Below are 57,671 nucleotides of genomic sequence, written 5' to 3'. Positions count from 1 at the left end.
GTGTTGCTGACTGTCACATTGGGAGCGTCGATCACGATATCGCCTGTAATTTCCATATTGCTGACAACGGCATTGGGAGTCTTGATATGAAGCGTGCCGCGGTATTTCTGCAGCACCGCTCCCGCTTTCACGCCGGTATTGCTGTCATCAGGAAAAGCGGCAGTTGCTTCCATGACTGTTGCCCCGACAGGCAAGGGCATCCCGCTTATCTGGAATGCGTACAATAAAAACGCTGTCGCGCCGGTTGGGACCATCATCATGGCCCGGCAACATTCTGGCCGTTCCACATGCCCAATGCAGCGGCGAGCGCAGATGTGCGCGGCCGTCTCGAAAGAAGACGGATGCATTCACCGGCGACAAGAGCCGCTTGAAATAGAGTGGTACTGACGATGCCGTGGTGTCGCCGATAGTATTTTATACGATTGGCCATGGTCAGATTTGTGAGAAAATTGCTGCTGCGGTAATCTCCACCGATATGAACGACCTCCGACTGCGGAACGTAGAAGATATCAAATCCAGCTTCACGGGTTCGTCGGAGGTAGTCGACTTCCTCGCTGTAGAGAAAAAAACTCTCGTCCCAATCGCCGACCTTTTCGCGGGCACCCGCGGATATGAGCAGGATGGCACCGGTAGCCCATTCAATTTTACCTCCTTTTTGATAGAGCACGGGGTCTTCAACCATTTCCCCGAGCCCCATGCGGGCGGCGCGGGAACCGCCCAGAAGCGCTTCGGACCAGGCCGTTGTAATGGATGGTTCCCGGCGGACAGATTTCGAGACCAGATGATGCTGGTTCCGCATCCGGGGGACGACGACGCCAGTGTTTTTCAAAGAGCCAAGCGCTTTGAGAAGGATGACGAGGCATCCCGGGGCGAGCCGGATGTCCGGATTGAGAACAAGAAGATGCATCGACGTGGAAATCTCGGCGGTGGCCGCATTGACACCAGCCGCATAGCCAGCATTGCGGCCAGTCTGAATGACCCGGTCTACCGATGAGTGTGCCTGCGCAATCTCAACGGATCGGTCTTGCGACCTGTTGTCGACGACAATCACCTTACTGCGCACAACACCCTCAAGGCCGCATGCAAGCGAATCCAGCAGGCCGGGAAGAACTTCTGCGCTGTTATAGGTAACGATGACAATGGCAAGCGCCGTCCTATCGTCGCTCGGTTCGCGATCAGATTGCGGCGCTTGCATTGAGGATGCATCCACGTCTTCGTCTCCTTCTGGCCGACGTCTGCGTTACGCAGACATCATTACCCTTGCGCCAAAGCATGTGGTTCTGAAAGCCGGTCGTGAGAAGTAGAGAACATTACCCTGATGCGGTGCGCTAAGCCGAAGAGCGGATGTCCAAAGTACAAACTCTATCCATTAGGTGCACCCGCGGCACGCCCTGCTGAGCCATTCTGGATGCTCACTAAGCCTTTTAGTGTGCTGGCGCATTACTGCGTTTCTCCTAACATAAAGCTCATTCCACAGCTGCTTTTCTCAACTTAATTCTATCGCCTTCCCTGGGAAGGACGATCCGCCAGGAGCACTCATGCCGATCGAGCAACAATTCAGTCCAGATCGATACGATGTCTCCCACGGCGCAACCTTATCGGTTCATTTGGATCACGAGCAGGATGACGTTTGTTCTCATGATAGGCGCAGGTTGCTTTCGACATCAGCTCTGCACCCTCAGGACAAGATCGATAAACTTGTCACACTCGCATTGACAGGCCTGCCGCAAATGCACCGGAACGGCGCTTTCGGCCATACATTGAGGGCCCATACAAAGGGGCATCCTTCCACAGTTGAACTCGAGGGCGACAATCTGCGCTACACCGCAATAGTAGCGCTCGGCATAGGCTTGGTCCCGGAAGCTGTTCAGATGAAAACGCTCGGCGGCAAAACGGCTTCCGAACTGGCCCGCCTCTGTGTCGAGCGCGCTGAGAAGTCCGATGATCTGGGAGCGATAACGCTTGCCGCCTGGGCAGCAGCGGAGGTTGGAGGCTTCTACGCTTGGCGGCTATTCGACACTCTCGGCAAATATTTGGCGTCAAACGCACCTATTGAAACAGTCAGCTGCGCATGGGCACTTACCGCAGGTCTGGCAGCGGCACGATATAGCGACACGCAAGACGTTGTCTCGCTGGCTGCAAAGAGGCTATTGGTGGGCCAGTCATCCCACGGCGTTTTCCCGCATACGATCTCTGCGAAATCCAACAGACGATTTCGGGCACATGTCGGCTGCTTTGCCGACCAAGTCTATCCCATTCAGGCGCTTTCGAGGCTGCACGTGGCCAAGGGAGACCGCCAAGCTCTTGCTGCTGCGGAAGCTTGTGCCGAAAAGATTTGCGCACTCCAGGGACCGGCGGGTCAATGGTGGTGGCACTATGACACGCGCAATGGGCAAGTGGTTGAAGGCTACCCCGTCTACAGCGTCCACCAGCATGGTATGGCCCCTATGGTTCTACTGGATCTCAAGGACGCCGGCGGCAAGGATCATTCTGACGCCATCATCAAAGGACTGGATTGGCTCGAGGACCATCCCGAGCAGACGGAGCCGCTCATAGATCGCGAAATCGGGGTGATCTGGCGGAAGGTCGCCCGCCGGGAGCCAGGCAAGACTGTCAGATGGCTGTCCGCGATTACGACCGCAGCATCGCCCGGACTTCGAATTCCCGGGCTTGATGCAATCTTTCCACCCCGCGCAATCGACTACGAATGCCGACCCTATGAACTGGGTTGGCTCCTCTACGCTTGGCTTTCGGGAGGCACCGTCGCCGCGCTTTCTTGCAAACATGCCGAAAAAAACACCGGACATTCAGGAGGAACATGAGATGATTGCCAAACGCCAACTTCTTTTCGGCCTTCACGTTGATGCCGTTCGCATGGACGATGTGATCAATCGTTGCCACGCAGCCGTGACCACACGTAAACGCCTCCTGCTCGGCGTTCTCAACGCTGCAAAGGTGGTTAAGCTGCGCAAGAACAAGATCCTCCGCGACTCCATGATCGAGTGTGATCTTCTCCTAGCTGACGGTCAGTCCGTTGTCTGGGCAAGCAGGCTGCTACGCAGGCCACTTCCCGAGCGCGTTGCCGGAATAGACGTTTTCGAACGTCTTCTCCAACTTGCTCATCGGCATTCGCTTTCGATTGCCTTGCTCGGAGCTACGCCCGAAGTGGTCAAGGAAGTCGACCTTATCGTGTCGAAACGATACCTCAACCTAAAGATCGTTTATCGGCATCACGGCTTCTACTCGGCTGACGAGGCCAGCAAGATCGCCGGGGACATCCGGTCATCACAAGCCGATATGCTGTTCCTAGGGATCACCTCTCCAAAGAAAGAGATTTTTCTCGCGACTTACGGCTCCACTCTTAATGTGCCGGTCCTACACGGCGTCGGCGGCTCTTTCGATATCATGGCAGGTTTAACAGCGAGGGCGCCTGTTGCGTGGCAAAGGGCCGGAATGGAATGGGCGTACCGACTTTTGCAGGAGCCGCGGCGCCTAGCCTGGCGTTATTTGACAACGAACTTCGCCTTTATCGGTCTTACATTGGTCGAGATGCTTCATCCATCCAGCGCTTTCAGCACGCATGTCCGACGTACGGGTGAGCGACTTGCGCGTCGGTTACCGACCACACAGCCGCACGGGGGTGTCGATGAGTGAGATATTCAAGGGTCGGGTGGCTATTGTCGGTATGGGCTACATCGGGCTTCCCACAGCCGTGGCAATTGCAACGCGTGGCATCGACGTTATAGGGGTCGATATCAACCCCGCCACAGTCGCAGCGCTGTCGCGCGGTGAAGCACCTTTTGTCGAGCCGGACCTCGCTGTTGGTGTCAGCGGCGCGGTTGCCATGGGACGTCTCAGCGCGACCACGGAAATGCCCGAAGCCGATGCCTTCATCATCGCCGTGCCAACACCCTTCAACAGCGATAAATCCGCTGACCTTTCGTGTGTGGAAGCAGCGGCCAGCCAAATCGCGCCGATGCTGAGGCCGGGAAACATTGTCATTCTGGAATCCACCTGCCCTCCTGGCACGACGGAACGCATTAGAAAGTGGATCGCGGACCTTAGGCCGGACCTGAAGACTCCCGTCGATGGCGAAAACCGGGCAGACCTGTTTTTTGCACACTGCCCCGAGCGCGTCCTTCCCGGACGCATCATGATTGAAATGATCACGAATGATCGCGTCGTCGGCGGTCTGACGCCACAATGCGCAGAAAAGGCCGCGTCCATCTACCGGCTGTTTGCACAGGGTGAAATCCTCCTGACTGACGCAGCGAGCGCCGAGATGGCAAAGCTGGTCGAAAACGCCTACCGCGACGTCAACATTGCGTTCTCCAACGAAATATCCCTGATCAGCGAGTCTCTACACATCGATGTATGGGAGGTGATCCGCCTGGCCAACAGACATCCTCGGGTCAACGTCCTAAATCCGGGACCAGGTGTTGGGGGCCATTGTATTCCGGTCGATCCATGGTTCATCGTCTCCGCGGCACCCGAACTTTCGCGGCTGATCCGCACAGCCCGCGAAGTCAATGATCACAGACCGCACCATGTCGCAGGTCAGGTTGTCGAAAAGGCGAAGCGGTTCAAATCGCCGACGGTCGCCTGCCTTGGGCTGACGTTCAAGGCGAATGTCGATGACATCAGAGAAAGTCCCGCTATCGAAGTCGTCAGTCTGATTGCTCAGTCCATGCCAGACCTGTCCATCCTGGTATCCGATCCATATGTCAGCACTCTGCCAAAACTTTTGGGTAACTTCGCCAATCTGCACCTCGAAAGCGCCCATCAAGCCGTGGAGCGGGCCGACATCGTCGTTCTCTTGGTCGAGCATGAGGCATTTAAGACAATCAAGCACACGCGTCTTGGCGGCAAGGTGGTCTACGACACCAGGGGAGCGTGGCACTGAACTGCTGACCGTTTGCAAATGCCCGGTGAAGTTTTCTCACACCGACGCAACCCCTTACATTGGCTGAGGCCGGGAGTAGGGCATCATCAAAAGGCTATGATCCATTCCCGCGAAAAATGCGGCAAGATGATCTCTTCGGCTTCAGACACGCTCTATCGGCAAGCGTTTCGCCTGCGAAATGCATCACTAAAATAGTCATGCCACCATCAGGCCCCTTAAAACGTGAAAGGATAACGCGGTGACCATTTCGCCATCTGATCAGCCAACTACAGCGTCTGCCTTGCCACTCACCAAGATCGCAGTCGAAAACCTGAAGCAGGGCAACCCGGAGAGCGAATGGGGCATAACCGGTGACGGTACGGGCAACATTCAAGGCTTCGCCACGGACATCAGCCGAAATATAGGGCAGACGATTGATTTCAAGATAGCGACCGACAGCACCCACTACCGGTTAGACATCTACCGCATGGGTTATTACGATGGCGATGGCGCCCGAAAGGTAGCCACAATCGAACAGAGCCTGACGACCGCACAGATACAGCCACATCCAATCGTCGACATGTCGCTAGGGCTGATCGATTGCGGCAATTGGTCTGTTTCGGCGAGCTGGGCAATACCCTCGGACGCCGTGTCGGGTGTCTACTTCGCCAAGCTCGTCCGCGAAGACGGCATAAGTGGCGAAAGCATCGTGCCTTTCATCGTGCGCGATGACGCCGCTGCCAGCGACATTGTGTTCCAGACCTCCGATACGACATGGCAGGCCTATAATACGTGGGGCGGAGCTAGCCTCTATTACGGTCAGGTTCCCGTAGATCCAGCCGATATGATCGGCTACATGCCGCCAAATTGCAGTTGCGGTCTGACCGCCATCGGTCGCGCGTCCGCCGTCAGCTACAATCGACCCATCATCACCAACACCAGCCCCATCGGCGGTACACACGACTTCATTTTCGGAGCCGAAAGTTCGGCCATCCAGTGGCTTGAGCAGAATGGCTATGACGTCTCGTATATTTCCGGTGTGGACTCTGCGCGAAGCGGCAGCCAGCTTCTCAATCATCAGGCGTTCCTGTCGGTCGGTCACGACGAGTACTGGTCTGCAGAACAACGAAACAATGTCGAGGCCGCCCGCGATGCAGGGGTCAATCTGGCTTTCTGGAGCGGTAACGAATGCTACTGGAAGGTGCGCTGGGAGAACAGCATCGACGGCAACGGCACAGCCTACCGTACGATGGTCTGTTACAAGGAAACCTGGGGAACCAGCGTAGATCCAAGTACAATCAACACGGGTACCTGGCGTGACCCACGTTATGCAGATATCGGGCAAGAGCCTGAAAATTCTCTGACAGGGACGATGTTCACGGTCGACAGCTACCGCCAGGATGCCATCTCCATACCTTACGACTACTCGAATCTCCGGTTCTGGCGCAACACCGACGTTGCGGAACTTGCCCCTGGCCAGACCTACCAGCTGACAGAAAATCTTTTGGGCTATGAATGGGATTCCGATGTCGAGAACGGTTTTCGCCCGGATGGCCTGATCAATCTCTCGCTTTCTAGCATCTCGGTCGATACCTATCTGCGCGACTATGGCACAAGCGTGGGCGCTGCCGTGGCGAACCATAGCCTCACCATGTATCGCGCCGAGAGCGGCGCACTCGTATTCGGGGCCGGCACCGTCTTCTGGTCATGGGGTTTGAGTACTGCCCATGAGGGCGCAGCGACGCCCGCCGATCCGAATGTCCAGCAGGCCATGATCAACATGTTCGCGGACATGGGAATACAGCCCACGACACTGGATGTAAGCCTGGTTCTGGCGACGGCATCTCCCGATCACATCAAGCCGACATCGACCATCACTCCCGGTCTGGGAAGCAGCTTCGTCGAGGGCCAACATGTATCGATCACCGGAACGGCACGGGATCTCGGCGGCGGAATCATCGCCGGCGTGGAGGTCTCCACGGACGGCGGCCAGCGTTGGTTCAAGGCGACCGGACGCGAGAACTGGAGCTTCAACTGGGTGGTGCAAGCCAGCGGCAGCTATACGATCTTGTCACGCGCGGTCGATGACAGCGTCAATCTCGAAACGCCTTCGACCGGCAAGCAGGTGAACGTCGTCCTGCCATCGACTTCTGGCCTGTGGACAAGGTCGGCAGTTCCGGTCACCGCGACGACCCTCGACCGGGAAAGCGTAGAATTGGGCACACGTTTCCAGACAACCACTGCGGGTTTTGTGACTTCTATCCGCTTCTACAAGGGCCAATACAACATCGGAGATCACAATGTCAGCCTTTGGTCGGCCGACGGGACACGTCTTGCAACCGCTGTGTCCACCAACGAATCGATCAGCGGTTGGCAGACAGTGACGTTCGCCAACCCCGTTCAGATTTCGGCTGGCGTGACCTATGTCGCTTCCTATCACAGCGGCGGTTACTATTCTTCGACCGATGGATATTTCACGTCTTCCTATGCAAACGGCGTTCTGCGCGCGTCTGCGGAGGCAGGCGTGTATGCATATGGAACCTCCGCCAGTCTGTTTCCCGACAAAAGTTATAATGGCGCCAACTACTGGGTCGACGTGGCGTTCGAACCATCGACGACCAATGCGGTACCGGTTGCGCACAATGACAGCGGCATTTCCATCGTTCAGAACACGATGATGGCGATCCCGGCGGCATTCGTGCTTGCGAACGATACCGACCCTGACGACGATGCACTTTCGGTCATCGCTGCAAATGGCGCAACCAACGGCGCCGTCGTCTTCAATGCACAGTCGCAGACATTAAACTTCACTCCGACCGCAGGTTATCAGGGCGCGGCAAGCTTTTCCTACACGATATCGGATGGACGCGGCGGCACCTCTTCTGCAAGTGTTTCGATGACGGTCGCTCCCCCATCCACGGCTACGGGCGTGTTCACGGCGCTGGACACCCCTCCCGCATCCAGCGTGATTGATCCCGGCTCGGTCGAACTTGGAATGAAGTTCACGACCTCGACAAGAGGCGAAATCAGCGGGCTGCGCTACTATAAGAGCGCTCAGGACACCGGCACGCACACCGGGTCTCTATGGTCCAGTACAGGCACGCTTCTTGGCACGCTGACATTTACGGCAGAAACAGCTAGCGGGTGGCAAACCGCCACTTTCACCCAGCCGGTCAGTATCTCAGCAGGCTCGACATATGTTGCCAGCTATCACTCAAATGGCAACTATTCTGCGACAGCGAACTATTTCTCTACAAGCCATTCCAACGGTGTACTGACTGCACCATCCAGCGCCACAGCTGCCGGGAACGGTGTCTATGCATACGGGGCGTCATCGCTGTTTCCGACGGCTACCTACAACTCGACCAATTATTGGGTGGACGTCCTTTACCAGAATGCCTCGCAGAACAGGGCACCGGTCGCGGTATCCGACAGCGGCTTTCTGGCTGTCGCCGCGTCGCCCCTTACGATCTCAGCTTCTAGCTTGATCGCCAATGACAACGATCCCGATGACGATACCATCGCTGTTACATCAGTCAGCAATGCGACCAACGGCATAGCCACATTCGACGCCAGTTTGAACACCGTGACCTTCACTGCCAATGCAGGCTTTTCAGGCGCTGCGGGGTTTTCCTATGCAGTTTCAGATGGGCACGGCGGAACGGCCTCAGCGCAGGTTTCATTGACAGTGGCGCAGAAAGGCAACATCTCCAACCTCTTCTTACCCAGCACAACTCCCTCGATTACGTCCGTGGCTGACACCTCGCCAGTCAATCTTGGAATGAAATTTTCGGCAGATACGGCCGGTTGGATATCCGGTATCCGGTTCTACAAGGGCAGTGACAACGTCGGTCCGCACACGGGATATCTATGGTCTTCGACAGGCACTTTGCTTGCCAGCGCCAGCTTCACCAACGAAAGCGGCAGTGGCTGGCAAACAGCCAATCTGTCGACGGACGTGGCGATATCGGCAAACACGTCCTATGTCGTTTCCTACAGCACAAACGGCAACTACTCCGCGACGAGCAACTTTTTCCTCAGTTCTGTCGACAACGGAAGTCTGCATGCCAAATCCTCCGCATTGAGCGGCGGTAACGGGGTCTACGCCTACGGTTCGAGCGGGCTCTTCCCGACAAGCACCTTCAGCAGCACGAACTACTACGTGGATATCGCATTCCGCCCACAGCTTGCCGCTTAGCGAAAAGAGGTCACCATGTTTCCTGAACGGTTGCCAGTGACGGTGCTTACGGGGTTCCTTGGCTCCGGAAAGACGACGGTACTCAACCATATCCTTCGAAACCGTGAAGGTCTGCGGGTCGCTGTAATCGTCAACGACATGGGCGCGATCAACATAGACGCCAATCTTATCCGTGATGGCGGCGGCAGCCTGTCCAATACGGAAGAGACGCTGGTTGAACTCACCAACGGCTGCATTTGCTGTACCCTTCGCGATGACCTGCTCAGCGAAGTTCGCAGGCTCGCTCGCGAAGGTCGCTTCGACTATCTTTTGATTGAAGGCACGGGTATTGCCGAACCTTTGCCGATTGCGGCCACCTTTTCTTTTAGAGACGCCACGGGTGCCGCCCTCAGCGACGTCGCAAGGCTGGACACGGTCGTAACCCTCGTGGATGCGAAGAACCTTCTCGCAGACTACTCCAGCGGTGATCTACTCAGCGACCGGGGAGCCGCGCGCGACGGGACCGATGCCCGGACGCTGATCGACCTGTTGGTCGAGCAGATCGAGTTCTGCGACGTTGTGGTGATCAACAAGATTTCAGACGTGGATACGCGGACCCGCCACGCCATCAGACTGGTCATTGCAGCGCTCAACCCGGACGCGCGCATCATCGAAGCTGACTTCGGAGACATCCCGCTTGCTGCGATTTTGAACACCGGGCTGTTCAACGAGGTTAAGGCGGCGCGCCATCCTCTCTGGCACAAAGAGTTGTTTGGCTGGCAAGACCACCTCCCGGAAACGATAGAATTCGGAATCGCAAGTTTCGTCTACAGGGCACGCCGTCCATTCGACCCGTCCAAGATTTCGGCCTTCCTACAGGCCGAATGGGCAGGTCTTCTGCGTGCCAAGGGCTACTTCTGGGTGGCCACGCGCCCAGACTGGATAGGACTTCTGTCTATCGCAGGCACACAGCGCCGCACTGAAACAAAGGGCATGTGGTGGGCGGCGGCGCCGAAGGCCCATTGGCCTGCCTACCCACAATTTCATGAAATGCTTCAGCGATCCTGGAGCGGGACATGGGGTGACCGTAGGCAGGAGATTGTTTTCATCGGAGTAGACCTCCCCGAAAATGAAATCCGGCTGAAACTCGACGCCTGTCTCATCGGCTCGGAGGATTGCTTTGAACCTGACCGCTGGCAAGATCTGCCTGATCCACTCCCCTCATGGCAACACGCCGATGCACCTCACTAGATGACTTCTCTTACGCAGTGGAGACTGGAATGACCGACGAACTATATTGCGATGGAATCGGCGAGATTACCGTGACGGCTTCGATTGTACGGCTAGACCTCATGTCCCTGTCAGCCACCGTGCGGGACGGCGATGGAAATCCGTCTCCCGTTTTTCGCCAGCGGATCATCATGCCGGTGGAAGCCTTCGCCAATGCTGTCGATCTGATGCAGAAGGCACTGGGTGGCCTGATCGAAGCGGGCGCCGTGCACCGAAACCCTCCACTGCCAAACCCGCACAGGACAGACAGCGATCCAGTCGATCACACGCAGATAAATTCGTCGCCAAACTTCAACTGAACACGAATATTCGATGGTCTCCGCTGATAATATGACCCTGGCTCTTCACACAAATCTGCATTGCCTTGCTTTGGTCGGCCGCCACCATGGCGTGGACCTGTCACCCGAGCGATTGCTGCACGATTACGACGTGGGCGAAATACGGATCACGACACGTCAGCTCCTTCGGATGGCAAAGGATGCCGGTCTGCGTGCTCGCAGCCATCACCTCAGTTGGAAGTCGCTGCTTCAACTGGGTGAGGCCTACCCTGTTCTGGCCGAACTGGAGAACGGCAACTGGATCGTCATCACTGGCGGGTCGACACTTGAGGGAAACGATACAATCAGCGTTCTGGACCCGCTGGCGGAACAGCCGGAACAGATGGTTTTGTCCGAAAGCCAGTTTACCAAGAGCTGGTGCGGAACCGTGATACTGATAAAGCGCGACTACCGTATGACCGAGGAAGACCAGCCATTCGGATTTCGCTGGTTCGTGCCGGACATCATTCGTCAGCGCAGTCTCTTTCGGGATGTCGGAATGGCCGCCGTTATTCTCTACGGCCTTGGTCTCGCGACCCCAATATTCTTTCAGCTCGTCATCGACAAAGTTCTCGTCCACCAAAGCTATGCCACGCTGGTGGTGCTGACCGTGGGCATCGCCATAGCGCTGGTTTTCGATGCGATTTTCACCTTCCTGCGGCGCTATATCCTTCTCTACGCAACGAACAGGATCGATATCAGGGTCGCGACGCGGACATTTGGACATCTTCTGTCTCTACCGATCGCCCTGTTCGAGCAAGCATCTGCAGGGGTGCTCGTCAAACACATGCAGCAGACCGGGCGGATTCGCGAATTTTTGACCGGTCGATTATTTCTGACGCTTCTGGATGCACTGTCCCTGCTCGTCTTCATACCTGTTCTCCTCCTTTATAGTGTCACATTGACGTTAGTCGTTCTGGGTTTCACCGTTCTGGTCGGCATTGTCATTACGGCTCTGGTCGGACCCTTCCAGCGGCGGCTCCAAGCACTTTACCAGGCTGAAGGAGAGCGCCAGGCGCTTCTGGTCGAGACCGTCCACGGAATGCGCACGGTCAAATCGCTCGCACTCGAACCCAGGCAGCGAAAGGTATGGGACGATCAGTCAGCGCGATCGATTTCTGTTCGCTTTCGCGTCGACAAGATTTCAGCCGCAGCACAATCCGTTACTGGCCTGCTGGAGAAGCTGACGAGCGTTACGGTTATCGGGATCGGCGCACTTGCCGTATTCGACAACACGATGACGATCGGCGCGCTCGTGGCGTTCAACATGCTGGCAGGCCGCGTCTCGGGTCCGCTCATGCAGATTGTCACCATGGTGCATGAATATCAGGAGGTTGCTCTCTCCGTTCGCATGCTCGGTGAGGTGATGAACCAGCGCCCTGAACAGTCCGGACGCAGCAGGGGTATCAGGCCGGCCCTGAAAGGGCGGATAGAATTTGACAAAGTATTGTTTCGTTACGGGCCCGATGGTTCCCCGGCACTCGATGGTATCTCATTCGAAATCCCGGCTGGCTCGGTTTTCGGGATAGTCGGAAAAAGCGGGTCAGGAAAGACAACGGTGACCCGTCTTATTCAGGGTTTGTACCAGAACCAACAAGGCATTATCCGCGTCGATGGTTATGACAGCCGCGAAATCGATCTTGTCCACCTGCGCACCAACATCGGCGTTGTCCTACAGGACAATTTCCTGTTTCGCGGAACAGTGCGCGAGAACATCGCGGCAACGATGCCTGCCGCAACGATCGAAGAAGTTGCCGCAGCCGCCCAGGCGGCTGGAGCCGAGGAGTTCATCGAGCGGCTGCCTCGCGGTTTCGACACGCTGCTGGAGGAGAACGCTTCCAACCTTTCCGGTGGACAGCGGCAGCGGCTGGCCATCGCCCGCGCGTTGATAACCGATCCCACGCTGCTGATTCTCGACGAAGCGACCAGTGCGCTGGATCCCGACAGTGAGGCGATCCTGCGACAAAATCTGAGCAAGATCGCTGCGGGGCGCACGGTCGTCATCGTCTCACACCGGCTTTCGACCCTGATCGACGCAGATGCGATTCTCGTCATGGACCGGGGCAAGGTTTCCGATATCGGCACGCACGATCAGCTTGTCGCGAGATGCGTGACGTATCGTCATCTTTGGGCTCAGCAGATGCGGCAAGTCGCATGACAAACCGATCGTCATCCCAGCGGAACAATGATCTTACCGAAGCCTCAGAGACAACTCCGCGTCGGCTCCGACAACTCCCTGCGGTGATTGCCGATTTTCAGTCGGACGCCGTCGAACTGGAGGAACGTCCCCCACCACTCGTCGCAAGGGTGACACTCTACACGTTATCGGCCATGATCGCGATTGCGCTCGTGTGGGCCTGCGTGTCGCAGGTGGACGAAGTAGTCATCGCAACCGGAAAATTAATCACCACCCAACCGACGATGGTCGTCCAACCTCTGGAGACTTCGATCATACGGACTCTCGACGTCTCGGTTGGTGATGTTGTCAGGGCGGGCCAGCAGCTTGCAACATTGGACCCGACATTCAGCCAGGCAGACGTCGACCAGCAACGTCTCAGATTCAGTGCGTACGATGCTCAGGTTAAACGGATCGAGGCGGAAGTGGCAGGTGATGATTATCCGGCGATGGCGGATGCATCTTCGGACCAGCAGCTCCAAAGTGCCTTGTTTCAGCAGCGCAGTGCGTTTTCCCGTGCGCAACTCCAAAACTTCGATCAGCAGATTGCCGGCCAGATGGCCACAATGTCATCGAGCGACGACCAAGCCTTCATTCTTGCAAGCCGCCTCGACACACTCACGCAGATCGAAGCGGCCCGTGAGAACCTTTTTCAAAATGAGGCAGGATCGCTCATTGTATTTCTTGATGCAAAAGAAGCCCGCCTGGATGTCAGCGTTACGCTGTCGGCCGTGCGCAGCCGTGGCATAGAAGCACGGCATGCCGTGCTGAAACTAACGGCAGAGAAGCAAGCTTTCATTGAGGAACTGCGTCGTGGGCTCTTGGAGCAATTAATCCAACTTCGGGATCAGCGTGATGCTGCTGCCGAGGAGTTGAAAAAAATGGACTTGCGCCGCACCATGGTCACGCTCAAGGCACCAGCAGACGCTGTCGTCCTCGATCTCGCCCAGAGATCGGAAGGTTCCGTTGTAAGGGAAGCTGAGCCGATCGTGACATTGGTTCCCCTCAATGTTCCGCTGGAGGCTGAGGTCTCGGTGAGCACCATCGACATCGCGCGTGTCACCGTGGATAAAGCCGTACGCGTCAAGTTCGATGCGTTTCCCTTCCAAAAATTTGGAACTGCTTCAGGTGTCGTCAGAGTCATTAGCAGGGATACTTTTACGCCTACACAGCAGGAAATAAGTGCCGGAAAATCATCCACACCCTTCTTCCGAGCACGCGTTATGTTGACTGATGTGGAACTCAAGACGCAAAATCAGCGGTTTGCACTGGTTCCAGGCATGACAGTATCCGCTGAAATCAAGGTCGGCCATCGCTCCATTATATCCTATGTCCTCTACCCAATCATCAAGGGTTTGGACACTGCTCTTCGCGAGCCTTGAATCAAGACGGAAGTCAATTCGATTTGGGAACACCTACGCCTAAATTGCGACATCTAAGCCGAATGGTTGATCCTGGTCAAACATAAGGACGGACCGATCACCGTGAAATCCCGCAAAGGTACAAGCCTCTGATAATTAGTACAATTTTACATCTGTGAATTCCGGATGCAGAATTTGTCATGACAATTTTTCACCTGCCGCAGATCGATCATCCATCCATGACTATTTCGGGAGAACTGTGCGTGATCGGTGCTGGAATTGCCGGACTTCTCATCGCGAACCGGATAGCAAAAGCAGGTCGAAAGGTTATCGTCATCGAAAGCGGTAAGGACAAATTCGATCCTGAGATTCACGACTTGAACGCTGTTGAAGACGTAGATGGGCGTTACTCCAGGGAATTGGATGGTCGTTTCCGGGGCCTCGGCGGATCTTCAAGTCGCTGGGGTGGAAGGCTCATTCCCATGAGCGGCCATGATACGGCCAGACGCGATCATATCGGAATGCCGGCATGGCCGCTCGATGTGGCCAGCCTGGATTGCTATGGAGAGGAAATTGAAAAGCTTTTCGGCGTTGCAAACGGTTCCTTCGAAAAACTTCCAGAAATAAATTCTCGTGGGGCCCTGTCTTTGCTCGGGAACGGACATCTGGAGACCCGCTGGGCCAAATGTCCCAGTTTGAGAAACTGTAATCTCGCTCACGTCTTGAGACGAGAATTGTCGAAAAACCCTAACATTGAAATATGGCTCGAAGCCACGGTTTGTGACTTTGATCTGGATCGCGACTCTGGATTTTTACGCGAAATCACCGCCCGAAATTTTGCCGGTAAATCATTGACGGTGAAAGCTGGCCGATTTGTTTTTACCGCAGGGACAATCGAAACCACGAAACTGATGCTTTTGATGGACCGATGCGCAAACGAGAAAATGTTTGCCAAGCCGAGCGTGATTGGCCGATATTTTCAAGACCATCTGAAGGTCGAGGTTGCGACTATCGGGCGATACGATGCGGTGATGACCAATCGTCTGTTCGCCTATCGGTACGTTAACTCCACGAGGCGGGATCTTCATCTGGATCTTGGGCAGACCGCTCAGACGCAAGGCGGCGTTGCCAGTGCGTTTGCCTACATTGCCATGGACGTGGTCAACAGCCCGCTTGCCGCTCTCCGGCGGGTGGCGAAAAACCTGCAGCGTCGTCAACTCGACCTGCGCGAATTGGTAACGATCTCCAAGAATACCGGGCTGGTCGCGCAAGCGGCTTATTGGAGAGCGGTCCGAAAGCAGCTTTTCGTGCCTAAGGACGTCAACTTCAAAGTCATGATCTGCGCAGAACAACTGCCGGAATGGAAGAATCGCATTTCTCTGTCGCCTGCACTCGATCGTCTTGGCATGCCAAAGGCTCAGATCGAATGGCAGCCGATGCCCAGTGAGGAGCGTACTTTCCGGATCGCTGTAGCCCGATTGGCAGATTACTGGAAATCAGCGGCCCTGGATCAGAAATGCCCGCTGATGTTGAACGACTTGGTCCAAGACCCCGCTGGCTCGATCATCGCCAAATCCGAAGCCTGCGCTCACCCGTCCGGGACGACACGAATGGGGACCAACCCTGCAGACTCAATTGTAGGGCCGGACCTGCACTGTCATGCCGTGCCAAATGTTTCCATTGTCAGCGCGTCAGTCTTTCCAACTGCAGGCAGCGCAAACCCAACCTTCACAATCATGAAGCTCGCCTACTCATTCGCAGACAATTATCTGAAACGTGCATGATCGGGGGCCACTCATCAAACCGCCAAGGAGACCGCAAGCGAAAGAATAGATTGGAATAATATCAAATATGTTCATCGTTAGGATCCAATATGCGATTTCTCGAAATGCCAATAAAAGGTGTTGTTCTGCTAATTCCAAATAGAATTAGCGATGACCGAGGCTATTTGTCAGAAACATTCCGAACAGATATTTTCAAGGAAAATGTTTGTCCTGCAGATTTTGTCCAAGACAACCAATCACTATCTGCGCAAGTCGGTACGGTTCGCGGGCTGCACTTTCAGCTGGCACCTCGAGCGCAAGGGAAACTTGTGTGTTGTGTTGCAGGCGCGATCCTCGACGTCACCGTCGACATCCGCAGAGGCTCCCCAACCTTTGGTCAACACGTGAAGGCCGAGTTGACGGCTAAAAATGGCCACCAGTTGTGGATGCCGCCGGGGTTCGCGCACGGCTTTTGCACCTTGGAGCCAAATAGCGTCATTTCCTATAAGGTCACCGACTACTACAGCGCAAAGCATGACCGGGGCCTGTTGTGGAGCGATCCTCAACTTGAGATCGAATGGCCAATAGCTGCCGATGCGGCTTATCTTTCTGCAAAGGATTGGGTCCAGCCAAAACTCGCGGACCTTCTAGCTGCCCTCACCTACGAACCTGTTTTGGCTGGAGATTGAGGATGCGCGTCATTGTTACAGGCGGTGCTGGCTTTATCGGATCTGCGGTCGTTCGTCATCTTATCACCGTCAAGGGGTATGAGGTCCTAACCATCGACAAGCTCACCTATGCTGGTAACCTTGCGTCGCTTTCAACTATAGAAGACAATCCATTACATCGGTTCCTCAAGGCCGACATTTGCGGCCGAGCAGCCATGCAGGACGCCTTCGAAAGCTTCCAGCCAGATCGCGTTATGCACCTTGCCGCTGAAAGCCATGTCGATCGCTCAATCACCGGCGCACGCGATTTCGTCGAAACAAATGTCATCGGTTCCTTCGTCCTTCTCGAGGCGGCGCGATTTTACTGGGATCGATTGCCGTCAGCTCGCAAGGCTGCGTTTCGCTACCTGCATGTTTCGACCGACGAGGTTTATGGATCACTGGGTGACGATGGCCTTTTCACGGAAGAAACCCCCTATGATCCGTCATCTCCCTACTCCGCGTCAAAGGCAGCATCAGACCACTTGGCAAAAGCGTGGGCTCGTACCTACGACATGCCAATCGTAGTTTCAAATTGCTCGAACAATTATGGCCCTTACCATTTTCCAGAAAAGCTCATTCCACTGATCATCCTGAATGCTTTGGAAGGGAAGGCTCTGCCGGTTTATGGCATTGGTATGAACATTCGCGATTGGCTCTATGTCGAAGACCACGCACGCGCGCTCGATCTTATCGCCGAACGTGGACGCCTCGGAGAAACCTACAATGTCGGCGGGCGTAACGAACGTCGCAATATCGATGTCGTGCAGAATGTGTGTACCATCATGGACGGGTTGGCTCCGAAGCCAAACAGACACCAGAGCCTGATCTCCTACGTAACAGACCGACCGGGCCACGACGGGCGCTACGCCATCGACGCGACCAAGCTGGAGACTGAACTCGGCTGGAAGGCCACGGAAAATTTCGACACCGGCATCGAAAAGACCGTGAAATGGTATTTGCAGAACGAATGGTGGTGGGCGCCGCTTCGTGAAGGATATAACGGCAAGCGGCTCGGGCTCCTCTCTGCCTCTGGCAGCAAGTGATGGTCCGCCGGTATCTCGTCACGGGTCGGGAAGGCCAAGTTGTTCGCTCCCTCCTCGATCGTGGATCTAGCCACGCGCAGATCGAAGTCATGGCTTTGGGCAGACCGGTTCTGGATCTCAGCCGAATTGCGTCGATCGAAGCTGCCATCCTGCACTCCAGACCGGACTTGATCATTTCTGCCGCCGCCTACACTGCCGTCGATCAGGCAGAGACGAACCAGGCAATCGCATTCACCATCAATGCGACAGCGATTGGGGAGATTGGCAGAATTGCAAAGACCCTCGGCATTCCAGTTGTGCATCTATCAACGGATTACGTATTCGATGGAGACAAAGCTTCTGCATACAATGAGCGTGATACCGTCAATCCGCTCAGTGTATACGGTCGCTCGAAGCTTGAGGGCGAGCACCTGCTGATAGCTTCAGGTGCCGATTACGCAATCCTCAGGACTGCGTGGGTGTACAGCCCATTTGGCAAGAATTTTCTTCGGACCATGCTGCGTCTGGCTGAGACGCACACTGATCTAAACGTCGTCGCCGATCAAATCGGTAATCCGACATCTGCTCTCGACATTGCCGAAGCAGTATTCCAGGTCGCTGAAAACCTTCTGACTTCCTACGATCCGTACCTGCGCGGTGTGTTCCATATGACCTCAACGGGCGACGCCAGCTGGGCGGAGTTTGCGACGGAAATATTCGCGGCATCCGGCATGCGCAATGGGCCAACGGCAAAGGTTCACATGATCACCACGGTTGAATATCCGACGCCGGCAAAACGGCCAAAAAATTCGCGCTTGGACTGCAGAAAGCTCTCTGCAGAGCACGGGGTATCTCTGCGGGACTGGCAAAGCGCAACATCCGAAGTGGTTCGTCGGCTCACCTTGGCATAACGCCGTAAGCATATTGAGGAGCAACCGTATGAAGGGCATTATTCTCGCTGGCGGGAGTGGAACGCGGCTGCACCCTATAACGCTTGTCACGTCGAAGCAGCTTATTCCTATCTACGATAAACCAATGATCTACTACCCACTGTCTACACTGATGCTGGCAGGTATTCGTGACATTCTCATCATTTCGACGCCGCATGATTTGCCAAGCTTCCAGCGCCTGTTGGGTGATGGTTCAGCCTGGGGTATTTCACTGGTCTACGCAGAACAACCCTCACCGGATGGACTTGCGCAGGCCTATATCATTGGTGCCGACTTCGTTGGCCCTCATCCCTCCTGCCTTATCCTCGGCGACAACATCTTCTACGGACATGGCATCTCTGACCTGTTCAAGACCGCTGCATCGCGGCCAAGTGGCGCAACGATATTCGCTTACCATGTCCAGGATCCAGGCCGGTACGGCGTGGTCGAGTTCGCCAAGTCGATGACGGCGATCTCGATAGAGGAGAAACCGCTTGTGCCACGTTCTCACTGGGCGGTCACGGGACTATATTTCTATGACAAAGACGTCATTGATATTGCATCTAATCTCAACCCGTCGCCACGCGGTGAGCTGGAAATCACCGACGTCAACCGTATTTATCTCGAACGTGGCAAGCTGAGCGTCGAACAGATGGGGCGCGGCTATGCTTGGCTCGATACCGGAACCCCAGATAGCCTTTTGGAGGCTGGTGATTTTGTGGCAACGCTTCAGAAAAGGCAGGGTATAAAAATCAATTGCCCAGAAGAGGTGGCCTACCGCCAAGGTTTTATTGATGCAGGTCAGCTTGAGGCCCTCGGGAGAAAGCACGGTAAGAATGATTATGGGGACTATCTTCGAATGCTTCTATCTGACCTTTGACGTGCAACACCTTATGCTGCGCGATCCAAATTCTGCGGCACCCCCTATACTTCTGAGGGTGCTGAAGGAAGGTCGAAAATTGGCTTTTCCGGCCGGGTATGAGTGCATTCGATTTACATTTTTTGGCCGCAGGTACTTGTGTCACAAGGTATTCAAGCGGTAAACATTCGAACTCGTGCTCAACCGCTCTCTCATCGACCACACACCCCGGGATAGCCATCGCGAACTCCTTGTCGAGACAATTATCAATCAAGTTCGAACCTAATTGTTTGCAAGAGTAAATCGCCTTGAGAGGAATCGACCCGGCGACCCGGCTACGGTCGCTTCGCTCAACCAAAAATTATCTCACAAAAACAGTAATATGAAACATCGTCAGCGACTGGTCTAAGTCACGGAGGCAAACGTGCGGTTTTGGGGCCGCATTGACGGATATTGGACTGCACCAGACGACAGCATGATCGACTACTTCGACCAGCCGTCGCTTCTTGGTTGACTGATCTTCGATCCCTAAGTTGCTGTTCGCTAAATGGTGAAAGACGCTGCTTTCACCGCCAGTTATGGGCGCGCAAAACGCCTGAAGGATGGGTTCAAGCTTGAAGTGCGACCTGCGTTGAATACCGCGCAAATCTACCCCACTTTTTCGTCCCCAGAAATCCGTTGTGTTGAGAAACAGGCTACCGAGATTGTTTAGTAGGATGTCCGCTCTATGGAAGTCAGCGAATGAGAAGATTTACGACTTACGTGCGTCCGCGTATACAGGGCGCCGTAGACTGCAAGTGAGTGTTTTAGGATGATTAAAATTGGTAACCGTTTTAAAGAAGGACTTAGCAGGAGTGATCCGCAACTAGGCCTGTGGGTAAGCCTGTGCAACGCAGCCTCGGCGGAAATCGCGGCCGGTTCCGGGGCAGACTGGCTTCTAGTTGATATGGAGCACGCGCCGAACGAGATCTCGACTGTTGCGGATCAGTTACGCGCAGTTGGTGAAGCCGCCTCTGTCATAGTTCGCCCACCGACCTCAGAACCTGTAATTACAAAGCGTTTGTTAGATATCGGCGTTAAAACGTTGATGTTTCCTATGATAGATACCGCAGCGCAGGCCCGTGCAGCGGTAAGTTGGACTCGATATCCTCCGGAAGGGAAAAGGGGCATATCGAGTGTGGTCCGAGCCTCAAATTATGGTCGAGACACGGGCTAGCCGAAATATGCGTGATAGTGCAGGCTGAGACGCCGCTGGCGCTGGAAAATATTGACGAGATTGCCGCGGTTGAGGGAATTGACGCAATCTTCATCGGACCTGGCGATTTGGCTGCATCAATGGGCTATATCGGCCAAACCTATGCAGAGCCCGTCCAGCGCGCGATCGGCGGAGCGATAACGCGCATAAACAACGCAGGCAAAGGTTCTGGCGTGCTCGCCTACGGCCACGCGGCGGCGACTAGAGCCATTGGCCAGGGAGCGGGTTTTGTCGCTGTAGGCGCGGACACATGGATACTCGCGCGCGAAACAAGTGCTCTGGTGGAGAGCTGCCGGTCGGGTTTTCCGGCCCGAGAGCCTGAGCCATGACTTTTGGTATCCACAGTGTAGGAGAAAGTGCCACGAAACTGTTAGCCTGCATATAGGAAGTATTGTTGGTCCTTCGGCCGTCCGTCACCTGACGAATCTTTGGATGGGACTTGCTCGATATTAATAGATTTTGATTCTGTTCCTTACATATAATGATATGAAAGCATCACAGAAACGCGATGCCTCGCGCGACAGCTTCAAATGGCAATCTCTATAATTTGTAGGGCACCAGACTACATTTCGTGAACATCAAGTGAGATGATGACGGCAGCAAATTTTTTTGGATATCATTTGGCGTATGATAGGTTGAAGAAGGCCTGTAAGCGCAGTTGGCTATGTTTGCCTGAACAGTTTGTGGCATTTTGCTACGTCAAATTCTGCGTTGATGTCGCGATCGTCACTCATTCCAGCGCGTCGAAGCAGCGTCGATGGGACGCCTGCCGGTGAAGGATTGGTCCGGTTTTCACGGCCAGCTATCCAATCAGAACAAAACAGAAAGATCTCGAGAGGTGTGGCTGCGGTAGAAGTGAGTTTACTCTAAGAAGATAAACAGCCACTGTCGATCAGTGGCTGTTTGTGCAAAACATCACGCAGCGAATTTATGCCGTTGATTACCTTTGCTGGTCCGGAAACGGCGCATCATTTCGGATAGACTTTCCGTTTCCTGAGTCAAGTTTTGTGCCGCGGCTGTCGTCTCTTCCACCATCGCGGCGTTCTGTTGGGTTACCTTGTCCATTTGATCGGCGGCACCGGTGACCTCTTTCAGGCTCATTGCCTGCTCGCGGGCTGAGTCCGCGATTTCGGTGATCGTCGAACTCATCTTCACAACTTGGTCAACAATGTCGCTCAATGAAGAGCCAGTGGCGCTGACCAGATCAACACCAGTCTGTACCTGCGCACTTGACGTAGAGATCAATGTTTTGATCTCCTTGGCTGCGTTTGCGGAGCGCTGCGCCAGTTCGCGCACTTCTTGCGCGACAACAGCAAAGCCCTTGCCTGCCTCACCTGCACGCGCGGCCTCGACACCAGCGTTCAAAGCCAGAAGGTTGGTCTGGAAGGCGATTTCATCGATGACACCGATGATGTTGCCGATCTTCGTGGAAGAGTCTTGGATCGCGGTCATCGCCTGCACGGCACGTGCCACGATATCGCCTCCCTTGGTCGCGTTGTCGCGGGCAGCAGCAACTGTCTGTTGCGCAAGTCCAGCCCCCTCTGCTGTTCCATGGACGCGATGCGATACGTCACCCAGAGCGGCGACAGTTTCTTCCAAAGATGCAGCCTGCTGTTCTGTACGACGAGCCAGATCGTTGGAGGCAGACGAGATTTCTTCAAGACCGGAACGGATCGTGCTGACGGCTGTCGCTACCGTACCGATGGTTTCTTCCAACGAGGCAACCGACGTATTGAAGTGGTTGCGTATTTGCTCGTAACGCTCGTCAACGGTTCCGATACGTACTGTAAGATCGCCGCGCGAGAGGGCATCGAGACCAAGCGATATCTGTTCGAACGCGTGTGCCATTCGCACAGCCTCTTCTGCCTTGTCACGCTCCTGCGCCAAGCGCTCGTTTTCAGCAGCAAGCCGTGTTCTTTCAGCTGCCAGCTCGGCTGCGACCTTGCCGCGGCCCGTGTCCTGGAACACGAGCAATGAACGCGCCATGGCACCAAGTTCATGCCGGTATTCGGTTCCTTCGATCGACACATTGTCATTCCCGTGGGCGAGTTGCTCCATGGTGACGGCCATCCGGCTTACGGCGGCGGATATAAGACGGCCGATAACATACGCTAGTACAAGGCCGATAACGATGAGAATTGCCGATATTATGAAGGTCTTGGACGCAGTGTCACTTGCGGTCGCCTTCGCTGTTTCACCCAAACTGTTCTGATTGCCCGTCACCTTGGCAAGCAGGGCATCGAATGACGATGCAATCTTCGGACCCAGAACGTCTATCTGTGTCGATCGTATCCCGTTGCTCTGAAGCCAAGCATCGCGAACTTCATCAAGGCGATTGGTGTAGTTGCGCATCAAACGTCGTGCGGCATCAGCACGCCCTGCCTGAGACTTATCGGAGCTGGACGCCACCACGGCATCCGCGCCCTTGAGCGCGTCATTCAGGGTAGTCTGGGCCGAGCCATATGCCGAGAGATCACCGGAGTGAACAAATCGTTCGGAATAATACAGGCTCTGGTTCATAAGGTTGATGACCTCGCCGGTTTTATAAAGCGCGTTCGTGTCGTTCTTGCGCCACGCCGAACGCTGGATATCTTTCAGCGCGATGATGGTCCACGGGCCGAATTCGGTGACCTTGCCAAGAAGAACTTCTTTTTTCTTCTGGAGATCGACCAGCTTTCCGAAGGCAGTGTTGTAATCTGCAACATCGCGACGCACTACATTCAAACCAGACTGAAGGTCAGCGTCAGACGCCATGCGCGGATCGTCTATCGCAAACGCTTTCACGGCGTCCTGAAGCTGTGATGCGATTGAGTCGGACGGATTAGAGCGATAAGCCTCTGCCGCGAGACGGATACGTTGCAGCTGTACGTTATAGTCAAAAATGGCCAGGCTCTGCGCTGCTGTGTAGCGGAAGCTGGAGAACACGTTCGACAAGCGTCCCAGTCCATCATTTCCCACGAAGGTGAGAGCGCTCATAAGCAAGATGAGCGGCAGAAAGCCGAGGGTGATTTGCGTCCTGATTCCTGATTTTTTCCAGAAAGTCATCTTAGTCCCTTCCAATATCTTTGTTTGCGCGGATCACTGGCTTTTAACCAAGTAGGATTTCAGATTGACCGGAGTAACCAGCTCGAAAGGCACCTTAATAAAAGCAGGTACGGTTCCGCCATCCATAAGCTTAATGGCCGCCTCGACGCCCTTGGAACCCTGTTGAGGGGCATTTTGAAGGACACTGACATCGAGGTCGCCCGCAGCCATCGCGTCAAGCGCATCCGACGTCGCATCGATGCCGCTCACCACAACCTTATCCATTTGCATGTTGTTTCGCTTCATGGCCCGGATCGCACCAAGAGCCATTTCATCGTTATTTGCGATAACGGCATCGAACTTCACGCCAGCGGTCAGCCATTCTTGCATCAGATTATCAGCCTGGTCACGTGACCAGTTCGCCGATTGCCTCTCTAGTATGGAAATTCCCTTGCATGCATCGGTGGACAAAACGCTATCGATGTCCTTCGTGCGTGTGCGTGCTGCAGGATGGAAATACTCTCCGATCAAAACGACAGCTTTGCCTTTGCCTCCTAGAAGGCGACAAACCTCCTGGGTTTCCATCGTTCCGCTTTCAACTTCATCTGAGGCGACCACGGTTTGATGAGCGGGAAGCTCGGCGGAATTGACTGGAACGTTGTTGACATAGACAACGGGTATGCTGGCGGTGGTGCCAATCTGCGAAATCTTTGCTCCGAGGTCGCCATCCGAAAGGATGACGATCATTGCATCGACGCGGTCGGCCGCCAGCTTACTGATCTGCTCCATTTGACGCGAAGGATCGCCACCAGCGTCTTCGACACGCAATTTCATGTCTGGCATCTTATCGGCGGCATTCTTGATGCCACCTAGCAGGCTGTGAAGAAAAGCGTCATTCGCGTTGGCGATCGACACTCCGAGTGTCTTTGCCTCAACACAGCTCGTCCCCAACAATAAGATTGATGTAACAACTACAGATAATCGCATTTATGTAAGCCCCCTTTATTCAAGGGTAATTTAGGCTATGCATGGTTAATTTCCCCTTATAATTTCATGAGGATAATCATTACCAGGAACAATAAATTGAATATATTATAATGTCTCGGAATAATAATTCCGAGTTTTTATTTTGGAGAATTCTTATTCCGCCGAAGTGCACAATAATAGATTTTGGTGACAAGTAATGAAGTCCTAATTTGCTCGGAGGGCAAGCACGGTCTACTTTCCAGCAACACATATAGGAATTTGGAGAATTGTGACGCACATTGATAAACGACGAAAACCGCACTTTAGCGATTTTCTGTTTGCTCTCATTTAGAGCAGACCGTCATTTTGGCGAGGTAGAAGAGAGGTCTTAGCGGTGTTGATCTGCACATAAGTCAAGGTTCTTACCCTAAACGAATGCCTCTAGCTGTTCTCAATCATATGTATCTGTATGGGAGTGATAAGGGACAGAAGGCACTTTTCCGTTCTTCCAAAATAAGCGGCGAGCGCTTCTACCGCAGTCCGCACCTCCGTCTCTGGATCCTGATCGATGATTGCGTCAATCATTCCATCTCGCATCAAATGACGACGGTCTTTCGTGAGCTCATGGGTGATGAAAATCACGTCTTTGTTCTTGCCAAGCTTCGTCATGGCGTTGACCACCGTTTGAGCGCCCGCAGACGCATTATAGATGCCTCGTATAGCTGGATTTTTTCTCAACGCGTTGAAAACGAGGTCACCTGCCACATCTCCGCGCTCCATGCTTTCGAGCACCTCGGTCACCTTGCACTGGGGATAGCGCTCACGCAGAACGGTCCGGAACCCCATCTCGCGCTCCTCATGGCCTATCATGCTGATCAGACCCGCGATGACGACAATTTCCCCGCCGTCCCGGCCGAGCAAACGTCCCATTAAATCGCCCGCGACACGGCCCGCTTTCCTGTTGTCTGGTCCGACATAGGCATATCTTTCAGCATCGCGAAGATCGGTTACCATGGTGACGACGGGCTTTCCACCTTGACCAAATGCCCTCAACGCCGCCGCGACTGCCGCATTTTGCGGACTGATTATGGCAAGAGCATCGCAGCGTGAAGATAGGGAATTTATCAACTGTGCCGTCACAGCAGGACGCAGGGGGTTGATGTGATGCACTTGGAACTGGAGATTATAGAAAGCGAAATTCCGGTTTGCTGCCTCAAAATGATCTTGAACCAAGGCATGAAAAGAATTTGATCTCGGCTGGAGCAGAACCGCGATGCGAAAGGTGCGTGCTGCCCGCTGGTTCAGCGCCCTGTCGATCTTGAGCTTGCGGGCATGCTCGAGCACACGGCGTTCTCTGTCCTCGCTCACGCCGCCACGATTGTTAAGAACACGGTCGACGGTCGACAGCGACACGCCTGCTGCAGATGCTAGATCCTGAGCAGTAGGTTTGCTCATCGTTCTTCTCCATTTGAAGATATCTCTTCAAAAATTGACGTTTTCCATCAGTAACACCAGGCTAGTCTGCCCACAACCCGGATGAAGCCATAACAACACCGGGAAAGAATGGGAGGCTATCAATGATCAATCTCGCTGTCTTCGGCGCGGGTCGTATCGGGCATGTGCACGCGGTAAATGCGAGCGGCCTGGGCTCGGTGCAGATCAAATATCTTGTCGACCCGATTGCTGATGAGCATCAGGCACTTCTTGCGGCCCGGATCGGTGCTAAAACGGCTTCGGCAGACACGGTATTCTCCGACCCTTCAATCGATGGCGTCATCATCGCCAGTTCGACCGATACGCATGCAGAGCTGCTGCTGAAAGCAGCGAAATCCGGCAAGGCGATTTTTTGCGAAAAGCCTGTCAGCCTGAATTTTGCGACAGTGGAAGCAGTAACAGACGCTGTAGAGGCTTCCGAAGTGGCCTGCTTTCTTGCTTTCCAGCGCCGCTATGACCCCGACTTTCGCTTCGTGCGCGATCGCGTTTTGAGCGGCGACGCGGGCACACTCGAGCACATCGTCATGCACACGCGCGACCCGTCGCCACCTTCCCTTGCGTATATCAGCCATTCCGGCGGCATGTTCCGCGACCAGGCAATCCATGATTTCGATATGGCGCGCTATCTTCTCGGTGAGGAGATAACGACCGTTTATGCGGTCGGCAATTGCCTGATCGACAAGGAGATCGGCGATGTCGGAGATATCGATACGGCCATGGTGACGCTGACATCTGCATCTGGCCGGTTTGTGCAGATGATAAACTGCCGCCGCGCACCCTTCGGCTACGATCAGCGGCTAGAGGTGCTTTGCTCGAAAGAGGTGCTGTATGTGGAGAACCGCCCGCAGCGTGGCGTCACGATTGCAGACGTCAGCGGCTTTCGCGCCTCGCCACCGATGAATTATTTCATCGAACGTTTTGCGGCTGCCTACCGCGACGAGATGGTGGCCTTCGTTGATATGATCGAGACGGGGCGCGAACCTCTTGCCGGCATTCGAGACGGACTTGAAGCGCAGAGGATTGCAGAGGCGGCGATTGTTTCCATGCAGACCGGCATGCCCATTCACATCGGACCAGACTGGCGACCTTAGTTGCAGCGTTTGCGGAGGAGATTATCATGGACGAAAAACTATCGAACCTGCCGAACGGCGTTCGTCTCGCGGTAAGTCCGCTTTCCTGGGCCAACGACGTGCTGGAAGATCTGGGCGCTAACATATCGCTCGAAACCTGCCTGGATGATGCAGCACGTGTCGGTTATCAGGGCGTCGAACTCGGGCGCAAGTTACCCCGCGACTTCAAGACATTGGCACCTCTTCTGAGTGACCGCGGACTGGCTTTGGCCTCCGGCTGGCACTCCGGAAGCCTGGCGGAATACGATGTTGATGCAGAGATGGCAGCCGTGGCAGATCACGCCAAGTTGCTGCGTGACATGGGCTCGTCGGTCATGGTCTATGGCGAAGTGGCCATGATGACGCCCGGTGCCCCGCTGGATGCACAGATGTCCGCGCGACGACTGATGCCGAAGGAAGATTTTGCCGCCTATGGAGCGCGGCTGACAGATTTCGGTATGCGACTGAGGGGGGAATATGGTCTGGCGCTGGCCTATCACCATCACCTGATGATGGTGGCCGAAACATTTGACGAGATTTCCTCCCTGTTTGACAATTCGGGCGCGTCCGTCGGACTTCTTCTCGACACTGGCCACGCCACTGCCGCAGGGTTCGACTACACCCGTCTGATTGAACGGTTTGACGACCGCATCGCTCATATTCACCTGAAAGATGTGCGTGGGCCAGTGATGGCCGAAGTCCGCAGCGGAGATCTGAGTTTTAATACCGGCGTGCGGAAAGGCATGTTCACTGTGCCGGGCGACGGGATCATCGATTTTGCCCCACTGGCCACCTTCGTTCGGCAAAGCGGCTATCGTGGCTGGCTGGTCGTCGAAGCGGAACAGGATCCGGCACTTACCCCGCCACTCCCCGCCGTCACCGCTGCCTTCAACTACGTCCTTGACACTTTTGCCAATACCCCCGTTCATCAGGATGAAAATCATGAATAAGAAAACTCTCAATATTGGCCTGATCGGATCCGGCTTCATGGGTCAGGCACACTCGGATGCCTATCGCCGTGCGGGGATGCTGTATCGCGATCTGCCTGCCGTTCCCCGCCTATGCCTTCTGGCGGATGCGACGGACGAGCTTGCCGCCGATGCCGCCGCTCGATTTGGCTTCGAGAGAAGCACGGGAGACTGGCGCAAGCTGGTCGAAGATCCTGAAATCGACGTTGTCGACATTACCTCGCCGAACTCCATGCACCATGAAATGGCAATGGCAGCAATCGCCGCCGGTAAACACGTCTATTGCGAAAAGCCCCTGTCTGTGACGCTGGAGGAGGCGGAGGAAATGGCCGCCGCCGCCAGAAGTAAGGGCGTCAAGACCATGGTGGCCTTCAACAACATCAAGACGCCTGCCGCTATGCTGGCCAAGCAGTTGATCGACAAGGGTGACATCGGCACGCCGATGCGCTTCCGTGGTTGGTTCGACCAGGGCTTCTTCTCCGATCCTGAGCTGCCGTTTTCCTGGCGTTGCACACGCAAAGACGCAGGCTCCGGCGCTCTTGGCGATCTCGGCAGCCATGTGATCTCCGTCGCACAATATTTGATGGGCGATTTTGAAAGCGTCATCGCTCAAACGCAGACGTTTTTCCCAACACGGCCCGTTCCACAGGGCGGATCGGGTTATGGTGCAAAGGCTGGCAGTGAAGCTGCGCGTGCGGTGGTCGAAAACGAGGACCAAATACAGACGCTTGTTCGCTTCGCAAACGGCGCTGGCGGAACAATCGAAGCATCACGCGTTGCTGCCGGAAAGGTCTTCGGCATTTACTGGGAGGTGTCTGGCACGGAAGGCACCATCCTGATGGACGGAGAGCGTTTCAACGAACTGAAAATCTCTCGCTTCAACGATCCCAAGCCGGACCGTGGCTTCAAGACAATCTATGCCGGAAGTCAGGTCTCACAATTTTCCGCTTTCTTCGGCTTCGATTTCGCGGGTGGCGGCCTTGGTTACTTCGATGTCAAGGTGATTGAGGTGCGAGATCTGATCGAAGGCATCGTCAACGACGCCGACTGCTTTCCAAACTTCGAATTCGGCCTTGCCAACGAGCGCATCATCGATGCCATGGAGCTGTCTCTGGAAACAAAGACATGGCAAACGATCGCCCGTTAAGCGACGGGCATTCGCCCATCATGGAAGGATAAAAACAGATGTCGTTTCCCAAAACTCTGCCCACCGCAAGAATCCGCCCCGTCATGCAAGCGCCGCCCCTGCGGTGGGGCATACTGGGTTCAGGCTGGATTGCTGACAAGTTCGTAGAATCGGTCAAGGCGCACACACGGCAGGACATCGCTGCCGTGGGTTCTAGATTGCGAGCATCGGCACAGGCCTTTGCTGCACGTTGGGATATTTCGGGTGTCTATGATAGCTACGAAGCGCTTGTAACCGCAGACGACATTGACATCATCTATGTTGCATCACCGCACAACATGCATTGCGATCACGCATTGCTCGCCATCGAGGCGGGCAAACATGTGCTCGTCGAAAAGCCGATGGCACTCAACTTCGCACAGGCGCAGTCCATGGTAACGGCGGCCCGCCTCAAGGGCGTTTTCCTCGCAGAAGCGCTTTGGACCTATTTTCTGCCGAAATTCGATGTGCTTCAGCAGGTTCTGGATGCGGGCGCTATAGGCGAAATACGGTCCGTCTATACGGAATATGGCGAATATCTGCCACGCGATCACCGAATTTTCGACGCCAACCTTGCCGGTGGCCCGTTGCTTGATCTGGGCACTTACCCGGTTTCCCTGCTGACAAAACTTCTTGGCGTGCCGGATAAGGTTGTCGGTCTCGGTGAGGCCGATCCTGCGGGCGTGAATGGCCAGCTATCGGTCGTTCTGGCCAACGCCAGCGGAGCGCTGGGCACCATGTCGACAACGCTCTACGGCTTCACCTCCACAAATGCCGCGATTGTCGGCACCAAGGGGTCGATCCGTTTCGATTCGGAATTCCACCTGCCAGGCCCATTCGAGGTCTGGTCACTGGATGGGTTGGTCCGGCTTCGCTACGAAGAACCGAGAGGCGCGCATTTCGAGGGGCTGTTCTATGAAGCTGCGGACGTAGCCTGGGCGATTTCGGAAGGACGATCCGAAAGCACGTGTCGGCCGCGACAGGAGACGCTTGCTACGATGGAGACGCTTGATTGCATCCGCACCGCGATCAATATTTCGTTTGCACAAGCAGGGTTGGTCGAATGAACGCGTGTATGCTGTCATCAAGGCGGCATTCATGCGCGCGTCTGCCTCAACCGCGCTACCAACACCTCGGTGAGTGCGATTGCCAGCGTCGGCATCAGGAAATTCGCATCACCCGGCCTACCTAGCTTGAAGCTGATCGATGCGAAATCCGTGTATGGATTGAGACTGGAGTCCACGATGGCGATGATCGGGACGCCCTTTGCCGCCAGAGATGAAGCAAGGAACTCACGTTCGGCGTGGGCGGATCGTGAGATGAAGATTACGGCATCCTCATTCGTTGCTAGCGCGAGGACGTCGTCTCCGCCGGTCAAGTCCATCGATAAAGTGCACCGGATACCTGCCCCTGTCAGGGCTTGCTGAAGCGCAACCGTCATGGGAAAGGTCGAACGTGATCCGTGGAAAAACACGCATCGAGCCCGTGACAGGATTTCGACAGCGCCGTCAATCTCTATCGTGGCAACCATGTTGGTGAGCCCAGACAGAGCGTTGCAGCAGACGTCAATGGTCTGATTGAGTATATGATTTGGAAAAAACCTTCCTTTTTCGGCAGATTTCCAGCCTTTCACGTCGTCGCGTAAGGAGAGTTTTTCCCGAATGTTTCGTCGGAAGATTTCCTGCAGCGCAGTGAAGCCGTCATAGCCGAGATGCTGCGCGAACCGCATCACGGTGGAAGGTGTCACTTGCGCAGCTTCGGCTATAGAACTGACTGAGCCAAGGGCAATTTCGTCCGGATTATCGACCAGATAGCGTGCCACCTGTGACAGGCGTTTGGGAAATGCTGCGTGTTTCGCCTGAATCAAAGCGCGCAGGCTGTCGAAATCGACTGGAGGATCTGACTGTTGGTTGTCCATTTTATCGGCAGGCACCGTTCATTCGCTCGCGTTGCGCCTCAGGTTCAAAGCTCACCCGTAACGAACTGGGCAACCCCTCCCCCAAAAGACCAATCATCGTCCGTGTTTTCCACGAACGACACCATGATATCAGACGCTGCGATTGAACACTCCGACTCCAAACCCGCCGCAAGGTTTCGATAAAAAGCCAACTTCTCGCCTTGCTTCCTGGGGCGCGAGACGACCTCGATGAGCACAAATTTATCCGTTCGCTCGAAATCGAGACCCGTGTCCAGAGCATGCATATTTGAAGACTTATGTTCGTAGACGATCTGATATCGATCACGCTCTGGAACATTGAAAGCAGCCACCATGACCTCGTGTATCGTGTCGAGCAAGGCTCTCAGCTCGGCTTTCGAACGACCTTTTCTCAGATTTACTTTGATCAGCGGCATAGCCAGTCTCCTATTTCAGCAAGGATAGCCATGGTGGCATCCTGGCTCTTCATTTAGCGAGCATCGCGGTCCATGATCCACTGGACGGCTGGATCGGCCACGAAACGCCATTTGCGCAAGGGACCTGCCATGACGTTGAGGTAATAAAGTTCGAACCCATGCGGTGCACCGCACGGGTGATGACCGCGCGGAACCAGCACCACATCGTGGTTCTTCACTGCGATCGTCTCGTCGAGTGAGCCGTCATCCGTGTAGACCCGTTGCAAGGCAAAACCCTGCTCGGGATTGATGCGATGATAATAGGTTTCCTCCAGATAGGTGATCCGGGGGAAATCGTCCTCGTCGTGACGGTGGCTTGGATAGGAAGACCAGTTGCCTGCGGGTGTGAACACCTCGGTAACCAGCAGGCTGTCGCAATAATCCTCGTTCTCCATAGCGATATTATTGATGAACCGCTGATTGGCACCGACACCTCGTGGAGTCAGCGTAATACCGTCCGGGCCGATACGTCTTGCCTCATGCCCGCTGATACCTGGAGCGAGGCAGACACCGACGGTACAATCGGTCGTCGCAGTTGCTTCCCACTGCTCACCATTGGGCACATAGAGGCAATGTGGCGGAGTTTTCTCGAAGACATTCATTCGCTCGCCCAGCTCGCCCCAGTCCTTGCCAGCGGCATTGAAGCGGGCTTTGCCCTCCACCATGACGATGATGACCTCCGAGTTCCCCGTCGCCTCGCCAATAGTCTCGCCTTCACGCAAGCGATAAACGCTGAAGCCGACATAACGCCAGCCAGCGGATTGCGGCGTGATCTCGTGAACCTTGCCGTGCGTGCCGAAGGGACTGCGCTTGAGAATGCTCATGACGACTTCCTATGCGGTTGTTTTGGCGGTTGCTGTGTCAAGCCCGGCATCGCGCGCGCCAGACTTCAGCGCTTTCAGACCCATGTTTTGATAGTAGAACGGTTCGCGCACCGCACTATCCTGCTCGGCCTCGATCACCAGCCAACCGGAATAGCGATGCTCGGCCGCAATCTTAAGTACCGGCGCAAAATCCACGCAGCCTTCCGGGTCGCCAGGGACGGTGAATACACCCAGACGCACGCCGTCTAGGAACGACAGGTTCTCCGCGCGGACACGTTTCATGATTTCTGGCCGAATATTCTTGGCATGGATATGCGTCACGCGGTCCATGTATTTCGCAGCGACGCTTTCAGGGTTTGCGCCGCCGAATGTGCAGTGGCCCGTGTCCAGCAGAAGGCGGGTGTAAGGCCCGGCCATACGCATGAAACGGTCGATGTCGTCAGCACTTTCGATAATCGTTCCCATGTGATGGTGGTAGCCCATCTTGACGCCCTGATCGAAAGCGAACTTCGAGAGCACCTCGTAGCCCTCCGAAAAGCGCGTCCACTGTTCCTCGGTCATGATCGGTCGGTCGTTGACAGGCGTGCCCTCGCTTCCGTGAACGGTGTTGGAGCATTCGCAGGCATTGATATGGTCGCCGCCAGCGGCCTTCGTCATGTCGATGAACGTCTGCAACGCGGCCTTTTCGTTCTCGATACCATTGACGAGAAGGTTGGTGGAATGCCAACCGCCGACAAAACGCAGGCCGAATTCGCCAAGCTTGGCCTTCAAAGCCGTTCCTTCGCTTGGCATCTTGTGACCCTTCTCGATTCCGTCGAAGCCGATTTTGCGGCAATCCGACAGGCAATCCTCGAGTGATAGATGCGCGCCGATCGTCTGATCGTCATCATTGGACCAGGCAATGGGGTTTGTTCCGTATAGTATCATGGTCAATCCTTTCGGGCAGTCGAAGGGTATCAGTTGATGCGCTGTCGAGCGGCATTCGCCTCGTAGTGCTTTCGCGCCAGTTTTAGCTTTTCGGTATTGCCGACTTCCGGCACGGCCACGTCCCACCAGGCACCACCGATCCCGGCTCCTGTTTCCGCCTCTGTATCGATGACGATCACCGATGGGATGGACCGGTTTCGCGCTAGGACGATTTCCGCTTCAAGCTGGCCGATATCGCGCGCCTTGATCGCATAGGCACCCATCGAAGCCGCATGTGCCACAAAATCGATGTCCGGCTGGGTTTCGATGTTGCTGTCCTTGTACATGTTGTTGAACTCTGCACCGCCGCATTCCTGCTGAAGGCGGTTAATGCAGCCATAACCACGGTTGTCCGTGAGCACGATCGTGAAAGGAACGTGCATCATCACGGCTGTGGCGATTTCCGAGTTCGCCATCATGTAGGATCCATCGCCAACGAAGCACACCACCTCTTTTTCGGGTGCTGCGAGCTTGATGCCAAACGCACCTGCGACCTCGTAGCCCATGCAGGAGTAGCCATATTCCATATGATAGCCGCCTGCGGCTGAGCGCCAGAGAACTTGCAAAGCACCGGGCATCGTTCCCGCCGCACACATGGCGACCGTCTGCGGTCCGGCAACTCTTTGCACGGCCCCTATTACTTGAGCGTCAGATGGCAGAAAATTGGCTGCCAGCGTAACAGGGGCGGCAGTGACGGTGTCGGATGCCTTGAACCAGGCCTCCCGTGATGCAAAGTCCGGGTCGGCAAAACGGTACGAACCAAGTCCGGCGGAAATCCGCGACAACGCGACCTTGGCATCGCAAACCAGCGGAATAGCACCATGTTTGGCGGCGTCGTAGCCGGTGAGATTGACCGATACGAGCTTGCGGCTCGGATTGCCGAAGATGGCCCAACTGCCGGTGGTAAAGTCCTGAAAACGGGTGCCGACACCGAGTATGAGATCGGCCTTTGCCGCAATCTGGTTGCCGCAATCGGTACCAGTGACGCCCGGTGAGCCAAAGTTCAGCGTTTCCCGCCAGTCTATCGCGCCTTTTCCGGCCTGCGTCTCGACAACGGGAATATTGTGTTTCGTCGCAAACGCGAGCAGATCGCCTTCAGCGCTGGAGTAAAGCACCCCGCCGCCTGCAACAATCACAGGCTTGGTGGATGCCTTGAGTGCCGCGACGACATCATTTACTTCACGCGGGTCAGGCTCCGGTCGGCGAATACGCCATACTTTCGGTTCGAAGAAAGATTGCGGATAATCATAGGCTTCAGCCTGTACGTCCTGGCAAAAAGCGAGCGTCACCGGGCCGCAATTAGCCGGGTCCGTCATCACCTGCATGGCGCGAGGCAGCGCAGTCAAAAGATGTTCGGCGCGCGTAATCCGATCAAAATAGCGGCTGACTGGTTTGAAGCAGTCTGTCACGCTCATGGTACCATCGTCGAAATCCTCGATCTGCTGAAGAACCGGATCCGGCCTGCGATTGGCGAAAACGTCTCCGGGAATGAAGAGAACCGGCAAGCGATTGACATGGGCAAGAGCTGCGGCGGTTAACAGGTTGGTCGAGCCGGGTCCAATGGACGACGTTACCGCCATCGCTTTCTGACGGCGTTTTGTCTTGGCATAGGCGATTGCCGCGTGCGCCATCGTTTGTTCGTTTTGTCCGCGCCAGGTCGGCAGGGCATCACGAATGCCGTGCAGCGCTTCTCCGATGCCGGCAACGTTGCCATGGCCGAAAATGGCCCATACACCCTCTATGAAACGCTCTCCATCTTCGGTCATTTGCACGGAAAGCCAGCGGAACATGGCTTGCGCGGCGGTGAGGCGAATGGTCTCCGTCATATCATACCCTTCCCTGCGACAGCAACGCCGCGCCATTGTCCTGGCTTGCGGTGCGCGCCTCTTGCCAGATGGTGCATAACCGCTGATAACGGCCCTGCATGTCTTCGATTGCCTCTTCGTCGGAAATCGTTCCGGCCAGCCAGTCGCGGGCGGCCTCAGCGAAGATAGTGCGCCCCACGGCAAAGCCCTTTACCAGCGGAAAACCAGCAGCGACCCTGAAACTGGCAGCGAGGTCGGCTTCCGGCGCGTCGAGCCCCAGAACGACGATACCTCGCGTGTTGGGATCATTGTCAGTGATTGCGTTGCATGCGTTCTCCCATGCCGTTTTGCTTGCCATCGGCTCCAGTTTCCACCAGTCCGGGTAGACCCCGATGTCATAGAACCAACGGATCAGCGTGGCGTTGGTGTCGTCATCGACAGCGCCAACCTTTGACGGGATGATTTCCAGTAGGAACTCAAGACGGTTGCGCCTTGCAGAAGCAAACAGCCTCTTGATTGTTTCCTCATGGGCGTCCAACATTTCAGGCGTATCGTCAGGATGGCAGAAGCACAGAACCTTGACGACATTTTCCAGCGGCCATTCATCCAATCCACCAAAGTCAGGACCAATTTCGGGCTCAAGTGTCAGCGGACGGGAGCCTGGCCATTCGACGGGCCGACCGATCCACAGGCCGGTGCCAGATGCTGCATGCAAAGCACGGCGTCCCAGCCGCTTGTCGCACAAAATGCCGTAGCCGGGCTGTCCGTTCTGAACCTTGAGAGCAGCCTGAAGGCACAATTCCTTGAAACGGCCGATCTTCTGCGGCGTGGCACCCTCCATGACTTCCAGTTGGACACGGTGATCGAATGCGAAGACCCGCATCGTCGACCAGTCATTATGACGGTTCGTTGCCCAGTGGATCTGCTCTAGTTCTGCATCGTGACGTAGCGCCTTGTTTTTGACGCCGCGCTTCAGGAAGAAATCGAGTTCCTCCAGCGAGGGATAGGCTGGCGTGCAGCCATGGCGGCTGACCGCAAATGCGCCGCAAGCATTGGCGTATTGCAGCGCCCGTGGCCATGGTGCGTTTTCCAACCAGCCCTTGATAAGGCCGGACATGAAACCGTCGCCCGCGCCCAGCACGTTGAAAACTTCGATGGGATAACCCGGACCGCTTTCGCCATCGTTGAGCGTATCGGGAACAGCGCCACTAAATGCGACGGCTCCGTCAGCACCGCGTTTGCAGACAAGGGTTGCTTTCGACACGTTGCGCACTGCGCGCAGAGCCTTGATCGTGTCGGTCGAGCCGCCTGCGATGTGAAACTCTTCTTCGGTGCCAACAATGAGGTCAAACAGGTGAAGCGTCGCCTGTAGCTTGGCCGTGACCGAGCCGCTTTCAACAAAACGGCTTTCGCCATCGCCGTGGCCCGCCAGACCCCAGAGGTTCGGTCGGTAGTCGATATCGAGCGCGGTCCGTGCGCCGTGCTTGCGCGCCAGCTCCAGAGCCTTCCGCACAGCTTTTTCGGTGCTCGGGTGGCTGAGATGTGTGCCGGTCGCGACAACCGACCGCGAACGGGCCATCAGCTTCTCGTCAATATCGTCCTCGCAAAGCGCCATATCGGCACAATTTTCGCGGTAGAAAATGAGAGGGAATTTCTCTTCGTCACGAATACCAAGCAGGACAAGCGCCGTCAGACGCGCAGGGTCGGTCTTTACACCCGTCACATCGACGCCTTCGCGCGCGAGTTCCTCGCGGATAAAGCGCCCCATATGCTCGTCGCCGACACGTGTGATCAGAGCAGAGCGCAAGCCGAGGCGGGCGGTGCCTGCGGCGATATTGGTGGGAGATCCGCCAATATATTTGTTGAAAGATCCCATATCTTCCAGACGACCACCGATTTGAGCCCCGTAAAGATCGACGGAGGATCGTCCGATCGTGATGACATCCAGTGACTTGTTCATATTATTCTCCGGCAACGCGGCAGTTCATGAGCATTTCCGTGCCTGCACGTCTCGCGCAGGCACGGGTTGTTATGTCAAAGCTTGGACAACACGTAGTCCATGCTTTCGCGAACGGACACTTCAGGATTGGCAAGCGCGTGAACCTCTTCGGCAAACGGCTCGAAGCTGTAAGGCCCCTGGAATCCAGCCGCGATCAGTGCCTTGATCTGCGCAATATTTTCCAGCCGGTCATGTGAATCTACAAGGACGCGATGCGCATCGAGCATATCGTTGACGTAGACATCCGGGTCCACGACACCCGAAATATGGACCAGACCAGTCCGGTCGGGGAAAAACTCGGTTTCACCCGAAAGATGATGGTGAAACGTATCGTGCATCAACTTGTAGACATCGCCGCCTTCGGCTGCATCAATAGCACGCAGCGCTTCCTTCTTGGTCCGAAGCGAGGAGATCGGAAAGCCGAGAGGCTCCACGAGACCGATCAGACCGCGCTCTTGAAGTATGGGCTTCATGGCCTTTAGCGCGGCAACGAGATCATCGAACGAGACCTTGGTGCCATCGTTCAACGGGCACATGACCAACGCTTTTGCACCGCTCGCAGCTGCGTAGTCCGCAAGGGCGATCGCCTTGTTCGGCAGTTCGCCGGACCAGACGTTGAAGGGATAGAGAGCATTGATGGAAATGATGTCCACCCCCGCCTTCTGCGCCGCCGCCTTGACTTCGGCAGCCGGTATTGTGTTGACGATATCGGGAAGATCGTTGCGAATCTCGACCTCGGTCAGCCCGAGATTACGGGCTGCCGCGAAGAAGTCCACAAGCGAGAGGTTTGGCACTGTGATGTGGTTGATGGCGAAACGCATGACGGACCTCAGTTATAAAGAGCTGGACGAGCGGGAAGGTTGATGGCAATCGCCGCGCCTTCGGACTCCTGTGCCGTTACGCAGGCATCGGATGTGATGGCCGCGACATAACCGTCCCAGGAGTTTGGTCCGGACGCCGTACCCTTGGCCGCAGCCTTGATGAAATCCTGCAGTTCCACGTCATAGCTGGCGATGAAACGGTCTTTCCAGTCTGTCAGAATTTCGCTCTGCTTCTTGGCACCGAGACGCAGCGGGATCGCCATCGGATCGGGAAGGTTCGCAATACCGTCTTCGCCGACGACTTGGCACTGGATGTCATAGCCATAATGGCAATTCACGAAAATCTCGACGTCGATGATCGTTCCCTTAGCGGTTTCCAGGATCACAATTTGCGGGTCGCGCAGTTTGGCGTGGCTACGCGCGGAAGACCGCGGAAAAAGCACTCTTGCCGAGACGTAGTCATCATCAAGCAACCAGCGCAGCACGTCGATTTCGTGGATCATCGTGTCATGGATGGCCATCGGCGTGACGTATTGCTCCGGCACGGCGGGATTACGGTGCGCAGCGTGAACCATGATCGGTGCACCGATCTGGGTCTCGACTGCATGCTTGAGGGCAACATATCCCGCATCATAGCGGCGCATGAAGCCAACCTGCACAAGCCGTTTTCCATGAGCAACTTCCGCATCGACGATACGTTTTGCACCCTCGGCGGTCGTCGCTAAGGGCTTTTCGCAAAAGCATGGCTTGCCAGCTTCAATCGCGGCAAGAACATACTGTTCGTGCGTCGCGCCCCACGAGGTGACGAGAACCGCATCGACATCAGGCGAAGCAATGAGAGCCTCCCCTGTTTCGAAGACCGTTGCGTCTGGGGCTACGTCGTTCTTGACCGCCTCGGCCGAGGCTTTGTTGACGTCGCTGAGAGCGACGATGTTTGCGCCGCTAAGGACGTTATTGATGCGGCGAGCGTGGTCACGCCCGATGGCACCTGTGCCGATGACACCGATTCTGACAGTCATTTCAAGCCTCATTCCAATATTTGGCGACGTAGCGCCGAGTTTCACCAAGCATAAAGCGCGCGCTTTCATCGACGCGGTCTTCCCATGCGAAAACGCAGTTTGAGAGAACGCCGTCGAATTTCATGTCCGCGAGAGTCGCGAACAGTGTGTCGAAGTCGATCTCACCCTGCCCAAAATCGGTGTGCTGATGGACACGTACCTTCGAGCCTGGCGGATTGACGATGTAGCGGAGCTCAGACGACTTGTTGTGGTCGTAAGTGTCAGCCAACCTCACATGCACCAGATGACCTTCGGTGGCGCGCAGATTGGCGACCATGTCTGGCCCGTAGAAGAACGTATGTGGCGCGATGAACGACGCTTTCACGGACGGCGAATCGATCGTCTTGATGATATCGATGGCAGGCGCGATCTGTTCTATCCAGTCCTCAGGATGTGCCTCGAGCGAAAGGATCAGCCCCTCCTTTTCGAGAAGCGGCACGAGGATGTCCATGGCGCGGAAGAACTGTGCTTCGCAGGTTTCCGGCCGGTGCAAACCGGAACGATCGTTCAGGCTGCGCTCAGGCGAACCGCCGCGTCCGAACTCCGAAACGAGCATCGGGCAATCCATCTCAACCGCGATTTCGATGACCCGCTTCCAGTTGTCGATCGCGTTGTCCCATTCATCCTGATAGGGGCTGGCCCAACGGTACATCGGCTGGAGCGTTGCGAGACCGACGCCATGGTCTTTCAAAGCCTTTTTGAAGGAGGCAATGCGCGACGGATAGACCTTTGGTCTCGTCCACCAGGACAGAAAGTCGGGACGCGGTGACAGCTCGACGTAATCATATCCAAGATCTGCGACCTTCCGGCAGGTGTCTTCAAGCGACAGGTGCCGGAACATGTGTGGGTCAAGTGTATGTTTCATTGCAAACTCCCGTAGGTAGACGATAGGTCTGAACCCTGCCGCATTACTCGTAGGTCGACATGTTGTCGGGCGTGACGAGTTCGAATGGCACCCAGAGCGTCTTCTCGACATTTTCTCCGGACGCCATTTTGGCGGCAGCCTGAACTGCAACCTCGCCCTGTTTCGTGGCATTCTGGTAGACGGTAATGTCGATATCGCCTGCCTTCATCGCCGCCAGGCCATCTGGCGTCGCATCGATACCGGCTATGACGACGTCCTTCATATCGACGCCTGCAGTCTTCAAGGCCTGAACCGCGCCAATGGCCATCTCGTCATTGTTGGCAATCACCGCGTCGAACTTCACGCCAGCCGTGAGCCAGGAAGAAACCAGATCTTGCGCCTGTGTTCTGTTCCAGTTGGCGGTCTGCTTTTCGGCGACTTCGATCTTGCAGTCGGGAGCGGCAAAAACGTCCTCCACATCCTTGGTACGAACCAGAGCCGCATGATTTTCGAGTGGTCCCATCAGGATAACGGCCCGGCCCTTGCCGCCCATCAACTTACAGGCGGCCTGTGCCTGCATGGTGCCGGAATCCGTCTCATTGGATCCGACAAAGGCAGCTCCCGCGGGCAGACCGGAATCAAGTTCGGCCGGCGGGTGGTTCACATAAACGAGCGGAATCTTGGCGTCAGCCGCCGCCCGCGTAATCGCCGCTGTCGAGTCACCGTCAACGGCATTGACGATGATCGCGTCGACCCCGTTTGCTATGAAATTCTGCACTTGGCTTAGCTGCTTTGCAGGGTCCAACTGTGCATCTTCCGCTACCAGATCGATGCTCCCGGCTTGCGCTGCTTCAGAGCGGATGCCGTTCAACAGGATCGTAAGGAACGGATTATCGAACGAAGTCATGCTAACCGCGACACGGGTCTCGGCCATGGCAGGCAGACCGACCAGGCAAAGCGCTGCCGTCATGAAAAGCTTTTTCATTGAATTTACTCACATATCTGGTCTTCGATTCCCACGCGGCATCACAGCAACGTGGATCGGTGCAAATTACAGATTCAGGATTTCACCCGCTTGCGTTGCCTGTACATGTCAGCCACGACGGCTGCGACAATGATCACGCCCTTGAGCATTTCCTGGTAGTAGGCATCGAGGCGCAGGAATGTAAAACCGGAGATGATGACACCGAAGATGACCATCCCGATCAATGTTCCCACGACCGATCCCCGTCCGCCCGACAGCGACACACCCCCGATGACGGCCATTGCGATTGCATCGAGTTCGTAGCTGATGCCCATGCCTGCCTGGGCAGTAAGACCGCGTGAAGCCACGACGATCCCGGCGAGACCGGATAACAGACCAGCGACAGCATAGACTTTCACCGTATGACGCTCGACGTTAATACCGGATACGCGCGCGGCGTGCGAATTGGCTCCGATCGCATAGGTAAATTTACCATACCGCGTGTAGCGTAAGACAACGTGCATGACCGCTGCCACTGCCAGAAAAATCAGCACGGGCGCGAGACCCTTGCCGATCGCCGCAAAGCTATCGGTCGGAAAGCTGATGGGCTGGCCCTTGGTGTACCACTTGGCAAAGCCCCGCGCCGTCACCATCATGCCCAGTGTCGCAATAAACGCAGGAATTTTGGTATAGGCGATCAGCAGGCCATTGATCGCACCGCAAATGAGGCCGACGAGCAAACCGGCAGCAACCGGCACGACGACCGGGAGGTCGGTCAGGCCTGGATAAAGCGCTCTTTCATAAGTACCGACCTGCGCCAAACTCATGGAGATCATCGCGGTTGCGCCGACGATGGAACCGGAGCTTAGATCAATGCCGTCTGAAATGATGACTTGCGTTACCCCGATTGCAATGATCCCGATAACCGAGACCTGCAAAATCATAATCGACAGACGCTGCGTGTTCCCCAGAAAGCTCTGTCCCTGCAGGATCCAGCCAAGAAGTTCGAACGTCAACGAGATGCCGACAAGGACAAGAAGGATTGTCAACTCGGACGGTAAGCGACGCCGTGCTGGCGCGTCTTGGGTACTGATCTGTGTCGTCGTATTCATAACGCAATATTCCTCCCACGGTGCACGATTAGCGCGCAGCTAGGTCCATTATCTTGACTTGAGTTGCTTCGGCGCGATCGAGAACGCCAGCAACACGACCTTCATGCATGACGACTATCCGGTCACTCATTCCCAAGACCTCCGGAAGTTCCGACGAGATCATAAGCACGGCGACCCCCTCAGCCGCCAAACCGGTGATCAGTCGATGTATTTCGGCTTTCGCTCCCACATCGATGCCGCGCGTCGGCTCGTCGAGAATGAGGATGCGCGGCTTGGTCAGCAGCCATCGTGCAATCAGCAACTTCTGCTGGTTGCCGCCTGAAAGGTTCTCGACCGCCTCATAGAGGTTTGGGGTTTTTACTCGAAGCGTTGCCGCCATATCCTCGGCTAACTTGGTGACCGTCGACTGGTCGACAAATCCCGCCTTCACGTGGGAACGCGTGATCAAAGCAGACTGGATGTTTTCAAGGCAATTCAGGATAAGAAAACAACCCGTTTCCTTGCGATCCTCTGTCAGGAAAGCAAGTCCCTGTGCCATCGCAGCGCTAGGACTGCCGATGCTGACCGGCTTGCCGTCAATCAGGATTTCACCCGTTTTTGCGGGCGTGACACCAAAAATGGCTTCGGCGACGTTCGATCGCTTGGAACCCACCAAGCCCGCCAGACCCAGTATTTCGCCTCGTCTCAGCGTGAGGGAAATATCGTGGAAAACGCCAGGGATCGTGAGGTTCTTCACTTCAAGGATCACATCGCCAATAGGGCAATCGATCTTGGGGAACATATCGGTAATGTCTCGGCCAACCATCATGCGAATGATATCGTCGCGGTTAACATCCTTCGAAAAATGTGTGCCGACGTATTTGCCATCGCGGAAAACCGTAAACTCATCGGCAATCTCGAAGAGTTCATTCATTTTGTGTGTGATGTAAACGATACCAATACCGCGCTCGCGCAAGCTGCGGATGATGGAAAAGAGATGCTGTACTTCGCGATCGGTCAAGGCCGAGGTCGGTTCATCCATGATGAGGACAGACGACTCGTAGCTGACGGCGCGAGCAATCTCGACCATCTGCTTTTGAGCCACCGTCAACTCCGACACTTGCGAACGCGGATCGAGCGAGATGTTCAGGCGAGCGAAAAGCTCCTCCGTCATCTTTACCATTTTTGAATGGTCAATGAGACCGAAGCGGTTTTTGGGCTCTCGCCTTATCCAGATGTTTTCCGCCACGGTCATCCAGTTCATCAACTGAAGTTCCTGGTGGATCATCGCGATCCCCTGCTCGAGCGCATCGAGAGGCGATTTCAACACTGTCGGGACGCCTCGAATGCGGATTTCACCTGCGTCAGGCTGGTATATTCCAGCAATGATTTTCATGAGCGTCGATTTGCCCGCACCGTTTTCGCCCATGAGTGCATGCACCGTTCCGGGTCTAACACGCAGCTTGACGTTATCAAGTGCAACGACGCCTGGAAACTCTTTGCGAATTCCTTCGATCGAAAGCAGACCGTCGGCTTCGGTAGCATCGAGCACTTGCTTGATAGCCGCCGCTGTTGTGGGACTGACCATGGCTTATCCTCCGTCGCTCTGGCAAGGAAGAGAAGGCACAGCCTTCCCTCCGTTACGCAGAGCTATTTTAGTTCTTGGCCTGGTAGGTCTTGAGGTTTGCCGGAGTGACGAGTTCGAAAGGCACATAGCCCTTCTTCTCGATCGTCTCGCCGCCTGCTAGCTTAAGCGCAGCATCCACTGCGCCCTTGCCCTGCCCGGCAGCGTTCTGGAAGACGGTCACATCAAGATCGCCTGCAGCCACGGAAGCGAGGGCATCCTGTGTCGCGTCAATGCCTGCCACGACGACGGACTTCATATCCTTGCCCGCTGCTTTCAGCGACTGGATAGCGCCAATTGCCATCTCGTCGTTGTTGGCGATGACCGCATCGAACTGAACACCAGCGGATAGCCAGTTGGTCATAAGATCGGCACCTTGGGTGCGCGACCAGTTAGCTGTTTGCTCTTCGACGATCTTGATGAAGTTGCAATCCGGCGTCGCAATCACGTCCTTGATGTCCTGGGTTCTCATGCGCGCTGCCTGGTTGGACAGTTCACCCATCATCACGACGGCTTTGGCTTCTTTCTTGCCGGCTTCCTTGAGAATGCGGCAGACTTCCTTGGTTTGAAGTGTTCCAGATTCCTTTTCGTCGGAAGCGACGAATGCCTGCTTTTCGGGAAGCTGGTCAACGTTGGCCGGCTGACGGTTGACGTAGACCAGTGGAATTCCAGCGGCGGCGGCGGCCTGCGAAATCGCAGCGGTTCCATCCGTGTCGACTGGGTTGACGATGATTGCGTCTACACCGGAGGCAACAAAATTCTGGACCTGGCTGAGCTGCTTCCCAACATCGTTTTGCGCATCTTCGACCTGAAGGGTAACACCCTGCTTTGTCTTTGCGTAATCCGTCATGCCATTTCGCAGCACGGTGAGAAAGTTATCGTCGAAAAGCGCCATGGAGACGCCAATTGTTTGCGCAGAGGCAGATGTCGCCAGCAGTGTTGCAAATGCCACGACCATGAGATGTTTTTTCAATTTAAGTTCCTCCTCAAAAATACCAACGGTCACCATAGCTCTTCAGAAAGGCAGCACTCATCCTCCTCTCAACCGGTGGACCAGATGAAATCGGGAACGAGAGCGATGCATTACTTATTGAGTTCTGGGCGACGGCCTCCTGTCTCCACCGTCGCAAGGCACAATTGTCTGAGAGAGAGGATATGGTCAACCGTTCCGTAACGACTTTACCTTTCAGCCATGATAGAAATAGACCAATAATGCCTGATATTATCTATCAAACTATCATAGGCTTTCAGGAACCCACAAATGAGCGGGGAAAAATCTCTGTCCTGGGCTTTCAGCCATACCGTGTTCGATTGTGTGGATCATAGTGGAGATCAAATCACTGCATAATTCGCGCAGCGGAGTTTGGAAAACACCGGAAATCCTGCGCTCAAGCAAGGCTTGCCTTGATTGCGGGGTCAGCTCATTGACCAAACACGCTATCTGGTCGGACCGCGGACTTTGATTGAGTGCTTCAATAATACCTTCCATACCGCCGCCAATGCAATAAACTCCGACGAGATCAGGATGACGTGAAAGCGTATCCATCATCATCTCGTAGGTGAGTTGTCGCGTCTCTAGATTGATAAGTGCGTCCAACACCTGAAAATCCGGGGCAAATTCACGCATGTAAGCCCGAAACCCCATTTCTCTTAGAGAATGCCCGTGAAAACGGTGACCTCCCAGAAACAGTAGAACTTTGCCGGGGTTCGGCGAAAGTTTCGATATCATCCATGCGGCACTGCGGCCGACTTTCATATTGTTTGTTCCTAAATAGGCTTCTCGAACTCCTTGGGCGAGATCCGTCAACAAAGAAAATGTGGGAATACCTTTGGATCTTAAGGCCGAAACAGCAGCGGTAACGTCGTGATGGTCAGGACCGGTTGCTGCGATAGCAGATATTTTTCCCGATAGACCCAGCATCATCTCCGAAAGTTCATTTGGCTCGCCCGTTTTGAGATATTGTATATTGAGTTGGATGTGGCGATCCTTGACCGCTGCGGCGGCGAGTTGAAGTTCAGAGGCAAAAGATTGATAGAACTCCTGCCTTTCCTTCCGCAAAATAATACCGAAGGAATACACTGGCAGATCAGCGAGCATCCTTTGCCTAATTATGTTGGTCGCATGAAAGCTCAGACGCTCCGCCGCAGCGAACACTTTCTTTGATGTCTCTTCGCGAACAGGCAAGCGACCATTCAAGACGCGATCAACTGTTGCGACGCTGACACCAGCGGCTTTGGCAACATCTGATATTGTCGGACGTTTCATTTAGACCTCATTGGAATCGACTTTGGTATTCTGCAATAATTGCATCAGATGATGAGAGCAATCAAATCATCTCGATGGTTTTCATCTGTCATGAGAAACTGACGCGCTGAATGACGAACCGAGTGGTTGGCCTACACACCGTCGCTTCGTTACGGCGGGGTGCGCTACCCAATGTTGAAGTTGTCAAATTCAAACGGAATATCACCTGCTGCGGCCATCCACTCGAAGCATGTCAGATGCGCCAGGCGAGAGGTGGCGCTAAAGAGCTCGAGATGCTTGACAATAGTCATATATCCAATAATCTGGATGCATGGAATCAGATAATGCTATTGCGGCGCTTGCCGCCCTTGCCCAATCCACCCGTCTGGACACCTTCCGACTGCTGGTCCGTCACGAACCGGAGGGCGTGCCCGCCGGTGAACTCGCCCGCCTGCTCGATGTGCCACAGAACACCATGTCAGCCCACCTTGCGATCCTGTCGCGCGCCGGTCTGATCAAAGGCGAGCGCCACAGCCGCTCGATCATCTACCGCGCCGAGATCGATGCGCTGCGCGACCTGACCCTCTACCTGGTCAAGGATTGTTGCGGCGGCAGCGCCGAACTTTGTACGCCCTTGATCACCGCTCTTACCCCCTGCTGCGAACCGTCCGCTCCGGAGAACCGGCAATGACCGTCGACCGCGTTTACAACGTCCTGTTTCTGTGTACTGGCAATTCTGCCCGCTCGATCCTTGCCGAGTCCATCCTCAACGGCGAAGGAAAGGGGCGCTTCAAGGCCTATTCGGCGGGTAGCCAACCCAAGGGGCAAGTGCATCCGCTGGCCCTCGATACGCTGCGCGCCCTCGGTTACGAGTCCACCAGCTTTCGCTCAAAGACCTGGGATGAGTTCGCCGAACTCGAAGCCCCGCAGATGGATTTCATTGTCACGGTCTGCGACAACGCCGCTGGCGAAGCCTGCCCTGTGTGGCTTGGCCACCCGGTGACAGCCCACTGGGGTGTCGAGGACCCGGCCGCCGTTGAAGGCACAGAGATCGAGAAGGGCCAAGCATTCTCCAAGGCCGCGCGCTTCCTCAAAAACCGAATCTCCGCGTTTCTCAGTCTGCCACTGATGTCGATCGACAAGCTGGCGCTGGAAACCCGCCTGCGCGAGATCGGCGGGCTTGAAGGCAGCACCCGCCCGCAGGGGCAGGCCGCCTGATGTCCACATTCGAGCGTTACCTAACCGTCTGGGTCGCCCTGTGCATCGTTGTCGGAATTGGGCTCGGGCACCTGATGCCGAACGTGTTCCAGGCCATCGGTGCGGTGGAAGTCGCCAAGGTCAACCTACCGGTCGCCGTGCTGATCTGGCTGATGATCATCCCCATGCTGCTGAAGATCGACTTTGCCTCTCTGGCGCAGGTCGGTCGCTACTGGCGCGGTATCGGCGTCACCCTGTTCATCAACTGGGCGGTTAAGCCGTTCTCCATGGCGCTGCTCGGCTGGCTGTTCATTGGCTGGTTGTTCCGGCCGTACCTGCCTGAAGCGCAGATCGACAGCTATATCGCAGGCCTGATCATCCTTGCGGCGGCACCCTGCACGGCCATGGTGTTCGTCTGGTCCAACCTCACCAGGGGCGAACCGCACTTCACGCTGAGCCAGGTGGCGCTCAACGACGCGATCATGGTGGTGGCGTTTGCGCCAATCGTAGCCCTCCTGTTGGGACTTTCCGCCATCACCGTGCCGTGGGATACGCTCATTCTTTCTGTGCTGCTCTATATCGTTCTGCCCGTGATCGCGGCGCAGCTATTGCGCCGGAGCACGGATGTCGAACGCATGGCTGGTCGCCTGCAGCCGGTCTCGCTGGTCGCTTTGCTGACCACGCTCGTGCTGCTGTTCGGCTTCCAGGGTGAGCAAATCATTGCGCAACCGATGGTCATCGCGCTTCTCGCCGTACCCATCCTGATCCAGGTCTACTTCAACTCTAGCCTCGCCTACATATTGAACCGCGTGAGCGGCGAGGAGCATTGCGTGGCCGGTCCCTCGGCCCTTATCGGTGCCTCGAACTTCTTCGAACTGGCGGTGGCGGCCGCCATCAGCCTGTTCGGGTTCACCTCCGGTGCCGCGCTGGCCACTGTCGTCGGCGTCCTTGTCGAGGTGCCAGTGATGCTGTCGGTAGTGTGGATCGTCAACCGCAGCAAGGGCTGGTACGAGCGCGGCGCTGCCGTCCGGACCAACGCCGCCTCCATCAGAAAGGCCTGAGATCATGGATGTCACCATCTACCACAACCTCGCTTGCGGCACGTCGCGCAACACCTTGGAGATGATCCGTAACGCGGGCATCGAGCCGACCGTTGTCGAGTACCTGACCTCTCCGCCGGGCCGTAAACAGCTTCAAAAGATGATTGCTGACGCAGGCCTCACGGTGCGTGAAGCCATACGCGATAAGGGCACGCCCTATGCCGAGCTTGGCCTCGACAACCCGAATCTTTCCGACGACCAGTTGCTCGACGCCATGCTGAAAGACCCGATCCTGATCAACCGCCCGATCGTAGTGACACCAATAGGCACGCGGCTGTCGCGCCCTTCCGAGGTCGTCCTCGACATCCTGCCGGAGACGCACAAGGGTCCCTTCATCAAGGAAGATGGCGAGCAGGTCCTCGATGCGGAGGGTAAGCGCATTGGATGATTTGCCTGCTCTCGACCGTGACCACCTGCGCCAGCCGGACCTCGACGCGCTGCGGCCGGCATTTTCGACCCACAAGCCGCGCATCCTGATCCTTTACGGCTCGCTGCGCACGGTATCGTACAGTCGCCTGCTGGCGTTCGAGACAGGCAGGCTTCTGGAGGAACTGGGCTGTGAGGTGAAGATCTTCGATCCCACAGACCTGCCGCTGCCTGATGCCGCACCGGTTACCCACCCCAAGGTCCAAGAACTGCGCGACCTCACCCAGTGGTCGGAAGGCCAGGTGTGGATCTCGCCGGAGCGTCACGGCGCGATGACCGGCATCATGAAGGCGCAAATCGACTGGATTCCGCTGGCCGTGGGCTCGATCCGACCGACGCAGGGCAAGACGCTTGCGGTGATGCAGGTGTCCGGTGGTTCGCAGTCGTTCAACACGGTGAACCACCTGCGCGTGCTTGGTCGCTGGATGCGGATGATCACCATCCCCAACCAGTCCTCGGTTGCGAAGGCCTTCCAGGAGTTTGACGCGGACGGCCGCATGAAGCCCTCGTTCTATTACGACCGGGTCGTCGACGTCTGCGAGGAGCTGGTCAAGTTCACTTGGCTGACACGGGACGCATCCGGCTATCTCACCGATCGCTACAGCGAACGGAAGGAAGACGCCGAAAAGCTGGAGCAGCGCGTGAGCCTCAAGTCCATATGACCGCGAGATTTCCAATCGCGGCCATCCTGGCACTGGGTGTCACACAGATCGTCGGTTACGGCACCCTCTATTACAGCTTCAGCATCCTGGCACCGGACATGGGTGCAAGCCTCGGCTGGTCGCAGGAATGGGTCTTCGGCGCACTTTCAGTTGCCCTGCTGATCGGCGGCTTCACCGCGCCGTGGCTCGGCAGCCTCATTGACCGCGTCGGCGCAGGCGTGGTGATGAGCATTGGCTCCGCCGTGGCTGCCGCAGCACTGATCGCCTGTGCTTATGCGCCGGGCAAAGCAACGTATGTCGCCGCCCTGATTGGAGTCGAGGTTGCTGCCAACCTCGTCCAATACGGGGCCGCCTTTGCGCTCTTGGTCCAGCTTCAGCCGACGGTGGCCCAGCGCAGCATCACATATCTGACCCTGATCGCGGGTTTCGCCTCCACACTGTTCTGGCCCCTCACCTCGAGCCTGCACACCCACCTGTCGTGGCAGAACGTCTATCTGATTTTTGCAGGCCTCAATCTGCTTGTCTGCCTGCCGCTGCATGCCTGGCTGGCAACCGGAGTAACGCGTAGTCGCAAGCTGGCGGTATCAACGCCGCCACAGCCGCTTATCGGCACGCTTCCACCGGATCACCGTCGCTCGGGGTTCTTGCTCATGACCACGGCCTTCGCCCTGCAATACCTCGCAGGCTCGGCCGTTCTGGTGCACATGGTGCCGCTGTTGGCCGGACTGGGACTGGGTGCAAGTGCCGCCATCGTCGGCACGCTGTTCGGCCCGTCACAGGTCGCAAGCCGTCTGATCAACATGGTGTTCGGCAAGCGCCTCAATGCCCTGCATCTCGCCCTGATCTCAGCGGCGCTGATACCGGTCAGTGCGGTTATCCTCATCCTGAGTGCTCCCTCAATACCCGGTGCAATGGTGTTTGCCGTAATCTTCGGCATGGGTAATGGCTTGCTGAGCATCGTGTCGGGCACCCTGCCGCTGGCGCTGTTTGGCAGTGAAGGCTACGGTAAACTTCAGGGTAGAATGATGGCGGCCCGCCTGGTCGCTTCGGCACTAGCGCCCTTCGTGCTAGCCCTCACGATGGAGTGGTTCGGGATCCTTTTCTCGATTGGCGGGATTATTGTCTTGGCACTGCTGGCCGTTGTCACCTTCACAAGCCTGCTTCGTTTTCAACGACAAGGGTGATTGATCGTCGTGGGCGGCCCTAAGCGCGGACGTCCCATACGTCGCCCTTGGTCCAAACGCAGACATTCTTTACTGAAGCTCTTGAACGGTTTAGAACCGTGGACAACTTCAGGAGAACCGCAAAATTGCAGCGGAGCGGCGTGACACAGAGACGCGCGTGCCTGCCTCGTGTTCCGTCATTGTGCCGATATCTGTTGGACCGTGAAAGGGTTACGCTTAATTTTCTGGTCCTCTCAATGCGCACGAACTTACTTCGAAATGAATTAGTCCTGCGGGGCAAGGTCAAAAGGCGCGGCTCTGCCTTGAAGTGCGATTTCTGCCCGCGTCACCCTTGTTCGCGCATGTGAACTCAGACTGTTGTCCATCTCTCAATTGTCGTTATGTCCGCTGACCTATTCGAGCCGCTGGCCGCCATCCGCATCGAACAGATGGATGGCCGCAGCATCTGGCATCAAGGTGATGACGGAACCCGGCGACAGCGCGACACGCTCGCGAAACACGCCGATGACCTGAGTGTTGCCAAGCGTCATCGTGACCTGCGTCTCGGCGCCCATGGGCTCGACAAGCAATACCTCGGCCGGGACTCCAGCCGGATCCAGCTGGAGATGTTCGGGCCGGATGCCGAAGATTACCGGGCGGCCGACGTGGCTTTGGGCCGAATCCGGCAATGGCAGGGTAGCACCGGCCGTGGCAAAGCCATGCGAGGTTATCGTTCCTTCGAGGAAATTCATTGAAGGCGAGCCGATGAAGCCGGCAACGAAACGGTTGGCGGGGCGATCGTAGAGATCGAGCGGTGCGCCGATCTGCTCCACCCTTCCGCCGTTGAGGACGACGATGCGGTCGGCCATGGTCATCGCCTCGACCTGGTCGTGGGTCACGTAGACGGTCGTGGTCTTCAGCTTCTGGTGTAGCGACTTGATCTCGCCGCGCATGACCACGCGCAGTTTGGCGTCGAGATTCGACAGCGGCTCATCGAAGAGAAAGACCTGCGGATTGCGAACGATCGCCCTCCCCATCGCCACACGCTGGCGCTGTCCGCCGGACAGTTGGCGCGGGTAGCGGTCTAGCAGGGCTTCGAGGCCGAGAATTCCTGCCGCCCAGTTCACCCGTTCCGTTATCTCGGCCTTGCTCCCGCCGCGATGCTCCAGCGAAAAGCCCATATTGGTGGCCACCGTCATGTGCGGATAGAGCGCGTAGCTCTGGAACACCATCGCTATATCGCGATCCTTCGGATCGAGATCGTTGACGATGCGACCGCCGATATCGAGCGTGCCGCCGGTGATGGTTTCGAGCCCAGCGATCATCCGCAGCAGGGTGGACTTGCCGCAGCCGGACGGACCGACCAGCACAACGAACTCTCCGTCGTTGATGCCGAGATCGACACCATGGATGACGTTGACGGAGCCATAGCTCTTGCGGATATCGGAAAGAGTGACCTGAGCCATAATGGGATCCCGTTGTTTAGCCCTTCAGGCCGGTGTGCGCCAGTCCTTCGACGAACTGCTTCTGAGCGATAATGAAGACGATGAGGACGGGCAGCGCTGTCAGCGTGGCAGCGGCGAGCTGGATGTTCCACATCGGCCCCCCATAGGCATCGGTGTATTGCGTGAGAGCCTGCGGCAGGGTGAATTTGTCGGCACTCGACAGGAACACGATCGGTTCGAGGAATAGGTTCCACGAGTGCAGGAAGGTGAAAATCGCGACCGAGGCGAGCGCCGGCTTTGCCAGCGGCAGCGCGATCTTGCGGAAGATCTTGAAGCGGCCGAGGCCATCGACGCGGGCAGCCTCCTCCAGTTCGGCCGGCAGCGTCACGAAGAACTGCCGCATCACGAAGGTCGCGAACACGCTTGGTGCGCCGAAGATCGGCACCAGGATCAGCGGCCAATGGGTGTTGACCATGCCGGCCTTCAGGAACATTTGGAAGAGTGGCACGATTGTCACCTCCGAAGGGATCAGGAGGCCGAGCAGTACGATCATGAAGATCGTATCTGCGTAGGGAAATCTGATCCGCGCGAAGGCGTAGCCGGCCATCGACGACACGACCATCGTACCGATGGTGACGACAGCGGCGATATAGGCCGAATTCCAGTACTGCTGGACGAAAGGCTGCAGCTCAAAGACTTTCGAGTATGTCGTCCAGTCGTAGTTCTGCGGGATCAACTGCGGCGGAAAGGCAAAAATGTCGCTGATCGGCTTGATCGACGAGGTGACCATCCACCAGGTCGGAAAGACGAACGGAATAAGCAGAACGCACATCAGGCCGTATAGCGCCACCCGCAGGCGCGGCGAAAGGTCAGTTTTCATAGAACACGATCCTCTTGCGCATCTGCCACTGGGCGAGGGTCAGGACGGCGACGATGACGAAAAGCAGGATGGAGATCGTCGCGCCGTAGCCAAAATAGTGGAACTGGAAGGCCTGCTGATAGAGGTAATAGACCAGCACAGTGGTCGAGAGGCCGGGGCCGCCCTGGGTGAGCACCGCGATCTGCGCGAACACCTGCAGCGAACCGACGATGGTGATGATCGAGGTCAGGAGGATAGTCGGGCTGATCAGCGGCAGGGTAATCCGGCGGAACTGCTTGAACGCCGGCGCACCATCGATGCGGGCCGCTTCATACAGCTCCTTCGGCACGCCCTGCAGGGCTGCGAGAAACAGGATCATGTTAAGCCCGACATTCTTGAACACCTGCACAACGATGACAGAGATCATCGCGGTCACGTTCTCGCGCAGCCAGTTCGGGCCCTCGATGCCGACCATCAGCAGCATGCCGTTGATGCCACCGTTCATCTGCAGGAGGAAACTCCAGACGATAGTCCAGGCGACCAGCGACACCACGACCGGCGAGAAGAACAGCGTGCGGAAGACAGCGATGCCGGCGAGCTTCTGGTTGAGCAGGACGGCGAGCAGCAGCGCCAGCGACATGTTTAGCACGACGAGACCAACCGAGAAGATAGCCGTGGCGCCAAGCACCTCGAGCAGGTTGGTATCTTCAAGCAACATCTGGTAGTTCTGGCTGCCGGTGAAGGTGAACGTGTTGGCGAGCACGTTCCACTCATGCAGCGAATACCAGAACACCAGGCCGAGTGGCACCAGCACGAAGGTGATGATGCCGATCAGTTGCGGCGCGATGAACAGGACGCCGGCTAGGCTGTCGCGCCGCGCGATCGTCCGGAACGGCGGCGGTGCGCCGGTCTTGGACGTTTTGTGATGATGCTGCGCGACAGCCATGGCGATCTCCTCAGCGCTTCAAGAGCGGGCCGATCTGGCCGCAGATTTTCTGCAGCGTGCCGGGCACGTCCGCTTTCGGGTGCCAGACGGCGTCGAGGTTCGAGCGCACCATCTGCTGGATCTGGGCAAAGCCGCTATGACCGGGCATGACCTTGCCAGTGGCGATGCCGTTGATCACGACCTTTTCGATCTGCTCTTGGCTGAGCAGCGGATTTGTCTTCTTCAGCACCTCGGCATTCAGCAGCGACTTGCGCGCCGACGGAAAGAACTGGCTGAGTTTCGCCGAGTTTTCCGGGTTGGTCATGTAGGCAACGAACTCCGCCGCCGTCTTGGCGTTCTTGCCCGACTGCATGACGCCGATGCCGGCCTGGCCGATTAGCGCATACTCCCCGGCCGGGCCCTTCGGCAGCGGCACGAGATCCCAGGAGAACGGCTTGTCCTTGGGCAGCAACGAGGCGCGGCTGATCTGCGTGATGGTCATCGCCGCATTGCCGGCGAAGAAGTCGACGGTCTCACCGGGGCCGGGTATCGCCTTCTTCGTGAAGATGGCGTCGTGAATGACGGACAGGGCGTCCGCCATCGGCTTGTCGGCCATGCTGCAGGTCTTGCCGTCCTCGCTCCAGGGCGACGCGCCCCAGCCATTCCAGACCGACGTCAGGTACTGCCAGTTCTGGTAGTTGAAATCGCGCACGACCAAGCCGCCCTTGCCGGATTTGCCGACGGTCGAGGCCGTGGCGATGGCGTTATCCCAGGTCCATTCGCCGCTTGCGATCATCTCGGCCGGGGTCTTGGCACCGGCGGCCTTGATGACGTCGTTATTGACGAACATCGCAAATGGCGAAGTGGAGAACGGATAGGCATAGAGCGCGCCATCCTGCGTCCAGCGTTCGGTCGCACCGGCGCTGACTTCCTCGAGATTATAGCCTTTGGCCGCCTTCAGCGCGTCGGTCAGCGGATAGAGCGCTCCGGACTTGACGAAGTCGTAAGCCGAGGTCTCAAAGATCCAGGCCATGTCGGGGGCGTTGCCACCGGCAATCTGGGTAGTCAGAGCCGTCGTGTAGGTATCGAACGGCAGCGACTCGTAGGCCACCGTGACGTTCGGGTGCTCTTTCTTGAAGCCGCCGGCGATCTCGTTGAACAGCTTCAGATGTGCTTCGTTGGCACTCCAGATGGTCATCCGCAGGTTCACGGCGTCCTGAGCCTGGGAAATGCCGCCCAGTCCCAGAAGGCCGAGCGCGAAGGCAGTCGATTTTAACGTCAGGTGATAGGGCATTCCCAGTCCTCCTCCAAAGATGGGTTCGAGCTACAGATGGTAGTGTGGCTTAATAGGCCGCGACCTCGGGCCAGCGGATCTCGATCCCCTCGCGGGTCAGTGCTGCCTGGAAATCGTGAAGGTGCTTGTCGTCGGCCTGCACCTGATGAGGCGTCAGGCCCTTTTCGAGACTGAAGGCGGCGAGCATTCCTGCAACCTCGCCGATATTCCATTCGACCGGATGCAGGCGGTAGCAACCGTTAGTGATATGGGTCGTGCCGATGTTCTTGCCGGCCGGGATTAGGTTTTTCATCCGTTGCGGCAGAAGTGCGCCGAGCGGGATCTCGAACGGGCAGGACGGCACGTCGACATAGTTGTCGCCACCTGTTGAGGGGTGCAGGTCGATCCGGTACATGCCGATGCCGATGCTGTCGCGGTAACGGACCGCACCCTTTTCGCCGCGCACCGTGAATGACAGATCCTGCTCGACGATGCGGGTGACCGGCTTGATGCGCCGGCTCTCACGCACATACGGCGCCATGGCAAGGCCGTGCTTGGTGCCGGTGATGTCGCCACGCAGCCGCAGGCCACGATAACCCTGTCCGCCATCGAGGCGCGGCGCTTCCGTCTGCAGCCAGTAGAAGACCGAATAGGACAGGTCGGCGGCCGACTTCAGGTGTCGTGCCTTCTCCGCCTCGGAAACGTCGATGATGGTGCCGTCCATGTAGTCGATCATCGGCCAGTTCACGAGGCAGATGTCGGACGTGTAGAATCCGGGCGCAAAGTTCTTGCGGGCAGCGATGCGCCGGAAGATCCAGAGATTCTCGTCACCGCCACCCTTGCGCTGGTCGGCATCGACGAGAAGCGGATCATCATCGGGGTTAGGCGTGAAGGAGCGGGTCGTGTGCTCCAGCGTGCGCGGATGTGGGGCGGTTAGACCCAGCATCGGGCCACCCCAGAAATGCGGCTGATACTTTTTCCAGTAGTCGTAGTTCTCCGGCTTGTCGATCGTCCGGTCGCCATCGACATGGTCGATGGCAAAGCAGATCGACACGGCCTGGACATTGTCCGGCTGCGCTTCTGCCGGGGCACTCGGCTCGCCGGTATCAGACTGGGCCTCGAAGCCCTTGGCGTATTCGGTGCCGGTCATCGGCAGGAGATCGCCAAGTTCGGTAGCATCGAGGATGTAATCGGCAAATATCACGATCTCGTTGCCGCTATCGCGGTGGCGGACGGTGATCGAACGGACGGTATCGCCGTCAAAATCGGCTGCCACAGGCCGATAGGGTTGCAGCACCGTCAGGCGGTCAGCGCCGCGATAGGGCGCGAGCATGCTTTCCATGACGGCAAGGCTGACGCGTGGCTCGGCACAGATGCGGCTGACCCAGCCGGCACCCGGATTGAGGTCGCCCCAGGCGCGGGCACCCTCGGTCAGCGGATAGTGGTCGCGGTAGTACTGGCGCACGCCATGGCGCAGCCTGCGATAGGACCGGGTGATGCCGAACTGCTCGACCCATGTATGCTCATCGGATGGCACGGCCTGGCTGGTGAGCTGACCGCCGATCCAGTCGTATTCCTCGGTCATTATGACGCGTTTGCCGGCACGCGCAGCACCGAGTGCTGCCGCGACCCCACCAAGACCGCCACCCACGACAAGAATATCTGCTCGCATCTCTTTCACGTCATACCATCCGTTTTTTTTGTGCTGGATCTGAAGGACAGGGTCCCAGTGTCTCTCCCTCGACGGGCTCGCAGGGAAGAAGGATCTGCGTGCCGGCGCCGCCGGTTTCGATGCGGGTCACCAGCATGGCGGTCGCCTGCCGGCCCATTTCTTCGCGCGGGATCTCGTAGGAGGTGAAGCGCACCGCGCTGCGTCCGGCGCGGATGTGACTGCCGAGCACGATCATCGACAGGTCGCGAGGCACCGAAATCCCACGCTCGCGCGCAAAAATCTCGACCCGGACAGCGTCCGCCAGTTCGATGAAGAAGGCAGCCGTTGCGCCCGAGGACAGGATCGCATCGAGGATCTCGTCGGCGGGGCGATTGACGTTGGCGACATGCAACGCATGTTGCGCACCGGTGGCCGACAGCGCCACCTGGTATCCGAGCCAGCGGTCGGTAACGGATTCCGCCGGGCCCTGCGGCCCGACATAGGCCAGTTTCGAATGGCCGAGCGAGCAGGCCTTCTCGACCAGCGCGCGGGTGCCGGACGCATAGTCGCCGCCGACGTAAGGAACGGGTCCGCCAGCGTCCTCACGTCGGCCAATCGCCACGAATGGGTAATCCTCTGCCACCAGTCGGGCAAGTTCTGCGCGATCGAATTCGCGCCCGAGCACAAGGCAACCGTCCGCAATGCGCAGCCGGTTGCCTTCGGAAAAGATCTTGCGGTTGTTGCCGACGCCGGCGCTAGTCAAAAGCAGCAGGTCGTAGTTCTGCTGCTGCGCTTCTTCCTCAATGCCGAGCAGGAAGGGCGTGAAGAAATCCGCCTGGGCGCTCGGGAAGGCCGGCTCGTATGTGAAAAC

At 56.5% G+C, this 57,671-nt stretch carries 49 protein-coding genes (2 of these 49 cut by a window edge); 24 read left to right on the top strand and 25 right to left on the bottom strand.

The window, feature by feature from the left end; genetic code table 11:
- Window positions 1–173, bottom strand: partial view of a right-handed parallel beta-helix repeat-containing protein gene (locus ASF29_RS17340; protein WP_062451905.1) — the 5' portion only. The gene continues 586 nt to the left of window position 1, outside the view; 173 of the gene's 759 nt are visible here — the first part of the coding sequence; the start codon lies at window positions 171–173; its stop codon lies off the left edge, out of view.
- Window positions 174–256: 83 nt separating this feature from the next.
- Window positions 257–1,210, bottom strand: coding sequence for a glycosyltransferase family 2 protein (locus ASF29_RS17335; RefSeq protein ID WP_244473583.1), 954 nt, complete (start codon window positions 1,208–1,210; stop codon window positions 257–259).
- A 442-nt stretch (window positions 1,211–1,652) separates the two neighbouring features.
- Here ASF29_RS17335 and ASF29_RS17330 point away from each other — a divergent pair, with 442 nt between their 5' ends.
- The 14 genes from ASF29_RS17330 (at window position 1,653) to ASF29_RS25060 (ending at window position 21,070) form a co-directional block, all read left to right on the top strand.
- Complete coding sequence (locus ASF29_RS17330; RefSeq protein ID WP_062451903.1) at window positions 1,653–2,822, top strand: hypothetical protein; 1,170 nt, start codon at window positions 1,653–1,655, stop codon at window positions 2,820–2,822.
- A 1-nt stretch (window position 2,823) separates the two neighbouring features.
- Window positions 2,824–3,654, top strand: coding sequence for a WecB/TagA/CpsF family glycosyltransferase (locus ASF29_RS17325; RefSeq protein WP_200925547.1), 831 nt, complete (start codon window positions 2,824–2,826; stop codon window positions 3,652–3,654).
- Window positions 3,647–4,903, top strand: coding sequence for a UDP-N-acetyl-D-mannosamine dehydrogenase (gene wecC, locus ASF29_RS17320; RefSeq protein ID WP_062451902.1), 1,257 nt, complete (start codon window positions 3,647–3,649; stop codon window positions 4,901–4,903). The genes ASF29_RS17325 and wecC overlap by 8 nt, the downstream gene beginning before the upstream one ends.
- 238 nt (window positions 4,904–5,141) lie before the next feature.
- Window positions 5,142–9,080, top strand: coding sequence for a DUF4082 domain-containing protein (locus ASF29_RS17315; protein WP_244473582.1), 3,939 nt, complete (start codon window positions 5,142–5,144; stop codon window positions 9,078–9,080).
- A gap of 15 nt (window positions 9,081–9,095) precedes the next feature.
- Window positions 9,096–10,310, top strand: coding sequence for a GTP-binding protein (locus ASF29_RS17310; RefSeq protein WP_062451901.1), 1,215 nt, complete (start codon window positions 9,096–9,098; stop codon window positions 10,308–10,310).
- A 29-nt stretch (window positions 10,311–10,339) separates the two neighbouring features.
- Window positions 10,340–10,648 carry a hypothetical protein gene (locus ASF29_RS17305; RefSeq protein ID WP_062451900.1) on the top strand — a complete coding sequence of 103 codons (309 nt, stop codon included), beginning with the start codon at window positions 10,340–10,342 and terminating at the stop codon, window positions 10,646–10,648.
- 31 nt (window positions 10,649–10,679) lie between these two features.
- The gene (locus ASF29_RS17300) at window positions 10,680–12,824 is read left to right on the top strand and encodes a peptidase domain-containing ABC transporter (protein WP_062451940.1); all 2,145 of its coding nucleotides are present in this window, start codon (window positions 10,680–10,682) and stop codon (window positions 12,822–12,824) included.
- Entirely contained in the window at window positions 12,821–14,224 is a 1,404-nt protein-coding gene (locus ASF29_RS17295; RefSeq protein WP_062451899.1) for an HlyD family type I secretion periplasmic adaptor subunit, read from the top strand. The genes ASF29_RS17300 and ASF29_RS17295 overlap by 4 nt, the downstream gene beginning before the upstream one ends.
- Window positions 14,225–14,403: 179 nt before the next feature.
- Window positions 14,404–15,987 (top strand): GMC oxidoreductase, encoded by a 1,584-nt coding sequence (locus ASF29_RS17290; protein ID WP_062451898.1) that lies wholly within the window; start codon window positions 14,404–14,406, stop codon window positions 15,985–15,987.
- An 89-nt stretch (window positions 15,988–16,076) separates the two neighbouring features.
- Window positions 16,077–16,655, top strand: coding sequence for a dTDP-4-dehydrorhamnose 3,5-epimerase (rfbC, locus tag ASF29_RS17285; RefSeq protein WP_062451897.1), 579 nt, complete (start codon window positions 16,077–16,079; stop codon window positions 16,653–16,655).
- Between the two features lie 2 nt (window positions 16,656–16,657).
- Entirely contained in the window at window positions 16,658–17,719 is a 1,062-nt protein-coding gene (rfbB, locus tag ASF29_RS17280) for a dTDP-glucose 4,6-dehydratase (RefSeq protein WP_062451896.1), read from the top strand.
- On the top strand, window positions 17,719–18,609 hold the full coding sequence (rfbD, locus tag ASF29_RS17275) for a dTDP-4-dehydrorhamnose reductase (RefSeq protein WP_062451895.1): 891 nt from the start codon (window positions 17,719–17,721) through the stop codon (window positions 18,607–18,609). Before rfbB ends, rfbD begins: the two co-directional genes overlap by 1 nt.
- 28 nt (window positions 18,610–18,637) lie before the next feature.
- Entirely contained in the window at window positions 18,638–19,507 is an 870-nt protein-coding gene (rfbA, locus tag ASF29_RS17270; RefSeq protein ID WP_062451894.1) for a glucose-1-phosphate thymidylyltransferase RfbA, read from the top strand.
- A gap of 1,206 nt (window positions 19,508–20,713) precedes the next feature.
- Complete coding sequence (locus ASF29_RS25060; RefSeq protein WP_200925546.1) at window positions 20,714–21,070, top strand: aldolase/citrate lyase family protein; 357 nt, start codon at window positions 20,714–20,716, stop codon at window positions 21,068–21,070.
- A 586-nt stretch (window positions 21,071–21,656) separates the two neighbouring features.
- On the opposite strand, the gene ASF29_RS17255 is transcribed toward ASF29_RS25060, so the two are convergent.
- From ASF29_RS17255 to ASF29_RS17245, 3 genes are all read right to left on the bottom strand, one after another.
- A complete protein-coding gene (locus tag ASF29_RS17255) occupies window positions 21,657–23,786 on the bottom strand; it encodes a methyl-accepting chemotaxis protein (RefSeq protein WP_062451891.1) in 2,130 nt (709 codons plus the stop codon).
- Between the two features lie 33 nt (window positions 23,787–23,819).
- Window positions 23,820–24,752: a substrate-binding domain-containing protein gene (locus ASF29_RS17250; protein ID WP_045232256.1), complete on the bottom strand. Its 933-nt coding sequence runs from the start codon at window positions 24,750–24,752 to the stop codon at window positions 23,820–23,822.
- Between the two features lie 420 nt (window positions 24,753–25,172).
- On the bottom strand, window positions 25,173–26,186 hold the full coding sequence (locus tag ASF29_RS17245) for a LacI family DNA-binding transcriptional regulator (RefSeq protein WP_062451890.1): 1,014 nt from the start codon (window positions 26,184–26,186) through the stop codon (window positions 25,173–25,175).
- Between the two features lie 122 nt (window positions 26,187–26,308).
- On the opposite strand from ASF29_RS17245, the gene iolG reads away from it, so the two are divergent.
- From iolG to ASF29_RS17225, 4 genes are read left to right on the top strand one after another with little or no spacing between them, the layout of a single operon-like run.
- The gene (gene iolG, locus ASF29_RS17240) at window positions 26,309–27,316 is read left to right on the top strand and encodes an inositol 2-dehydrogenase (RefSeq protein WP_062451889.1); all 1,008 of its coding nucleotides are present in this window, start codon (window positions 26,309–26,311) and stop codon (window positions 27,314–27,316) included.
- A gap of 26 nt (window positions 27,317–27,342) precedes the next feature.
- Window positions 27,343–28,284 (top strand): myo-inosose-2 dehydratase, encoded by a 942-nt coding sequence (iolE, locus tag ASF29_RS17235; protein WP_062451888.1) that lies wholly within the window; start codon window positions 27,343–27,345, stop codon window positions 28,282–28,284.
- Window positions 28,277–29,449 carry a Gfo/Idh/MocA family oxidoreductase gene (locus tag ASF29_RS17230; RefSeq protein WP_062451887.1) on the top strand — a complete coding sequence of 391 codons (1,173 nt, stop codon included), beginning with the start codon at window positions 28,277–28,279 and terminating at the stop codon, window positions 29,447–29,449. The genes iolE (ASF29_RS17235) and ASF29_RS17230 overlap by 8 nt, the downstream gene beginning before the upstream one ends.
- A 38-nt stretch (window positions 29,450–29,487) precedes the next feature.
- On the top strand, window positions 29,488–30,534 hold the full coding sequence (locus tag ASF29_RS17225; protein ID WP_062451886.1) for a Gfo/Idh/MocA family oxidoreductase: 1,047 nt from the start codon (window positions 29,488–29,490) through the stop codon (window positions 30,532–30,534).
- Between the two features lie 29 nt (window positions 30,535–30,563).
- Here ASF29_RS17225 and ASF29_RS17220 read toward each other — a convergent pair whose 3' ends face one another.
- From ASF29_RS17220 to ASF29_RS17155, 14 genes are all read right to left on the bottom strand, one after another.
- Window positions 30,564–31,400, bottom strand: coding sequence for a MurR/RpiR family transcriptional regulator (locus ASF29_RS17220; RefSeq protein ID WP_156462712.1), 837 nt, complete (start codon window positions 31,398–31,400; stop codon window positions 30,564–30,566).
- A 29-nt stretch (window positions 31,401–31,429) separates the two neighbouring features.
- Complete coding sequence (locus ASF29_RS17215; RefSeq protein WP_062451884.1) at window positions 31,430–31,819, bottom strand: tautomerase family protein; 390 nt, start codon at window positions 31,817–31,819, stop codon at window positions 31,430–31,432.
- Window positions 31,820–31,872: 53 nt separating this feature from the next.
- Window positions 31,873–32,682 (bottom strand): 5-deoxy-glucuronate isomerase, encoded by an 810-nt coding sequence (gene iolB, locus ASF29_RS17210; RefSeq protein WP_062451883.1) that lies wholly within the window; start codon window positions 32,680–32,682, stop codon window positions 31,873–31,875.
- A 9-nt stretch (window positions 32,683–32,691) separates the two neighbouring features.
- Window positions 32,692–33,609, bottom strand: coding sequence for a myo-inosose-2 dehydratase (gene iolE, locus ASF29_RS17205; RefSeq protein WP_062451882.1), 918 nt, complete (start codon window positions 33,607–33,609; stop codon window positions 32,692–32,694).
- Window positions 33,610–33,638: 29 nt separating this feature from the next.
- On the bottom strand, window positions 33,639–35,474 hold the full coding sequence (iolD, locus tag ASF29_RS17200) for a 3D-(3,5/4)-trihydroxycyclohexane-1,2-dione acylhydrolase (decyclizing) (RefSeq protein WP_062451881.1): 1,836 nt from the start codon (window positions 35,472–35,474) through the stop codon (window positions 33,639–33,641).
- Between the two features lies 1 nt (window position 35,475).
- Complete coding sequence (iolC, locus tag ASF29_RS17195) at window positions 35,476–37,413, bottom strand: 5-dehydro-2-deoxygluconokinase (RefSeq protein WP_062451880.1); 1,938 nt, start codon at window positions 37,411–37,413, stop codon at window positions 35,476–35,478.
- Between the two features lie 74 nt (window positions 37,414–37,487).
- Window positions 37,488–38,273 carry a TIM barrel protein gene (locus tag ASF29_RS17190; RefSeq protein WP_062451879.1) on the bottom strand — a complete coding sequence of 262 codons (786 nt, stop codon included), beginning with the start codon at window positions 38,271–38,273 and terminating at the stop codon, window positions 37,488–37,490.
- A gap of 8 nt (window positions 38,274–38,281) precedes the next feature.
- Complete coding sequence (locus ASF29_RS17185; RefSeq protein WP_042619139.1) at window positions 38,282–39,292, bottom strand: Gfo/Idh/MocA family oxidoreductase; 1,011 nt, start codon at window positions 39,290–39,292, stop codon at window positions 38,282–38,284.
- 1 nt (window position 39,293) lies between these two features.
- Window positions 39,294–40,196, bottom strand: a complete 903-nt coding sequence (locus ASF29_RS17180) for a sugar phosphate isomerase/epimerase (protein WP_062451878.1) — start codon at window positions 40,194–40,196, stop codon at window positions 39,294–39,296.
- Window positions 40,197–40,239: 43 nt separating this feature from the next.
- Entirely contained in the window at window positions 40,240–41,160 is a 921-nt protein-coding gene (locus ASF29_RS17175) for a substrate-binding domain-containing protein (protein ID WP_062451877.1), read from the bottom strand.
- Window positions 41,161–41,234: 74 nt separating this feature from the next.
- Window positions 41,235–42,251, bottom strand: a complete 1,017-nt coding sequence (locus ASF29_RS17170) for an ABC transporter permease (RefSeq protein WP_042619136.1) — start codon at window positions 42,249–42,251, stop codon at window positions 41,235–41,237.
- A gap of 28 nt (window positions 42,252–42,279) precedes the next feature.
- Complete coding sequence (locus tag ASF29_RS17165) at window positions 42,280–43,818, bottom strand: sugar ABC transporter ATP-binding protein (protein ID WP_200925545.1); 1,539 nt, start codon at window positions 43,816–43,818, stop codon at window positions 42,280–42,282.
- A gap of 67 nt (window positions 43,819–43,885) precedes the next feature.
- The gene (locus ASF29_RS17160) at window positions 43,886–44,827 is read right to left on the bottom strand and encodes a sugar ABC transporter substrate-binding protein (protein WP_045232313.1); all 942 of its coding nucleotides are present in this window, start codon (window positions 44,825–44,827) and stop codon (window positions 43,886–43,888) included.
- A 264-nt stretch (window positions 44,828–45,091) separates the two neighbouring features.
- Entirely contained in the window at window positions 45,092–46,120 is a 1,029-nt protein-coding gene (locus tag ASF29_RS17155; RefSeq protein ID WP_062451876.1) for a substrate-binding domain-containing protein, read from the bottom strand.
- Window positions 46,121–46,430: 310 nt separating this feature from the next.
- Between ASF29_RS17155 and ASF29_RS17150 the strand changes: the two genes are divergently transcribed.
- From ASF29_RS17150 to arsK, 6 genes are read left to right on the top strand one after another with little or no spacing between them, the layout of a single operon-like run.
- Window positions 46,431–46,790 carry a metalloregulator ArsR/SmtB family transcription factor gene (locus tag ASF29_RS17150; protein ID WP_062451875.1) on the top strand — a complete coding sequence of 120 codons (360 nt, stop codon included), beginning with the start codon at window positions 46,431–46,433 and terminating at the stop codon, window positions 46,788–46,790.
- A complete protein-coding gene (locus ASF29_RS17145) occupies window positions 46,787–47,317 on the top strand; it encodes an arsenate reductase ArsC (protein WP_062451874.1) in 531 nt (176 codons plus the stop codon). Before ASF29_RS17150 ends, ASF29_RS17145 begins: the two co-directional genes overlap by 4 nt.
- Window positions 47,317–48,357, top strand: coding sequence for an ACR3 family arsenite efflux transporter (gene arsB / locus ASF29_RS17140; protein WP_062451873.1), 1,041 nt, complete (start codon window positions 47,317–47,319; stop codon window positions 48,355–48,357). Before ASF29_RS17145 ends, arsB begins: the two co-directional genes overlap by 1 nt.
- Window positions 48,358–48,361: 4 nt before the next feature.
- A complete protein-coding gene (gene arsC / locus ASF29_RS17135; RefSeq protein WP_062451872.1) occupies window positions 48,362–48,784 on the top strand; it encodes an arsenate reductase (glutaredoxin) in 423 nt (140 codons plus the stop codon).
- Window positions 48,759–49,484, top strand: coding sequence for an arsenical resistance protein ArsH (gene arsH / locus ASF29_RS17130; RefSeq protein WP_062451871.1), 726 nt, complete (start codon window positions 48,759–48,761; stop codon window positions 49,482–49,484). The genes arsC and arsH overlap by 26 nt, the downstream gene beginning before the upstream one ends.
- Window positions 49,481–50,668, top strand: a complete 1,188-nt coding sequence (gene arsK, locus ASF29_RS17125) for an arsenite efflux MFS transporter ArsK (RefSeq protein ID WP_062451870.1) — start codon at window positions 49,481–49,483, stop codon at window positions 50,666–50,668. The genes arsH and arsK overlap by 4 nt, the downstream gene beginning before the upstream one ends.
- A gap of 392 nt (window positions 50,669–51,060) precedes the next feature.
- Here arsK and ugpC read toward each other — a convergent pair whose 3' ends face one another.
- The 6 genes in view from ugpC to ASF29_RS17095 are tightly spaced (at most 49 nt apart) and all read right to left on the bottom strand, a layout consistent with a single transcriptional unit that may run on beyond the window.
- The gene (gene ugpC / locus ASF29_RS17120) at window positions 51,061–52,113 is read right to left on the bottom strand and encodes a sn-glycerol-3-phosphate ABC transporter ATP-binding protein UgpC (protein ID WP_062451869.1); all 1,053 of its coding nucleotides are present in this window, start codon (window positions 52,111–52,113) and stop codon (window positions 51,061–51,063) included.
- 16 nt (window positions 52,114–52,129) lie between these two features.
- A complete protein-coding gene (locus ASF29_RS17115) occupies window positions 52,130–52,972 on the bottom strand; it encodes a carbohydrate ABC transporter permease (RefSeq protein WP_062451868.1) in 843 nt (280 codons plus the stop codon).
- Complete coding sequence (locus ASF29_RS17110) at window positions 52,962–53,897, bottom strand: sugar ABC transporter permease (RefSeq protein ID WP_062451867.1); 936 nt, start codon at window positions 53,895–53,897, stop codon at window positions 52,962–52,964. Before ASF29_RS17110 ends, ASF29_RS17115 begins: the two co-directional genes overlap by 11 nt.
- 10 nt (window positions 53,898–53,907) lie before the next feature.
- Window positions 53,908–55,170: a sugar ABC transporter substrate-binding protein gene (locus ASF29_RS17105; RefSeq protein ID WP_062451866.1), complete on the bottom strand. Its 1,263-nt coding sequence runs from the start codon at window positions 55,168–55,170 to the stop codon at window positions 53,908–53,910.
- Window positions 55,171–55,219: 49 nt separating this feature from the next.
- Entirely contained in the window at window positions 55,220–56,821 is a 1,602-nt protein-coding gene (locus tag ASF29_RS17100) for an FAD-dependent oxidoreductase (protein ID WP_062451865.1), read from the bottom strand.
- Window positions 56,822–56,831: 10 nt separating this feature from the next.
- On the bottom strand, window positions 56,832–57,671 hold the 3' portion of the coding sequence (locus ASF29_RS17095; protein ID WP_062451864.1) for a LacI family DNA-binding transcriptional regulator. Its footprint extends 216 nt past the window's final position; 840 of the gene's 1,056 nt are visible here — the last part of the coding sequence; its start codon lies off the right edge, out of view; the stop codon is at window positions 56,832–56,834.

Source organism: Rhizobium sp. Leaf262 (assembly GCF_001422245.1).
In the GTDB taxonomy this organism is placed as follows: Bacteria; Pseudomonadota; Alphaproteobacteria; order Rhizobiales; family Rhizobiaceae; genus Agrobacterium.
This window is presented reverse-complemented; position numbering and strand designations above follow the sequence as displayed.

What these genes read in the sequence shown, in the direction of transcription:
- ASF29_RS17325 (WP_200925547.1), top strand. Translation starts at nt 2,824, where the DNA reads ATGATTGCCAAACGCCAACTTCTTTTCGGCCTTCACGTTGATGCCGTT.
- wecC (WP_062451902.1), top strand. Translation starts at nt 3,647, where the DNA reads ATGAGTGAGATATTCAAGGGTCGGGTGGCTATTGTCGGTATGGGCTAC.
- ASF29_RS17310 (WP_062451901.1), top strand. Translation starts at nt 9,096, where the DNA reads ATGTTTCCTGAACGGTTGCCAGTGACGGTGCTTACGGGGTTCCTTGGC.
- ASF29_RS17305 (WP_062451900.1), top strand. Translation starts at nt 10,340, where the DNA reads ATGACCGACGAACTATATTGCGATGGAATCGGCGAGATTACCGTGACG.
- ASF29_RS17300 (WP_062451940.1), top strand. Translation starts at nt 10,680, where the DNA reads ATGACCCTGGCTCTTCACACAAATCTGCATTGCCTTGCTTTGGTCGGC.
- ASF29_RS17295 (WP_062451899.1), top strand. Translation starts at nt 12,821, where the DNA reads ATGACAAACCGATCGTCATCCCAGCGGAACAATGATCTTACCGAAGCC.
- ASF29_RS17290 (WP_062451898.1), top strand. Translation starts at nt 14,404, where the DNA reads ATGACAATTTTTCACCTGCCGCAGATCGATCATCCATCCATGACTATT.
- rfbC (WP_062451897.1), top strand. Translation starts at nt 16,077, where the DNA reads ATGCGATTTCTCGAAATGCCAATAAAAGGTGTTGTTCTGCTAATTCCA.
- rfbB (WP_062451896.1), top strand. Translation starts at nt 16,658, where the DNA reads ATGCGCGTCATTGTTACAGGCGGTGCTGGCTTTATCGGATCTGCGGTC.
- rfbD (WP_062451895.1), top strand. Translation starts at nt 17,719, where the DNA reads ATGGTCCGCCGGTATCTCGTCACGGGTCGGGAAGGCCAAGTTGTTCGC.
- rfbA (WP_062451894.1), top strand. Translation starts at nt 18,638, where the DNA reads ATGAAGGGCATTATTCTCGCTGGCGGGAGTGGAACGCGGCTGCACCCT.
- ASF29_RS17255 (WP_062451891.1), bottom strand. Translation starts at nt 23,786, where the DNA reads ATGACTTTCTGGAAAAAATCAGGAATCAGGACGCAAATCACCCTCGGC.
- ASF29_RS17250 (WP_045232256.1), bottom strand. Translation starts at nt 24,752, where the DNA reads ATGCGATTATCTGTAGTTGTTACATCAATCTTATTGTTGGGGACGAGC.
- ASF29_RS17245 (WP_062451890.1), bottom strand. Translation starts at nt 26,186, where the DNA reads ATGAGCAAACCTACTGCTCAGGATCTAGCATCTGCAGCAGGCGTGTCG.
- iolG (WP_062451889.1), top strand. Translation starts at nt 26,309, where the DNA reads ATGATCAATCTCGCTGTCTTCGGCGCGGGTCGTATCGGGCATGTGCAC.
- iolE (WP_062451888.1), top strand. Translation starts at nt 27,343, where the DNA reads ATGGACGAAAAACTATCGAACCTGCCGAACGGCGTTCGTCTCGCGGTA.
- ASF29_RS17230 (WP_062451887.1), top strand. Translation starts at nt 28,277, where the DNA reads ATGAATAAGAAAACTCTCAATATTGGCCTGATCGGATCCGGCTTCATG.
- ASF29_RS17225 (WP_062451886.1), top strand. Translation starts at nt 29,488, where the DNA reads ATGTCGTTTCCCAAAACTCTGCCCACCGCAAGAATCCGCCCCGTCATG.
- ASF29_RS17215 (WP_062451884.1), bottom strand. Translation starts at nt 31,819, where the DNA reads ATGCCGCTGATCAAAGTAAATCTGAGAAAAGGTCGTTCGAAAGCCGAG.
- iolB (WP_062451883.1), bottom strand. Translation starts at nt 32,682, where the DNA reads ATGAGCATTCTCAAGCGCAGTCCCTTCGGCACGCACGGCAAGGTTCAC.
- iolE (WP_062451882.1), bottom strand. Translation starts at nt 33,609, where the DNA reads ATGATACTATACGGAACAAACCCCATTGCCTGGTCCAATGATGACGAT.
- iolD (WP_062451881.1), bottom strand. Translation starts at nt 35,474, where the DNA reads ATGACGGAGACCATTCGCCTCACCGCCGCGCAAGCCATGTTCCGCTGG.
- iolC (WP_062451880.1), bottom strand. Translation starts at nt 37,413, where the DNA reads ATGAACAAGTCACTGGATGTCATCACGATCGGACGATCCTCCGTCGAT.
- ASF29_RS17190 (WP_062451879.1), bottom strand. Translation starts at nt 38,273, where the DNA reads ATGCGTTTCGCCATCAACCACATCACAGTGCCAAACCTCTCGCTTGTG.
- ASF29_RS17185 (WP_042619139.1), bottom strand. Translation starts at nt 39,292, where the DNA reads ATGACTGTCAGAATCGGTGTCATCGGCACAGGTGCCATCGGGCGTGAC.
- ASF29_RS17180 (WP_062451878.1), bottom strand. Translation starts at nt 40,196, where the DNA reads ATGAAACATACACTTGACCCACACATGTTCCGGCACCTGTCGCTTGAA.
- ASF29_RS17175 (WP_062451877.1), bottom strand. Translation starts at nt 41,160, where the DNA reads ATGAAAAAGCTTTTCATGACGGCAGCGCTTTGCCTGGTCGGTCTGCCT.
- ASF29_RS17170 (WP_042619136.1), bottom strand. Translation starts at nt 42,251, where the DNA reads ATGAATACGACGACACAGATCAGTACCCAAGACGCGCCAGCACGGCGT.
- ASF29_RS17165 (WP_200925545.1), bottom strand. Translation starts at nt 43,818, where the DNA reads ATGGTCAGTCCCACAACAGCGGCGGCTATCAAGCAAGTGCTCGATGCT.
- ASF29_RS17155 (WP_062451876.1), bottom strand. Translation starts at nt 46,120, where the DNA reads ATGAAACGTCCGACAATATCAGATGTTGCCAAAGCCGCTGGTGTCAGC.
- ASF29_RS17150 (WP_062451875.1), top strand. Translation starts at nt 46,431, where the DNA reads ATGGAATCAGATAATGCTATTGCGGCGCTTGCCGCCCTTGCCCAATCC.
- ASF29_RS17145 (WP_062451874.1), top strand. Translation starts at nt 46,787, where the DNA reads ATGACCGTCGACCGCGTTTACAACGTCCTGTTTCTGTGTACTGGCAAT.
- arsB (WP_062451873.1), top strand. Translation starts at nt 47,317, where the DNA reads ATGTCCACATTCGAGCGTTACCTAACCGTCTGGGTCGCCCTGTGCATC.
- arsC (WP_062451872.1), top strand. Translation starts at nt 48,362, where the DNA reads ATGGATGTCACCATCTACCACAACCTCGCTTGCGGCACGTCGCGCAAC.
- arsH (WP_062451871.1), top strand. Translation starts at nt 48,759, where the DNA reads ATGCGGAGGGTAAGCGCATTGGATGATTTGCCTGCTCTCGACCGTGAC.
- arsK (WP_062451870.1), top strand. Translation starts at nt 49,481, where the DNA reads ATGACCGCGAGATTTCCAATCGCGGCCATCCTGGCACTGGGTGTCACA.
- ugpC (WP_062451869.1), bottom strand. Translation starts at nt 52,113, where the DNA reads ATGGCTCAGGTCACTCTTTCCGATATCCGCAAGAGCTATGGCTCCGTC.
- ASF29_RS17115 (WP_062451868.1), bottom strand. Translation starts at nt 52,972, where the DNA reads ATGAAAACTGACCTTTCGCCGCGCCTGCGGGTGGCGCTATACGGCCTG.
- ASF29_RS17110 (WP_062451867.1), bottom strand. Translation starts at nt 53,897, where the DNA reads ATGGCTGTCGCGCAGCATCATCACAAAACGTCCAAGACCGGCGCACCG.
- ASF29_RS17105 (WP_062451866.1), bottom strand. Translation starts at nt 55,170, where the DNA reads ATGCCCTATCACCTGACGTTAAAATCGACTGCCTTCGCGCTCGGCCTT.
- ASF29_RS17100 (WP_062451865.1), bottom strand. Translation starts at nt 56,821, where the DNA reads ATGCGAGCAGATATTCTTGTCGTGGGTGGCGGTCTTGGTGGGGTCGCG.